Annotated in this window: 56 protein-coding genes and 1 pseudogene (2 of these 57 only partly in view); 42 read left to right on the top strand and 15 right to left on the bottom strand. The window is 37.4% G+C overall.

Going from position 1 to position 57,671, the window contains the following annotated elements; genetic code table 11:
* Positions 1-1,797, bottom strand: the 5' portion of a protein-coding gene (locus tag CEF19_RS02695) for a DNA ligase D (RefSeq protein ID WP_100404656.1). Its footprint begins 48 nt before the window's first position; 1,797 of the gene's 1,845 nt are visible here — the first part of the coding sequence; its start codon is at positions 1,795-1,797; its stop codon lies off the left edge, out of view.
* A gap of 118 nt (positions 1,798-1,915) precedes the next feature.
* On the opposite strand from CEF19_RS02695, the gene ku reads away from it, so the two are divergent.
* The 4 genes and pseudogenes from ku to CEF19_RS02680 form a co-directional block, all read left to right on the top strand.
* Positions 1,916-2,773, top strand: a complete 858-nt coding sequence (gene ku / locus CEF19_RS02690) for a non-homologous end joining protein Ku (RefSeq protein WP_100404655.1) — start codon at positions 1,916-1,918, stop codon at positions 2,771-2,773.
* A gap of 14 nt (positions 2,774-2,787) precedes the next feature.
* A complete protein-coding gene (locus tag CEF19_RS23030; RefSeq protein ID WP_157800865.1) occupies positions 2,788-2,928 on the top strand; it encodes a hypothetical protein in 141 nt (46 codons plus the stop codon).
* Between the two features lie 207 nt (positions 2,929-3,135).
* On the top strand, positions 3,136-3,597 hold the full coding sequence (locus CEF19_RS02685) for an NUDIX hydrolase (RefSeq protein WP_100404654.1): 462 nt from the start codon (positions 3,136-3,138) through the stop codon (positions 3,595-3,597).
* 266 nt (positions 3,598-3,863) lie between these two features.
* Positions 3,864-4,073, top strand: a pseudogene (locus CEF19_RS02680) (PTS mannitol transporter subunit IIBC); the annotation flags it as partial.
* A 154-nt stretch (positions 4,074-4,227) separates the two neighbouring features.
* On the opposite strand, the gene CEF19_RS02675 reads toward CEF19_RS02680, so the two are convergent.
* On the bottom strand, positions 4,228-4,977 hold the full coding sequence (locus CEF19_RS02675; RefSeq protein ID WP_100404653.1) for a PRC-barrel domain-containing protein: 750 nt from the start codon (positions 4,975-4,977) through the stop codon (positions 4,228-4,230).
* A 398-nt stretch (positions 4,978-5,375) separates the two neighbouring features.
* Here CEF19_RS02675 and nirB (CEF19_RS02670) point away from each other — a divergent pair, with 398 nt between their 5' ends.
* The 14 genes from nirB (CEF19_RS02670) (at position 5,376) to CEF19_RS02605 (ending at position 23,195) form a co-directional block, all read left to right on the top strand.
* A complete protein-coding gene (nirB, locus tag CEF19_RS02670; protein WP_100404652.1) occupies positions 5,376-7,751 on the top strand; it encodes a nitrite reductase large subunit NirB in 2,376 nt (791 codons plus the stop codon).
* On the top strand, positions 7,748-9,895 hold the full coding sequence (gene nasC, locus CEF19_RS02665) for an assimilatory nitrate reductase catalytic subunit NasC (protein ID WP_100404651.1): 2,148 nt from the start codon (positions 7,748-7,750) through the stop codon (positions 9,893-9,895). Before nirB (CEF19_RS02670) ends, nasC begins: the two co-directional genes overlap by 4 nt.
* Before the next feature lie 118 nt (positions 9,896-10,013).
* A complete protein-coding gene (locus tag CEF19_RS02660) occupies positions 10,014-10,385 on the top strand; it encodes a YtxH domain-containing protein (RefSeq protein WP_157800864.1) in 372 nt (123 codons plus the stop codon).
* A 382-nt stretch (positions 10,386-10,767) separates the two neighbouring features.
* Positions 10,768-12,228, top strand: a complete 1,461-nt coding sequence (gene cobA, locus CEF19_RS02655) for a uroporphyrinogen-III C-methyltransferase (protein ID WP_157800863.1) — start codon at positions 10,768-10,770, stop codon at positions 12,226-12,228.
* Between the two features lie 44 nt (positions 12,229-12,272).
* Positions 12,273-14,696 carry a nitrite reductase large subunit NirB gene (nirB, locus tag CEF19_RS02650; RefSeq protein ID WP_100404648.1) on the top strand — a complete coding sequence of 808 codons (2,424 nt, stop codon included), beginning with the start codon at positions 12,273-12,275 and terminating at the stop codon, positions 14,694-14,696.
* A gap of 12 nt (positions 14,697-14,708) precedes the next feature.
* Positions 14,709-15,035 (top strand): nitrite reductase small subunit NirD, encoded by a 327-nt coding sequence (gene nirD / locus CEF19_RS02645; protein WP_100404647.1) that lies wholly within the window; start codon positions 14,709-14,711, stop codon positions 15,033-15,035.
* A 128-nt stretch (positions 15,036-15,163) separates the two neighbouring features.
* The gene (locus CEF19_RS02640) at positions 15,164-16,324 is read left to right on the top strand and encodes a mechanosensitive ion channel family protein (protein ID WP_227521898.1); all 1,161 of its coding nucleotides are present in this window, start codon (positions 15,164-15,166) and stop codon (positions 16,322-16,324) included.
* A gap of 27 nt (positions 16,325-16,351) precedes the next feature.
* Positions 16,352-17,389, top strand: a complete 1,038-nt coding sequence (locus CEF19_RS02635; RefSeq protein WP_100404646.1) for an HD-GYP domain-containing protein — start codon at positions 16,352-16,354, stop codon at positions 17,387-17,389.
* Positions 17,390-17,646: 257 nt separating this feature from the next.
* Complete coding sequence (locus CEF19_RS02630) at positions 17,647-18,159, top strand: DUF4309 domain-containing protein (RefSeq protein ID WP_100404645.1); 513 nt, start codon at positions 17,647-17,649, stop codon at positions 18,157-18,159.
* 366 nt (positions 18,160-18,525) lie between these two features.
* Positions 18,526-19,422 carry an AEC family transporter gene (locus tag CEF19_RS02625; RefSeq protein ID WP_100404644.1) on the top strand — a complete coding sequence of 299 codons (897 nt, stop codon included), beginning with the start codon at positions 18,526-18,528 and terminating at the stop codon, positions 19,420-19,422.
* A gap of 93 nt (positions 19,423-19,515) precedes the next feature.
* Positions 19,516-20,238 (top strand): 2,3,4,5-tetrahydropyridine-2,6-dicarboxylate N-acetyltransferase, encoded by a 723-nt coding sequence (dapD, locus tag CEF19_RS02620; protein WP_100404643.1) that lies wholly within the window; start codon positions 19,516-19,518, stop codon positions 20,236-20,238.
* 121 nt (positions 20,239-20,359) lie between these two features.
* Positions 20,360-21,547, top strand: a complete 1,188-nt coding sequence (locus CEF19_RS02615) for an aspartate aminotransferase family protein (RefSeq protein ID WP_100408180.1) — start codon at positions 20,360-20,362, stop codon at positions 21,545-21,547.
* Positions 21,544-22,668: an N-acetyldiaminopimelate deacetylase gene (locus CEF19_RS02610; protein ID WP_100404642.1), complete on the top strand. Its 1,125-nt coding sequence runs from the start codon at positions 21,544-21,546 to the stop codon at positions 22,666-22,668. Before CEF19_RS02615 ends, CEF19_RS02610 begins: the two co-directional genes overlap by 4 nt.
* Before the next feature lie 281 nt (positions 22,669-22,949).
* Positions 22,950-23,195: a YkuS family protein gene (locus tag CEF19_RS02605; RefSeq protein WP_100404641.1), complete on the top strand. Its 246-nt coding sequence runs from the start codon at positions 22,950-22,952 to the stop codon at positions 23,193-23,195.
* 48 nt (positions 23,196-23,243) lie between these two features.
* Here the strand turns inward: CEF19_RS02605 and CEF19_RS02600 are convergent, their stop codons facing one another.
* Positions 23,244-24,071 (bottom strand): mechanosensitive ion channel family protein, encoded by an 828-nt coding sequence (locus CEF19_RS02600; RefSeq protein ID WP_100404640.1) that lies wholly within the window; start codon positions 24,069-24,071, stop codon positions 23,244-23,246.
* Positions 24,072-24,433: 362 nt separating this feature from the next.
* Between CEF19_RS02600 and CEF19_RS02595 the strand changes: the two genes are divergently transcribed.
* The 3 genes from CEF19_RS02595 to CEF19_RS02585 all read left to right on the top strand — a co-directional run bounded on the left by CEF19_RS02595 (position 24,434) and on the right by CEF19_RS02585 (position 26,926).
* Positions 24,434-24,985, top strand: coding sequence for a peroxiredoxin (locus CEF19_RS02595; RefSeq protein WP_100404639.1), 552 nt, complete (start codon positions 24,434-24,436; stop codon positions 24,983-24,985).
* 138 nt (positions 24,986-25,123) lie between these two features.
* A complete protein-coding gene (locus tag CEF19_RS02590) occupies positions 25,124-25,573 on the top strand; it encodes a redoxin domain-containing protein (RefSeq protein ID WP_100404638.1) in 450 nt (149 codons plus the stop codon).
* A gap of 126 nt (positions 25,574-25,699) precedes the next feature.
* Positions 25,700-26,926 (top strand): peptidoglycan recognition protein family protein, encoded by a 1,227-nt coding sequence (locus CEF19_RS02585; protein WP_227522072.1) that lies wholly within the window; start codon positions 25,700-25,702, stop codon positions 26,924-26,926.
* A 32-nt stretch (positions 26,927-26,958) separates the two neighbouring features.
* Here the strand turns inward: CEF19_RS02585 and rnjA are convergent, their stop codons facing one another.
* Together rnjA and CEF19_RS02575 are read right to left on the bottom strand one after the other, a co-directional pair.
* A complete protein-coding gene (gene rnjA / locus CEF19_RS02580; RefSeq protein WP_100404636.1) occupies positions 26,959-28,626 on the bottom strand; it encodes a ribonuclease J1 in 1,668 nt (555 codons plus the stop codon).
* Positions 28,627-28,836 carry a DNA-dependent RNA polymerase subunit epsilon gene (locus tag CEF19_RS02575; RefSeq protein ID WP_100404635.1) on the bottom strand — a complete coding sequence of 70 codons (210 nt, stop codon included), beginning with the start codon at positions 28,834-28,836 and terminating at the stop codon, positions 28,627-28,629.
* Between the two features lie 409 nt (positions 28,837-29,245).
* On the opposite strand from CEF19_RS02575, the gene CEF19_RS02570 reads away from it, so the two are divergent.
* A complete protein-coding gene (locus tag CEF19_RS02570) occupies positions 29,246-30,022 on the top strand; it encodes a Cof-type HAD-IIB family hydrolase (RefSeq protein ID WP_100404634.1) in 777 nt (258 codons plus the stop codon).
* A gap of 210 nt (positions 30,023-30,232) precedes the next feature.
* Here CEF19_RS02570 and def read toward each other — a convergent pair whose 3' ends face one another.
* Positions 30,233-30,769, bottom strand: a complete 537-nt coding sequence (gene def, locus CEF19_RS02565) for a peptide deformylase (protein WP_100404633.1) — start codon at positions 30,767-30,769, stop codon at positions 30,233-30,235.
* Positions 30,770-30,884: 115 nt separating this feature from the next.
* Positions 30,885-31,055, bottom strand: coding sequence for a YjcZ family sporulation protein (locus CEF19_RS24170; protein ID WP_100404632.1), 171 nt, complete (start codon positions 31,053-31,055; stop codon positions 30,885-30,887).
* 199 nt (positions 31,056-31,254) lie between these two features.
* Between CEF19_RS24170 and CEF19_RS02555 the strand changes: the two genes are divergently transcribed.
* The 5 genes from CEF19_RS02555 (at position 31,255) to lpdA (ending at position 37,197) form a co-directional block, all read left to right on the top strand.
* Positions 31,255-31,902, top strand: coding sequence for a YkyA family protein (locus CEF19_RS02555; RefSeq protein WP_100404631.1), 648 nt, complete (start codon positions 31,255-31,257; stop codon positions 31,900-31,902).
* A gap of 456 nt (positions 31,903-32,358) precedes the next feature.
* Complete coding sequence (gene pdhA, locus CEF19_RS02550) at positions 32,359-33,444, top strand: pyruvate dehydrogenase (acetyl-transferring) E1 component subunit alpha (RefSeq protein WP_100404630.1); 1,086 nt, start codon at positions 32,359-32,361, stop codon at positions 33,442-33,444.
* Between the two features lie 3 nt (positions 33,445-33,447).
* The gene (locus tag CEF19_RS02545) at positions 33,448-34,425 is read left to right on the top strand and encodes an alpha-ketoacid dehydrogenase subunit beta (protein ID WP_100404629.1); all 978 of its coding nucleotides are present in this window, start codon (positions 33,448-33,450) and stop codon (positions 34,423-34,425) included.
* An 84-nt stretch (positions 34,426-34,509) separates the two neighbouring features.
* Positions 34,510-35,784: a dihydrolipoamide acetyltransferase family protein gene (locus tag CEF19_RS02540; RefSeq protein ID WP_100404628.1), complete on the top strand. Its 1,275-nt coding sequence runs from the start codon at positions 34,510-34,512 to the stop codon at positions 35,782-35,784.
* 3 nt (positions 35,785-35,787) lie between these two features.
* Positions 35,788-37,197: a dihydrolipoyl dehydrogenase gene (gene lpdA / locus CEF19_RS02535; protein ID WP_100404627.1), complete on the top strand. Its 1,410-nt coding sequence runs from the start codon at positions 35,788-35,790 to the stop codon at positions 37,195-37,197.
* 111 nt (positions 37,198-37,308) lie between these two features.
* On the opposite strand, the gene CEF19_RS02530 is transcribed toward lpdA, so the two are convergent.
* From CEF19_RS02530 to CEF19_RS02520, 3 genes are all read right to left on the bottom strand, one after another.
* A complete protein-coding gene (locus CEF19_RS02530) occupies positions 37,309-37,683 on the bottom strand; it encodes a YbbN family protein (protein ID WP_100404626.1) in 375 nt (124 codons plus the stop codon).
* A gap of 330 nt (positions 37,684-38,013) precedes the next feature.
* Positions 38,014-39,564: a glycine betaine uptake BCCT transporter gene (locus CEF19_RS02525; RefSeq protein ID WP_100404625.1), complete on the bottom strand. Its 1,551-nt coding sequence runs from the start codon at positions 39,562-39,564 to the stop codon at positions 38,014-38,016.
* Positions 39,565-39,678: 114 nt separating this feature from the next.
* Positions 39,679-40,725, bottom strand: coding sequence for an FUSC family protein (locus CEF19_RS02520; RefSeq protein ID WP_100404624.1), 1,047 nt, complete (start codon positions 40,723-40,725; stop codon positions 39,679-39,681).
* A 132-nt stretch (positions 40,726-40,857) separates the two neighbouring features.
* Here CEF19_RS02520 and CEF19_RS02515 point away from each other — a divergent pair, with 132 nt between their 5' ends.
* The 4 genes from CEF19_RS02515 to CEF19_RS02500 all read left to right on the top strand — a co-directional run bounded on the left by CEF19_RS02515 (position 40,858) and on the right by CEF19_RS02500 (position 43,833).
* Positions 40,858-41,706 carry a polysaccharide deacetylase family protein gene (locus CEF19_RS02515; protein WP_100404623.1) on the top strand — a complete coding sequence of 283 codons (849 nt, stop codon included), beginning with the start codon at positions 40,858-40,860 and terminating at the stop codon, positions 41,704-41,706.
* A 110-nt stretch (positions 41,707-41,816) separates the two neighbouring features.
* Positions 41,817-42,917, top strand: a complete 1,101-nt coding sequence (locus tag CEF19_RS02510; protein WP_227521896.1) for a M23 family metallopeptidase — start codon at positions 41,817-41,819, stop codon at positions 42,915-42,917.
* 128 nt (positions 42,918-43,045) lie between these two features.
* Positions 43,046-43,501 carry a hypothetical protein gene (locus CEF19_RS02505; RefSeq protein WP_100404622.1) on the top strand — a complete coding sequence of 152 codons (456 nt, stop codon included), beginning with the start codon at positions 43,046-43,048 and terminating at the stop codon, positions 43,499-43,501.
* A 206-nt stretch (positions 43,502-43,707) separates the two neighbouring features.
* Positions 43,708-43,833 carry a GapA-binding peptide SR1P gene (locus CEF19_RS02500; protein ID WP_100404621.1) on the top strand — a complete coding sequence of 42 codons (126 nt, stop codon included), beginning with the start codon at positions 43,708-43,710 and terminating at the stop codon, positions 43,831-43,833.
* A gap of 131 nt (positions 43,834-43,964) precedes the next feature.
* Here the strand turns inward: CEF19_RS02500 and CEF19_RS02495 are convergent, their stop codons facing one another.
* A complete protein-coding gene (locus CEF19_RS02495) occupies positions 43,965-45,437 on the bottom strand; it encodes an aminotransferase class I/II-fold pyridoxal phosphate-dependent enzyme (protein ID WP_100404620.1) in 1,473 nt (490 codons plus the stop codon).
* A 153-nt stretch (positions 45,438-45,590) separates the two neighbouring features.
* On the opposite strand from CEF19_RS02495, the gene CEF19_RS02490 reads away from it, so the two are divergent.
* On the top strand, positions 45,591-46,556 hold the full coding sequence (locus CEF19_RS02490; RefSeq protein WP_100404619.1) for an NAD(P)H-dependent flavin oxidoreductase: 966 nt from the start codon (positions 45,591-45,593) through the stop codon (positions 46,554-46,556).
* 14 nt (positions 46,557-46,570) lie between these two features.
* On the top strand, positions 46,571-46,855 hold the full coding sequence (locus tag CEF19_RS02485; protein ID WP_100404618.1) for a UPF0223 family protein: 285 nt from the start codon (positions 46,571-46,573) through the stop codon (positions 46,853-46,855).
* Positions 46,856-46,887: 32 nt separating this feature from the next.
* Here CEF19_RS02485 and CEF19_RS02480 read toward each other — a convergent pair whose 3' ends face one another.
* Positions 46,888-47,532: a YktB family protein gene (locus CEF19_RS02480; RefSeq protein WP_100404617.1), complete on the bottom strand. Its 645-nt coding sequence runs from the start codon at positions 47,530-47,532 to the stop codon at positions 46,888-46,890.
* A gap of 226 nt (positions 47,533-47,758) precedes the next feature.
* Here CEF19_RS02480 and CEF19_RS02475 point away from each other — a divergent pair, with 226 nt between their 5' ends.
* On the top strand, positions 47,759-47,950 hold the full coding sequence (locus tag CEF19_RS02475; protein WP_100404616.1) for a hypothetical protein: 192 nt from the start codon (positions 47,759-47,761) through the stop codon (positions 47,948-47,950).
* A gap of 150 nt (positions 47,951-48,100) precedes the next feature.
* Positions 48,101-48,901, top strand: coding sequence for an inositol monophosphatase family protein (locus CEF19_RS02470; protein WP_100404615.1), 801 nt, complete (start codon positions 48,101-48,103; stop codon positions 48,899-48,901).
* A 176-nt stretch (positions 48,902-49,077) separates the two neighbouring features.
* Here CEF19_RS02470 and CEF19_RS02465 read toward each other — a convergent pair whose 3' ends face one another.
* Positions 49,078-49,263, bottom strand: coding sequence for a DUF5325 family protein (locus CEF19_RS02465; RefSeq protein ID WP_100404614.1), 186 nt, complete (start codon positions 49,261-49,263; stop codon positions 49,078-49,080).
* A gap of 182 nt (positions 49,264-49,445) precedes the next feature.
* Between CEF19_RS02465 and typA the strand changes: the two genes are divergently transcribed.
* Positions 49,446-51,287 (top strand): translational GTPase TypA, encoded by a 1,842-nt coding sequence (gene typA / locus CEF19_RS02460; protein ID WP_100404613.1) that lies wholly within the window; start codon positions 49,446-49,448, stop codon positions 51,285-51,287.
* A gap of 25 nt (positions 51,288-51,312) precedes the next feature.
* Complete coding sequence (locus tag CEF19_RS02455; protein ID WP_100404612.1) at positions 51,313-51,645, top strand: YlaH-like family protein; 333 nt, start codon at positions 51,313-51,315, stop codon at positions 51,643-51,645.
* A gap of 79 nt (positions 51,646-51,724) precedes the next feature.
* Here the strand turns inward: CEF19_RS02455 and CEF19_RS02450 are convergent, their stop codons facing one another.
* Positions 51,725-51,928: a YlaI family protein gene (locus CEF19_RS02450; RefSeq protein WP_100404611.1), complete on the bottom strand. Its 204-nt coding sequence runs from the start codon at positions 51,926-51,928 to the stop codon at positions 51,725-51,727.
* 216 nt (positions 51,929-52,144) lie between these two features.
* Here CEF19_RS02450 and CEF19_RS02445 point away from each other — a divergent pair, with 216 nt between their 5' ends.
* Positions 52,145-52,600: a pyridoxamine 5'-phosphate oxidase family protein gene (locus CEF19_RS02445; protein WP_100404610.1), complete on the top strand. Its 456-nt coding sequence runs from the start codon at positions 52,145-52,147 to the stop codon at positions 52,598-52,600.
* Positions 52,601-52,995: 395 nt separating this feature from the next.
* Positions 52,996-54,327: a PhoH family protein gene (locus tag CEF19_RS02440; protein WP_100404609.1), complete on the top strand. Its 1,332-nt coding sequence runs from the start codon at positions 52,996-52,998 to the stop codon at positions 54,325-54,327.
* A 110-nt stretch (positions 54,328-54,437) separates the two neighbouring features.
* Here CEF19_RS02440 and CEF19_RS02435 read toward each other — a convergent pair whose 3' ends face one another.
* Positions 54,438-54,947: a hypothetical protein gene (locus CEF19_RS02435; RefSeq protein WP_100404608.1), complete on the bottom strand. Its 510-nt coding sequence runs from the start codon at positions 54,945-54,947 to the stop codon at positions 54,438-54,440.
* A gap of 91 nt (positions 54,948-55,038) precedes the next feature.
* On the opposite strand from CEF19_RS02435, the gene glsA reads away from it, so the two are divergent.
* The 3 genes from glsA to pyc all read left to right on the top strand — a co-directional run.
* Positions 55,039-55,968: a glutaminase A gene (gene glsA / locus CEF19_RS02430; protein WP_100404607.1), complete on the top strand. Its 930-nt coding sequence runs from the start codon at positions 55,039-55,041 to the stop codon at positions 55,966-55,968.
* A 110-nt stretch (positions 55,969-56,078) separates the two neighbouring features.
* The gene (locus CEF19_RS02425; RefSeq protein WP_100404606.1) at positions 56,079-56,360 is read left to right on the top strand and encodes an Fpa/YlaN family protein; all 282 of its coding nucleotides are present in this window, start codon (positions 56,079-56,081) and stop codon (positions 56,358-56,360) included.
* Between the two features lie 205 nt (positions 56,361-56,565).
* Positions 56,566-57,671 carry the beginning of a pyruvate carboxylase gene (pyc, locus tag CEF19_RS02420; RefSeq protein WP_100404605.1) on the top strand. It continues 2,344 nt past the right edge of the window, so only the first 1,106 of its 3,450 coding nucleotides appear in the window; it begins with the start codon at positions 56,566-56,568; its stop codon lies beyond the right edge, outside the window.

Below are 57,671 nucleotides of genomic sequence, written 5' to 3'. Positions count from 1 at the left end.
TTCAAGACTCGCAGATTGACGAAAGGAGCGAAAGGGATTCCCAATACTTTTGGAGCGTTCTAGAACAACGTCTAATGTAAATAATTGTGGTGATAGGGTATCATTTACCTCCTCCCATAATAGAGGGGTCGCAATAAGACCGTTTTCATTTCCACGAGGAGAATAAGGGGCTATAATCGTTTTTCCTTTATCATGTTGTATAAAATCTAAATACAATCTGTTCGCACGATTCTTTTTCAAGCGTTCCACTGTAAACCAATCTGGAAGTTGCTCACATAAAAAAGTGCAAATAAATTGTGTGAATACTCTTGTCTCCGCATAAGAAAACTTGTTTTCCGGTAACGGGATATAAACTTGAAGGCCTTTTCCACCAGATGTTTTCACAAATGAAGAAAGCTGAAATTGGTCGAATATAGCCTTCATTCGAACAGCTGCCTCTACAGCTAATGAAAACTCTTTAGTGGAAGGAGGATCAAGGTCAAAGACAATTTCAGTTGGGTTTTGGGTGTGAATGGTCTGAAAGGGAATATGAAACTCAAGGGCGAGCTGATTACCAAGCCACATTAGCGTCTCAATATCATTACAAAGGATATAGTCAATATCGTCAATCTTCACGCTCTTAACAAAATTAGGTGCATAATCGGGACGGTTTTTCTGGTAAAAACGCTCCTCACTAAGTAACCCGTGTGGAAAGCGAATTACTGTTAACAGTCGGTCTTTTAAAAAGGGCATGAGATGAGGAGCTATCTTTTGAAGATATAGTAAATAATCATCTTTATCAACTCTACTTTTGGGCCATAAAGGTTTGTCAGGGTGTGTGATGTCTATCTTCTCTGGGAAAGGGAAAAGTTGTCGTTGCATCACCTTCCATGTGCATAAATCTGGATCTCCATTAAATGCAAATGCATGGAATCTTGGCTCTCTCAAATGTTTACCATCAAAATCAATACAAGCAATGTCTATACAAATTGAAGGTGGTAATCCCCATATGTTTCTTCCTGTTTTGTTACCATTTTCTTTAAATAATGAAATAAGCGTTCCCTTCTCTTCCTCTGTTAGCCCATGCTGAAAAATAACAATTTCAAGTAAAGTTTCTCCTCTATAAATGGCACCATGAAAGTAACCGTTTTCTTGGTCGTATTTAGTAAGAAGAACTGTTACAACCCGCCAGTTTTTAACCTTAATCCACTCTGTTGTTCGCTGACCAGGATTCCATGTGCTAGTAGCCTTTTTTGCAATAATCCCTTCACCGTTGTATTTTTTTACTGAATCCCAGACCTCAGTGCTACTTAGATTGGAATGAATCAGTTGGAGGTTTTGAAGATTGAGGTAGTTGATAGGTATCTGTAATTCTAGTTGGTGAAAAAGGTCTTTTAGGCCATCTTTACGTTTGGAAAGTGGCGTGTTAGTAACAACTTTTCCCTTCTGACGTAACAAATCAAAGACAACTAACTGGCAAGGAAATTGCTCAGACTGTATTTGGATCATCGTCTTTTTCCTCATTCTTCCTCTTCTTTGAACAATATTAAAGTCACTTTGATAATCATTTACTAAATGTACGATTTCTCCGTCGAGTGTAAGTGGTAGCAATTGAGTAATACGGTCAGCAATCGTATCACAAAATCCAATGATTTCCGGGAACTGATCATTTAACATTTTTCCGTTTCTGCTCAGTAACTTAGGAGTGCTGTTCTTCTCCCAGTCAAGTATGCAGCGGAAGCCATCATACTTGACTTCATAAATCCAACCTTTTAACATCGGGGTTTCAACAGCAGAAGTAAGCAGCATCGGTTTCATGGATTTGTCCTCCTTTTTAAACCTTTATAATAGGTAGGTTTTTCAATTTTTTTTGACTCATACATAAACTTAGTGAAATGTTTGCACATTAAGAAAAAGACTATAGAGAAGGTGAAGCATGCATACGGTATGGAAGGGAAGCATTAGTTTTGGTTTAGTCAATATTCCAATTAAACTACACACCGCAACTGAAGATAAAGACATTAAATTAAGACAACTTCATAAAGATTGTCATACACCAATAAGCTATCACAAGGTATGTCCTGGCTGTGATGAAGAAGTGAAGCCAGAAGATATTGTTAAAGCGTATGAATATGTTAAAGGGAAATTTGTAATTTTGGATGCTGAAGATTTGGAGAAATTAAAAAAGGAAAACGAGGAGAAATCTGTTGAAATTATTGATTTTGTTAAACTCGAGGAAATAGATCCGATTTATTTTGAAAAAAGTTATTTTATGGCACCTGACAATGGCGGAGGGAAAGCTTATTCTCTTTTAAGAAAAGCCCTAGTGGAATCAGGAAAAATTGGAATTGCTAAGATTATCATTCGATCGAAGGAACAGCTGGCGGTTGTCCGTGTTTATCAAGAAACACTGTTAATGGAAACTATTCATTTTCCCGATGAAGTTCGAAATGTCCAAGAGGTTCCAAATATACCAACCGAACTAGTAGTGGTCCAAAAAGAGCTTGATACAGCGTTAATGCTAGTTGAACAATTAACAACAACCTTTGAACCAGAAAAGTATCATGACGAATACCGTACGGCGCTTATGGAATTAATTGAGGAGAAAAAGGCTGGAGCTAAGACAGTAACGGCAACAGAAAAACAACCGGCTGCCGCATCAAATGTGACAGACTTAATGTCTGCCCTTCAAGCATCACTTGATAAAACAAAAAAGAAAAAACCAACAACTAGAAAAAAGGCAGCTGTGAAAGATGCACCAAAAACGACGACTAGAACGAGAAAGAATGCATAAAGGAGAGAGAGATCATGGAGAGACATAAGAATTCGATTGAAATCAATGACCTAGAAAAAGCAAAAAAGGCAAACGTTACTCATGCTCGAGAAGATAAACCTCTAACGGATACGTGGGAACGTGCACTGGAAAAAGATATCTACGAAGAACAATAGTTTAGCATGGAACAGGAAATTCCCTCAATCATGTAGAATGTCTTCAAAGAGTTGTAATAGCTCCGATCGTCGACCGTCCACTATAAGAAACCAAATCATAGTGGCTTATAACTAAACGACGTCTTAACTCATTGCTGAAAGGCCACTGAAAAAAGGTGAAAACCGACCTTTTTCAGTGGCCTCAGTTAAACAAGGGGGCATTTTCATTTGGACTATATTCAAATGTTACGTCATCAAGTTGGACACCAGCCATTAATCTTAACAGCAGCGTCAGTCATGATTCACGACAAAGAAGGGCGTATTCTTCTCCAACATCGCACGGATACGAATAACTGGGGATTGCCGGGGGGATTCATGGAGCCTGGAGAGACCATCGAAGAAACGGCAAAGAGAGAAATAAAGGAGGAAACAGGTTTAACAATAGATACTCTAATTTTCTTTCATGTTTTCTCTGGGAAAAAATTTTATTTTGAGTATCCGAATGGAGATAAAGTATATAACGTCATCGTATCATTTACAGCACCTGAACCTGAAGGGAACATAATAAAGAATGAAGAGAGTTATGAGTTAGTTTATTTTACCCTTGATGAACTTCCAAAAAATATCATCCCGACGACAAGACGTATGCTAGATTTTTATTTAGAAAAGAAGAACAGTACTAATAGCTAAAGAAACACTAGTATAAAGAACTAGTGTTTTCTTTGATTTTTAGAAAACAAAAAAATTGAATGCTTGGGTGTATGAAGAAACCAGCAATTCAAAAATGACAACAATCATTTTGCCAAAACAACCTTTAGATTCAATTGTAACTGACGTGTAACCGTTTTATTATCAAGATAAGAACTAAATTATTTACAAGAAGGGAGTTAAAAAACATGGCTAACAATGCAGCATTCTAAGTCAAAATTCAAAGGTTTGGAAGTCTTTTAAGTGGTATGATTATGCCAAATATTGGGGCATTTATTGCTTGGGGACTTATTACTGCATTATTTATTGAGACGCGTTGGCTTCCAAATGAAAATTTAGCGAGTTTAGTTGGACCAATGATCACGTATTTGTTACCATTATTAATTGAATTTACGGGTGGACGGATTATCTATGATTTGCGTGGTGGTGTCATCGTTGGCGCGGAACTTCCGATGTTTTAACTAAAAAGATTTTCAACAATATGAAAATCTCTAAAGAGGCGAGTGACTCTAAAGCATAAAAGAATATGGCAATGGATCGATTCGCTACATTGCTTAGGGGGTGTGTCATAAGGTCAAAACCGACCTTATGACACACCCCCTCTTATTAAAATTATCGCGTTATTCCTTTATAGTAATCTTCCAGTGAAGGTTCTATTTCATTAAATGATATAGCTGGCTCGGATCTAGGAGCCTTCTCTATCATTTCTTTTTCAATCGTCACAGATAAAGTTTTATCCAGTGTATTAACTTCTTTTATCGATTCGGTAGGTACAAGAACATGACTAAAATCAAAATATCCTCCTACATCGATTTCAAGATAAGGCATAAACCAATTATTTTGGTCAACGATAAAATCGGAAACCTTCCCAACGATACCGTTTTTCGCATGCACCTCAAAGCCCCTTATATCATCTATTGAAACGAGATTGGTTTCTTGGTCTTTTTCAAGTTCACTTTTATTTTCTTTTGTTGTATCATTTAGTCTTGATAAAAAAACGGCTCCAAGTGCTGGTTGTCTTGCTGTGTAGGTATTCGTTGCTCCTGCAAAATAGGACCAACCATAGTAATGGTTTAGTTCACGTTCAAATCCAATCGTTGGTCCATGTTCTCCAGGTTTTGGACTGTTCTTAATTTGTTCTTTCGTTGCATTTACAGAGATATAGTTTTCTATGATGTTAATTTCTTTAAAAGACTCAGGATGAAGAAGTACTTTACCTCCGAAAAACCACGTACGCGTATCACCAACAACATATTTAATTTCAAAAGAATTTGGTGAGAAGTAAAAATCATCTATCTTTCCCAATTCTCCGTCCGTTGCTTTCATAGAATACGATTCTAAGCTTTTCGTTTTTAATTTCATGTTCCTTCTCTCCTTATAATAAGACTTATACTTCCTTTTCCCATTTAGACGAAATGCAAACAAGTTTTATTAATAGATTTTTCACGGTTAGAGGAGGTGATAATTGATATTGATATCACTCCTCGTAGATATACTACTTTTTGATGGTTCCAATCTTTACATAACCTATATTTGAATTGTCGATTTAAGTAAGAACACCTTACGAAGAAAATTGGTTTAAGATTAAAAAAGCTTGATAACACAAAGAAAAAGATGAATAAGTGGAATTTAATTTGTATGTTAAAGAATGTGACATACATCATTTTTTTTGAAAAAGCTTATGTCATAATTGAAACCAATAACGATGTTACATGATGTGTAAGGTTCATCATGAACTTCAAATTGCTTGGAGGTTTACGATGAAAAAACAACAGTTAATTATTATCGGAAACGGTATGGCAGGGGCCCGTTGTGCTGAAGAGATTATAAAAAACAGTCCTGACTTGTTTGAAATTACAATTTTCGGCAGTGAACCACATGTCAGTTATAATCGAATCTTACTTTCCTCTGTATTACAAGGAAGTACAACATTAGAGGACATCGTCATCAATAATAGAGAATGGTATTCTGAGAATCACATAAATCTTTGTTCAAATGAATCAGTTATGAGCATTAATCGAATAGATAAAACGGTATTAACAGATAAAGGGCATACAGTGGGTTATGATAAATTAATTATGGCGACAGGATCAAATCCATTTATCATTCCACTTCCAGGAAGTGATAAAGAAGGTGTGTTAGCTTTTCGCACAATTGAAGACTGTGAAACGTTGATTGATGCATCTAAAAATTATAAAAAAGCAGTTGTGATTGGTGGAGGTTTATTAGGGTTAGAGGCTGCCCGAGGGTTACTAAATCTAGGAATGGAAGTTAATGTCGTTCATATAGTTGAAACGTTAATGGAAAGACAATTGGATTATACTGCTTCTAAAATGCTTCAAAAAGAGCTTGAGAAACAAGGGATGAAATTCCTTCTAGAGAAGTCAACCGAAAAATTATATGGTGGCGATAGAGTAGAAGGTCTTCGTTTTAAGGACGGAACAGAAGTAGAAGCTGATTTAGTCATTATGGCTGTAGGGGTACGTCCAAATATAAAGTTAGCAGTTGATTGTGAATTAGAAACAAACCGGGCTATTGTCGTAAATGATTATATGCAAACGAGCGATCCAGATATTTATGCTGTGGGGGAATGTGTTGAACACAAAGGTGTCGTCTATGGACTGGTGAAACCACTATATGAACAAGGAAAAGAATTAGCCAAGCATATTTGTGAGATTAGTAGTCAGGGATATCAAGGTTCCATCCTTGCAACACAATTAAAAATTTCAGGTGTTGATGTATTTTCGGTCGGTCAATTTAAGGAAGACGAAACGACGCAAAGTCTAAATCTATATGATGGATTAGAAGGTACTTATAAAAAAATAGTATTCCGAGATGGGCAGGCGATCGGAGCGGTTTTATTTGGTGATACGCGTGCAGGAACGAAATTGATTGAGTTGATTAGTAAGCAAGCAAAGGCAGAGATCGTCAAGGAGCTTGTCATAAATCAAGCGTCAACTGAAGAAAACCAAGTGGCATCTATGGCTTTAGGGGATATGGTCTGTAATTGTAATAGTGTCTCAAAGGGGAAGATTATTGAAGCTGTTCAAAGAGACGGTCTAACAACGGTTGAGGAAGTAAAACAATGTACGAGGGCTTCGGGGTCTTGTGGAAGCTGCAAGCCGATGGTGACCGATTTGCTTGCCTATATTGAAAGTGATGAGTTTGATGAAGAAATTACTGCCGCCCCACTTTGTTCTTGTACAACAATCCCAGAAAATCAAATAGTCGAGGAAATGCAGCTACAACATCTAACAACGGTTGAAGAGGTTCGTGCAACGTTAGGATGGAACGATTTAAATGGTTGTTCAGTATGCTCTGCCGCATTAACCTATTATTTAAGTATGATTTACACGGGTACCGATTATTATCTAGAACCTTTAGTTGAATTGTACAAAAATGCGACGGCTCAAACAGATGGTTCTTATACAATATTTCCTCAAATGAATGGGGGAGCAACTTCATCGGAGCAGTTACGTAAAGTTGCGGATGTTATTGATACCTATGAAATACCTTACGTGACGTTAACGAAAAGACAGAGAATGAGTTTAATGGGTGTCAAAAAAGATATTTTGCGTGGAGTTATGAGAGATTTGGAGATCGAGTTAACGCCTAGGCATGATCATGCGGTGCATAATGTTCGCACGAGTATTAGTCATACTAGCTCACTAATAGAAAATAAGCAGGCGATTGAGTTATCAATTGGATTGGATGAACGAGTTTCTTCATTAAATACGCCTCAAGATGTTCGTGTAAGTGTATCCGTTTCAAAGGATGATCATGCCGATATTAAAACAAAGGATATTGGTTTTATAAAAATGGATCGTGGATGGGAAATTTACGTAGGGGGAGAGAGTGGTCGTACAGGTAGAGATGGACTTCTTTTAACTGTTGCGAATGAAAATGAGGAAGCATTGTCAATTATCTGTGGGTTAATCCAATACTACCGAGAAACCGCTAATTACCTAGAAACTACAAGACATTGGATAGACAGAATGAACATTGTGCATATAAGAGAAGTGTTATTCGATATTGAATTATGTGAAGAGTTACTAGAAAGAATGAAACTCGATAGGCTAAAACACAAAAAAAAACTCGAGAAAATAGAAACTAGCAAAAAGGGTGTGACACCGTGACGGATTTGTTACTTAAATATTTTCGTACAAAACAGCAGGAAGTACAATCTGAAAAGACTTACGATACACAGTGTCCTTATTGCAGTATGCAATGTAAAATGCAGTTGATAGAACAATCAGTGGTGACACGAAAAAAATATAAATCAGTTGGTAGAGACAATCCGACATCCGAAGGGCGTTTATGTGTAAAAGGTCTAAATGCCCATCAACATGTTTTTCATCGGGATCGTATAAAGTTTCCAATGAAAAAAGTCGATGGGAAGTTTGTCCGTACAACCTGGAAAGAAGCGATGGAATTAATTAAGAAGAATTTTACTGCTATTCAAGAAAAGCATGGACATGATGCACTTTCATGTTACGGGGGAGCGCAACTCACAAACGAAGAAGCGTATTTGTTTGGTAAATTTGCTAGAGTTGCTCTAAAAACAAAATATATTGATTACAATGGTCGCTTCTGCATGTCGGCAGCAGCTACAGCAGCAAATGTTGCGTTTGGTGTTGATAGAGGCCTAACGACACGATTAACTGAAATTCCAAAGGCGCAGGTTATTATTTTAGCGGGTACAAATATAGCTGAATGTCAGCCAACTATTATGCCTTACTTTGAGAGAGCAAAAGAAAACGGTGCTTTCATTATCGCAATTGACCCTAGAGAAACCGGGACAACAAAAATCGCTGATTTACATTTACAAGTGAAGCCAGGCACTGATGCTGCATTAGTAAATGGGTTATTGAAGGTCATACTTGATGAAGGGTACATTGATGAGAAGTTTATTGAGCAACGCACGAATGGTTATGATGAATTAATTAACCATGTGGCGACGTTAACTCTCGAGGAAATTGAAGAACAAACAGGTGTAACAGTCGAAGACATTAAGAAAGCTGCATCAGCCTTTGGTCAAAAAGAAACAGGAATGATTTTTACCGCTCGTGGGGTTGAACAGCAAGTCGATGGGTATATGGCCGTTCGCAACTTTCTTAATATGATTATGCTGACGGGAAAAATCGGGAAGCCGGGCTGTGGTTACGGCGCGATAACTGGGCAAGGGAATGGACAAGGTGGACGTGAACATGGTCAAAAAGCGGATCAGCTTCCAGGCTATCGCTCCATTGAAAATCCAGAGCACCGTGCCTATATTTCTGAAGTATGGGGCATTGATGAAAATGAACTTCCACGTAAAGGTGTTTCAGCGTACGAGATGATGGAAAAAGTTAGTGAGGGAGAGATTCGCGGGATGGTTCTAATGGCTTCGAACCCAATTGTTTCGAATCCTAACGCGACCTTTGTCAAGAACGCCTTAGAAAAATTAGATTTTCTTGTAACAATTGATATGTTTGTTTCAGAAACAGCACAGCTAGCTGATTTAATTTTACCGACATCTTCATATCTAGAAAACGAAGGGACATTCACTAACTTAGAAGGGCGAGTGACTTTACGTGAAGCTTCTAAGGAATGTCCGGGAGAAGTAAAGCACGATTGGCAAATTCTCTGTGAAATCGCAGCGACTCTTGGAAAAGAAAAGTACTTTACGTATTCAAGCTCAGAGGACATTTTTAATGAGCTTAGAATTGCAAGTAAAGGTGGAATAGCTGATTATTTTGGAATTACGTATGACCGAATTAGGAAAAAGGAAGGCATGTTTTGGCCTTGCCCTTCTCTGGACCATGATGGGACGGAAATAATGTTTGAAGAATCTTTTGCCCACCAAGATCAAAAGGGAATCATGATTCCTGTCCCAAATGTATCGGAAGTAAAAAAAGAAAAAGTTAGTGAACAATACCCACTTTATTTAACAACAGGTAGAGTTGTAGCTCATTATCTCACAGGTGTGTTAACGAGAAAAAGCCCTGCATTAGCAGCAAGGAACGTTGAATCTCATATTCAGCTTCATCCGGAAACTGCACAAATATATGGAATTTCTGATAATGAATTAGTATCGATTGAATCAGAGCGTGGGAAAATTGTTGTTAGAAGTCAGATTTCTACTGAAATTCGAAGAGATACCGTGTTTGTTCCCTTTCACTGGGCCGATTCACAAAATGTTAACTGTCTTGTCCCAAAAGACTTGGATCCGACATGTCGCATGCCTGGGTTTAAAGTGACTACTGTAAATATTACACCGATGGTTGAGATGGTTAATTGATATAGTTATTACAAAAGGTATCCAAAAAAGGTTAAATCCTTATTGGATACCTTTTTCATACATAAAAAATATAATGAGCGGAACAATAGAGACAAGTCATAAAATAGAGGTGAGTTCTGTGTTCACAAGTAAAAGAACGTCGTCAAGAGGTTATATTGTTGGAACAGTTTTGGGTGGTTTTATTGGAGCGGCAGGTGCTTTAATGTTAGCTCCCGAAAAAGGTACAGATTTAAGAAAGCAACTTTCAGGAAAACTCCAACAAGCTAGAAGAAGTAATGGTAAGCTCTCACAAACGTTAGTAGAGTTAGGAAAAGAGTGGTCCGAAGACATTGAAGAGATAATGAATGTAAATAAGGGACAAAGTAAGAAAGATCAGTCGACAACAGATGAGAAGCATGTTAACTCAAATAAGAACGATCAGGGAGAATTAGGAGCACTAATACAAGGCGCGTTAGATGAACAAAATAATGTCGAAGATACGCAACAGTGAGTAATTAGTATCAAAATAAAGTTTGAAAACCTTCAATTTTTTTTAAAAAAATCTAACATAACGAAACCGCTCAATCTAAAATTTTAGATTTTTATAGTACTTTGGAAGATATTACAGTCATAGCAGATATAAGACGAACTGTTTTCTTGATGAGAATCCCAGTTACGTCTTTTTTTTTTTGAGAAAAATTTAATTAAAAACATAATTCGTGTAAAGAAACAAGGGATATGGAGGATTCTTATTTAGTGTAAATCAGACGGTAAAAGATTGATTTAAAGGTGTATTTCAAATGTATAAATTCTTTGTTAGGATACCTGACATAAAAGCACATTGTTAAAAGATGTTCCTTTAAACTATGTATATGAGGAAGGGGGGGACGATAATGAAAAACGGAATGGTATATTTCGTAGGTGCAGGACCAGGGGATCCAGAGTTACTAACGATAAAGGGAAAACGAGTTTTGCAAACAGCGGACGTTGTAATTTTTGATCGTTTAGTCAACCCCATTTTGTTGACCGAAGTGAGAGATGGAGCCAAGCTTGTGTATTGTGGTAAGCAGCCGTGTCAACACTTTCTCAGACAAGAAGATATCCAAAAAGAATTAGTCATTCATGCTCGTAAAGGTAAGAAAGTAGTGAGGCTAAAAGGCGGAGATCCAGCCGTATTTGGTAGAGTTGGTGAAGAAGCAGAACTACTTTCAGAGAATCATATAGATTATGAAATTATTCCAGGTATTACTTCAGGTATTGCTGCGCCTTTATATGCAGGGGTAACTGTTACTCATCGTGAGCATTCAAGGTCTTTCGCCGTAGTTTCCGGACATGGGAAAGACGGGGAGCCAGAAGCAAATTGGGAATCACTGGCTAAGAGCGTTGATACCGTAGTTTTCTACATGGGTGTCAGATACTTACGAATGATAACAGACAAATTAATTAAGACTGGAAAAGATAAACATACAGCGGTACTGGTCATTCAATGGGGAACATTTAGCAAACAAAGAACGGTAGAAGGAACGTTAGCTACGATTGCAAATCAGATTGAACAAGAAGGAATTAAGAATCCTGCAATAATTATCGTAGGAAACGTTATTAAATTAAGAAAAAAACTCCAATGGTTTGATAATCGATTATTTTCAGGTAAAGGTATTTTATTTCCAAGTAAAAACAATGGGAATAAGGAGCTAATTGAACTTCTTCGCCATAAAGGAGCAGATGTATACTTACACCCTTCAACCGTAGAGAGCACATTAATTGAGAATGACAACTATCTAGCTAAGCTGAACCATATTCAAATGTATAAAAAAATGCTCTTTCTATCTAAAGAAAGTGTCAAAGAGTTTATAAAGGGCCTTGTTCATTATGGATTTGATCTTCGAATGGTTCAAGCAACATTTTATGCAGCAAATGATGAGGTTATTGAAGCGTTACAGTTATTTGGCTGTCAAGCTATTCTCAGTACAGAGCTTGGAAAATGGGAGAAAGTTCTTATTGTAGGTGGTGAAAATGAATATGAAGAATATTCTTTTGAATCACAACCATTCTTGTTAACTCATACACAAGTTGTTCCTTCAAATGAGGTAGAAGCTTTTACTCGTTTAGTGGAAGAAGGACATGTTAATACATTAATTCTTACAAGCAAAATTGAAGTGAGTTGTTTTATAAAAGTTTTGGATGCAAGCAAGTTGAATTGGGAAGATCTTTCAAAACTTCAGGTTATTTGTAAAGGTTACGAAACCGCTTCGGCGCTGGGGGAAGTTGGATTGAATGTAACCATGTTAGAGACGGACCAACAACTTTTAGATAGCTTAGTAAACTGTATACGATTTGTACAAGAGAGTTCATAGAATGCTTTGTATATTAAAGGTATAACCTAAAGGAGAGAATCTAAATGAGAGAGAAATTAGTCCTAATAGGAAATGGTATGGCAGGTATCCGTACTTTAGAAGAAATTATCAAAAAGGATCCGAATCGTTATGATATGACAGTGTTTGGAGAAGAACCTCACCCAAACTATAATCGGATTCTGCTATCTTCTGTCTTACAAGGTGATGCAGATGTTAATGATATTGTTTTAAATGACTATGACTGGTATGAACAAAATCAAGTTCAATTATACACCGGTGACCCTGTTGTTAAGGTCGATACAGAACAGCAAGTTGTTTATAGTAAAAAAGGTATTAGCTGTTCATATGATAAATTAATATTTGCTACAGGTTCCAACGCATTTATGTTACCTCTTCCCGGTGCTGATTTGGAAGGAGTTATTGCATTCCGTAACATTAAAGACTGTGAAACAATGATTGAAACATCAAAGAAACATAAAAAAGCAGTAGTCATAGGCGGAGGATTACTTGGTTTAGAGGCCGCAAGAGGCTTATTAAATCTAGACATGGAAGTGGATGTCATTCACATTGCTGACTTTTTAATGGAACGTCAGCTGGACCAACCGGCAGGAAAACTATTAAAAGAAGAGCTAGAAGCACAAGGTATGAGATTTCATTTACAAAAGCACACACAACAAATTATTGGTAAAGACAGAGTTACAGGTCTCCTTTTCAAAGATGGAACGAAACTTGATGCAGATTTGGTAGTTATGGCCGTAGGTATAAAGCCAAATATAGCACTAGCACAAGAAGCAGGACTCACTGTAGAACGGGCAATTGTAGTAGACGACTTTATGCAAACAAATGCACCAAATGTTTATGCAGTAGGCGAATGCGCCCAACATCGCGGTATTGCTTATGGGCTTGTTGCACCACTATATGAACAAGGAAAAGTGTTGGCGGAACATATTATTAGTCCAACTGAAATAGAAAAAGGATATCAAGGTTCGATTCTTTATACTCAATTGAAAGTATCTGGTGTCGATGTATTCTCTGCTGGGAACTTTACAGATGGTGAAAATACGAAAGCGATTCGTGTTCATGATGAATTTGAAGGCATATATAAGAAAGTGGTTATTCAAGACAATAAAGTCGTAGGTGCAGTTCTTTTCGGTGAAACAAAAGATTCTACTCGTCTTTTAAACATGATTAAATCAGGTGAAGATATTTCTGGTATGAGTAAAGTTGCATTACTTCCTTCTGAAGAAGCAAATGGTGGAGGGGTATCGGTTGCTGAGATGGGAGATAATGAAAATATTTGTGGCTGTAATGGGGTTTCAAAAGGCGATATTTGTTCAGCTATTCGAGATCAGGGACTAACTACATTTGAAGAAGTAAAACAGTGCACGAACGCTTCACGTTCATGTGGCCGTTGTAAACCAGAAGTAATAGAATTACTAGCACTTACAACAGGAAATGATGCAGCTGCAAAAGAAACGCTTTGTGGATGTACAGAGCTAGAACACGAAGAAGTAGTTGCTCAAATTCGTGAACTTGGATTAACTCATCCTAGAGAAGTTATGAATGTTCTTGGATGGAAGTCAGATGAGGGCTGTTCTAAATGTCGGCCCGCGATTAACTACTATTTAGGAATGGTAGATCCATTAAATAATCAAGACGACCATACATCTCGCTTCGTGAATGAACGGTTCCATGCAAATATTAATAATAATGGAACATTTACAGTTGTACCAAGAATGTATGGTGGTGTAACGAATGCTGAGCAACTACGCAAAATTGCTGATGTAGCAGATAAATATAACATTCCTCTTCTAAAAGTTACGGGGGGGCAACGAATCGACTTACTTGGTGTAGAGAAAGAAGATTTACCAAAAGTATGGGGTGAATTAGGCATGAGATCGGGTTCTGCTTATGCAAAGGCCCTTCGTACAGTGAAAACATGTGTAGGAGCAAACTTCTGTCGTTTCGGTACTCAAGATTCAATCGGATTTGGTATCGAACTTGAAAAGAAGTTTGAGTACATCAACACTCCACATAAAGTGAAGATGGCTGTATCGGCTTGTCCTCGTAACTGTGCAGAATCAGGCATTAAAGATTTTGGCGTCGTTGGTGTTGAGGGTGGCTGGGAGCTTTATGTCGGTGGGAACGGTGGTGTTGACCTTCGTGGTGGTGATTTATTCCACAAAACAGAAACAAAAGAAGAAATTTTGAATACAATTAGTGCATTCATGCAATATTACCGTGAAAATGCTAAATATCTTGAGCGAACCTCTCATTTTGTGGAACGTGTAGGATTAGAACATATGAAAAAGGTCGTATTAGAGGATGCAGAAGGGCGTAAGGCATTAATTGAACGTATGGATATTGCCCTTTTAAATCGTAAGGATCCATGGAAAGAAATTGTGGATAGTGAAGAAAAGAAAAAAGAATTATTTGAAGAGAAGAAAATAGAAGTATTGTCTAAATAGGAGGGGAATCAAATGACACAGGTGGATAGTCTAAAAAAAGTGAAGGTATTAAGGATATCAGAATTATCAATTGGGATTGGCAAGGTGGTCATCCTTTCAGGAGAAGAAATTGCATTATTTAAGCAAGAAGACGGCAGTGTCAATGCCATACAAAATCGTTGCCCTCATAAAAATGGTCCCCTTTCAGAAGGGATTGTCAGTGGCGAGCATGTCTTTTGTCCTTTACATGATTGGAAAATTAGTACAAAGGATGGCAAAGTTCAAGCTCCAGATGTTGGTTGTGTGAAGCGCTATAACGTAGAAATAATAAACGAGGAAGTATATGTATTTGTTAATTAATAATGATTTAGATGCATGTTCGTTTTCACGAACATGTGTCTTTTTTATTTGTTTATTTATCGTTTCTCGATTACTAAAGCATTATGATAGAATACAAAGAGAGGTTATTATTTGTTGAGGTGAGAAAAATGAAAGTTGCTGAAGGAGACGAGGTTCTAGAAAGTTTAAGCATGGGGGAACGTCTCTTATTATTTTGGAATAATCTTGATTGGGTTGAGGTAGGAATTGCTTTGGCAATTTTTTTAGTGTTTATCGTTTTTCGTAAACTGTTTACAAAATATATTTTTAAGATAGTAATTCGATTAGCCAGCAAAACACCGACTGAAGTCTTTACCAATTTACTCTTGTCGTTTGAACGACCTTTGCGAGTATTTTGGATCATACTTGGAACTTATTTGGCATTAGCCTATTTGCCGTTTCACATTACAACCTTTCAATTTGTTCAAGGGATGTACCGCTCCGTTATTATTATTTTACTTGGCTGGGGACTCTATAATTTTACTTCTACTAATTCATCAGTGTTCTTTCGAATGGCCAGAAAAATTGACTTAGATGAGCACAGTATGCTTGTTCCTTTCGTTTCAAAACTACTTAGATTTGGTGTGATTGCAATTACCGTAGTTATAGTAGGTGGTGAGTGGGGTTACAATATTAACGGTTTTGTTGCGGGGTTAGGATTAGGCGGTTTAGCTTTTGCTCTAGCAGCACAGGAGACAATCGGGAATTTTTTTGGTGGAATTATTATTATAACGGAAAAGCCTTTTTCCAAAGGTGATTGGATAGAGACACCGACAGTAGAAGGGATTGTTGAAGATATTACGTTTAGAAGCACTCAAATAAGAACTTTCGCAGATTCTGTCATTACAGTTCCAAATTCAACACTATCCAATGAACCAATTACAAACTGGTCTAAAATGAACAAACGGCGAGTAACTTTCTCTTTAGGTGTCATGTATTCTACTCCTAAAGAGAAGCTTGAGGTATGTACACGTGAGATTGAAGGATTATTAAAGAAACATGAAGAGATTGATCCTGGACTGATCCTGGTTCGCTTCAATCAATTTAGTCACTCAAGTCTTGATATATTCATTTACTTTTTCACAAAGACCACTGCATGGGCGGAGTGGTTGAGAGTAAAAGAGGAAATAAACTTTGAGATAATCAAAATTTTGGAACGAAACGGGGTCAGTATAGCTTTTCCAAGTCGCAGTATCTATGTTGAGAGTGACAAACATTTCCTTGGAGACATATCTGAAGACGACCGTCAACATGATTCGGAAAGAAGTTAGTCTTCAATTTCAGAGAGGGTGGCGGGTATGAGATATACGTTTTTGGATAATGTAGAGCAGGGAGAAAGACTAGGGAAGCATATTTTCGCAAGTGATGGTCGTATTTTATTACAACAGGGTGCTCAATTAACGGTAGGTCTAATATCTAGGTTACGTCATATGGGTGTTCAAGCCATTTACATTAAAGATAGTCGGTTACAAGATTTAAAAATAGAAGAGGTCGTTTCGGAAAAAGTCAAGCGTAATACGATTGAAACGTTAAAGAACTCCATACAATTTGTTCAAACTGGAAAAGAGTTAGAGATTCGGAACATTCAAGCTTCCATACGGAGTATTCTAGATGAGGTATTACAAAATCAGCAAATATTATTAAACTTAACAGATATTCGTACAGACGATAACCACCTTTATATACACTCTGTTAATGTTTGTATTATTTCAGCAATTGTTGGCATTAGACTTGGACTTGACCGTGTGAAACTTCAAGAGTTGGCAATGGGAGCATTGCTTCATGATATCGGTAAAATTATTCCGGATCAGGCCGCAACTGAAGATTTAGCGCAAAACGATCACACATGGAAAGGGTTTAACACTCTACGAAAAAATAAAGAAATAAGTATATTATCCGCTCATATTGCATTAACTCATCATGAACATGTTGATGGCACTGGATTCCCACGGAAGTTAACAGAGGAGGATATTCATATCGTGTCCAAAATCGCGGCAGTTGCTAATGCATATGACCGTCTAATTAATCCAGCACCAGGCGAGAGAGGTCTATTTCCTTTCGAAGCGTGTGAACACTTAATGGCGTTAACAAATCGTTGTTTTGATCATGAAGTTGTGTGGAATTTTTTGAGAGCGATTGCCTTTTATCCGACAGGAAGTCAAGTCAAGCTCTCAACAGGGCTAACAGGAATTGTAGTAGGGCAAAATAGTGGACTTCCTCAGCGTCCAATTATTCGTACATTTCATACGTCAGGTGGTAGTTCGTCAGATTTCGCAATAAGACATGTTGATTTGGCGAAGGAGACGACTGTTTTTATTAATAATGTCTTATCATAAGGGGTTGTGTCATAAGAGGGTTTAAACTCTAATGACACAGCTCCTTTCTCCTATATAACCACGTTTTATTTGGAATACTCTTGAGATATGGAGGAATTGGAAGGTAAGGGAAGAATTAGATAATGGAACAATACAAAGAAAGATGTGCATAATAAATGGAAGTTGAATAAGAAAAAACCATAAATTTCTGTGAATAAAGTTGTCTAGCTAAGACTATCCTTGAAGTAAGACAGTCATAAAGAAAGAGGGGGTTCTTTGTGTCTAAATTTCGCTTTTTCGTTGTGTTTTCGCTTCTTTTCCTTTCGGCATGTGGTCAAGGAGAAATCCATGCACAGCAAAGGGAAGAACGGGATTTAATGATAGAAAAGCAGGCTTTTCTTTCGTTTTCATGGATTGAACAAGGTTTTTATGGAATTTTTGAACCTTTAAAGCTTAAGATAGGAACTACTTCGAATGAGTTAATAAAACAATTTGGCGATCCTGAGAATGTTGATGTTTACGAAGGTGGGATAGCTTGGATTTATGATGATTCTACGTTTTTAATTAATTCGGAAACAAAAAAGGTTGTTGCTTCTGCCCTGAATATCAAGAAGAAACAGCTTACAACTGATCATCTAAAAAAGGCACTAGGTACGCCTGATTTAACAGAATTGGATGAGATGGATGGATACTTAATTTATTATTACTATTTAGATGATTATGAGCTATCTTTTGAGACAGATGAAGAAAGTGGTTCACTAATCTATGCTTGGTTTAAACAAAGGGAGTAGCATATATGCTGCTCCCTATTAGCTATTCCTGAAGTTTTGATTAGCAGATATCAATTAGCTAACTAGATGCTTGTTTATAAATCGGGAAGAGCTGTGAATCTCTTTTGTAATATTTGATGCATAATCTATTTAAGCTCTCGCTTTAATAAATTGATGGGATACTTCTGTCTTCGGAAAAAGGATATGTAGTAGAATAAGAGTCATAGTTATCTGGGTGAAGTGCTTGATAACTCTAGTGAGAACGTAAGGACTAGGGCATTTAACACATTTTTCAATGGATAAATCAGTGCATTCAAACTTGTTTATATAGTATTCTTATAGTTAGGGTACTATTTAATATACTGTATAGTAAAGAAGGTTTTCTACATGACGATTTTTCTGCAGGTTGTATTACCTGTAATTCTAGTATTTACACTTGGTTATTTAGTTCAAAAGTGGAAGAAGGTTGATATTAAGCCAATTTCAACGATGGCGATATATGTAATGACACCTTGTCTAGTATTTCGAACATTCTACCTATCTGAATTAAATATGCAATATTTCTACATGGCCGTTTTAGCTCTCATTCTATTATTTGCTCTTATCGTAATTAATAAACTATACGCAATAATTTCCAAGGTGTCTCCCTCAACAGAGAGTGGCTTAATCTTATCAACTGCCTTTATGAATTCAGGAAATTACGGAGCACCGATTATTTTATTTGCGTACGGAGAAGTTGGTTTTGCCTTTTGTGTTTCATTTATGGTCATTCAATCGATTATTATGAATGTCTTTGGTGTTTATTACGCGGCCCGTGATAAATCAGGTATGAAAATGGCGATGAAGTCAGTATTGCTAATGCCAGCAACTTACGCAGTCATCATTGCACTTTCTTTCAATATTTTGAATGTTCAAATGCCAGATAATTTAATGCAAACTGTCAATATTATCGCAGAAGGGGCAATCCCTACAGTAATGATAATACTAGGCATGCAACTAGCATTAATTCGATTTGATAACTTTGAGTGGGGCAAAATATCTTACGGCGTTTTGGTGCGTCTTATTGTTTCTCCTTTGATTGCATTTGCAACCACATTAATTTTCCCTTTAGATCCATTACTGGCAAAGGTTCTTATCGTTTCGGCAGCAATGCCTTCTGCAGCAACAATTGTTATGTATGCCGTTCAATTTGATTCAGAACCTAGACTCGTATCAAGCATTACATTAATAACCACATTGGTTAGTATCGTTACGATTACAGTTTTACTAACCATCTTGGGTTAAAGCATAAAATTTGACTCATTTTGATTGCAATTTATGTTCGTTATCTTTATCATAATAAAGAGATTGTTAATAGGCTTAGGAGGAAATGAAATTATGAAGATGATGGATGCAAATGAAATTATTAAATTTATTTCAAACAGTGTGAAGAAAACACCTGTAAAAGTACATATTAAAGGTGATTTAGAAGGTATTGATTTTGGTTCAGAAACAAAATCATTCATTACTGGAAACACAGGTGTGTTATTCGGTGACTGGTCTGATATCGAAAAAGCATTAAAAGAAAACGAAGCAAAAATTGAAGACTATGTTGTGGAAAATGACCGTCGCAATTCAGCGGTTCCTTTAATTGACATGAAAAATATTCAAGCACGTATCGAACCAGGTGCCATCATTCGTGACCAAGTGGAAATTGGTAACAATGCTGTTATTATGATGGGTGCAAGTATCAATATTGGCGCTGTTATTGGTGAAGGTACGATGATTGATATGAATGTTGTCATGGGTGGCCGTGCAACAGTCGGTAAAAATTGCCACATAGGTGCGGGATCGGTGTTAGCCGGTGTAATAGAGCCTCCTTCAGCGAAACCTGTTATTGTTGAAGATGATGTAGTAATGGGAGCAAATTGCGTCGTGCTTGAAGGGGTAACTGTTGGTAAAGGTGCCGTTGTTGCTGCTGGTGCTGTCGTAATTGAGGATGTACCACCAAACACAGTGGTTGCAGGAACACCAGCACGCGTCATTAAAGAAATTGATGAGAAAACAAAAGGAAAAACAGAAATTAAGCACGAGCTTCGTCGTCTGAACGAAGATAACTAAATAAAGGTGGACAAGCAGCTTTGTCGTTAGGTTACAAGATAACCTCGGCAAGGCTCTTTCCTTACTTAGAGCGAAAGGGGATACGAATGTGTTAGATTGGCAACAAAGAGATCAGCAGGCAATGATGACCACATATAACCGATTACCAATCGTTGTTGAACGCGGTGAAGGAAATTATCTTTACGATGAAAATGGAAAGAAATATTTAGATTTATTTACAGGATTAGCTGTAAATATTCTTGGTCATTCACATCCCGCCGTGATAAAAACACTCAAAGATCAAGGTGAAAAATTTTTACATATTTCAAACGTATTTTTAAATAAACCAGCGATCGAACTTGCTGAAAAATTAATAGCCCATTCAATTAATGGAAAAGTTTTTTTCACTAACTCAGGTGCTGAAGCAACGGAAGCTGCTCTAAAGCTCATTCATAAGTGGTCAAAGGAACAGACCGACAAAAGAGAAGGTGTTGTTGTTTTGAAAAAAAGCTTCCATGGACGAACGTTGGGGGCGCTTAAGCTTACTAGGCAGCCAAGCGTGTATCAAGATTTTCCTGCAACTACTATGTCTGTATTTGAGGTCGAAGCACATGATGTTGAAGCATTAGAGTTAATAATAAAAGAGAAAAAGCCTGCAGCTGTTATTATGGAGCCTGTACTAGGGTCAGGGGGAATTGTGCCACTTGAACCTACCTACTTAGAAAAGGTTGCTAGTCTTTGTAAAATGTACGGAGTTTTATGTTGCATGGATGAAATCCAAACAGGTGTTGGACGAACCGGTGAATTTTTCGCTTATCAGCATGCAAAAATTCAACCAGATCTGATTTTATTTGCTAAAGGAATTGGCGGGGGTCTTCCACTTGGAGGAATAATCGTATCAGAAGCGTTAACAGATTTATTTAAACCAGGTGATCATGGAACAACGTTTGCACCGTCCCCATTGAGTGCTGCATTAGGTAATACGGTCATTGATGAATTATATGAGAATGGCCAACTCAATAAGAGTCAAGAAATATCAACATATTTATGGGATTCCTTAGCAAGTCTTAAAGTTGAATATGGGACGACTATTGATTCGGTTCGTGGAAAAGGAATGATGTTAGGAATTGTTTTAAATGCTAAACCCGAAAGCGCGAAGGAGATTCAACGTAATATGTTAAATGAAGGAATTTTAATTGATGTCACTCAACAAACGATCCTTCGACTACTGCCACCATTAACATTATTAAAATCAGATGTAGACTTCTTTGTAAAAACACTAAAGAAGAACCTGGAGATACTTGGCCTGACAAAAGCGGGTGCACAATGAATTCAGAACAGTTACGGAAGATTCGAAGAGATTTACATCAAATCCCAGAACTTGGTTTTAAGGAGTTCAAAACCCAACAATATTTACTGAATCTTATTCAGCATTTACCACAAGATCATCTACAAATAAAGATTTGGAAAACCGGAATTATTGTTAAATTGTCAGGAACTGCTGCACGTAAAACCATTGGCTATAGAGCAGATATTGACGGGTTACCGATTCAAGAGCGAACGTCTTATGATTTTCAGTCCTTACATGACGGGGCAATGCATGCATGTGGTCATGATATCCATATGACAATTGCATTTGGTGTGCTAAGCTATTTTTCAAAAACACAACCTACAGACAACTTGGTCTTTATCTTTCAGCCCGCTGAGGAAGGTCCTGGGGGCGCTAAACCGATGATTGAGTCTGAAGTCCTAAAAGAATGGTGGCCAGACGAAATTATTGCTCTTCATATTGCTCCAGAATATCCAGTAGGAACCATCGCTACTAGAGAAGGATTATTATTTGCGAATACATCTGAACTGTTTATTGATTTTAAAGGTAAAGGTGGACACGCTGCTTATCCACATACGGCTAATGATATGGTTGTTGCAGCAAGTCATTTTGTTACCCAACTCCAAACAATTGTCTCGCGCAACATAAACCCGCTCGATTCGGGGGTTGTGACGGTTGGTGTTATTCAGGGAGGGACGAAACAGAATATTATTGCAGACACTGCTCGTTTAGAAGGTACGATGCGAAGCCTCTCCATTGAGTCAATGAACCGGATGAAGCAACGAGTTGAATCTCTAGCAAAAGGAATTGAAATTGGCTTTGATTGTGAGATCACAATTGATTATGGTTCTAATTATTGTCAAGTTTATAATCATTCACTTCAAACAAAAGAGTTCATGACCTTTACCACCAATTCTTCTGCGAATTTAATTATTTGTAAAGAAGCAATGACGGGAGAGGACTTTGGGTACTTTCTCGAAGAAATTCCTGGGTTTATGTTTTGGCTTGGGGTTAGTTCCGATTATGGATTACATGATGCAAGACTTAATCCACAAGAGGGAGCTATTACATTTGCTGTGAACCATCTTACACAATTTTTTGAGTGGAAGGCAACTGTGTAACCCCCAAAAATGACTCACTTACTTTTTAAGAGGAATTTTAATGATTTAAAAAGTTCTCAGAAGAAGCAGCAATAGCTCCACACGTTACGCCCTGCTATCGGAACCACTCAATAGCGAGTGCGCGACACTCGGGGCCGTTTGCCGCTTCTTTGATCTAAAAGGGTTGGTTTTTACCTTTTTCAGTACCTATTAACGAAAAAGACCTTTTTAATTGGAATAAAAGCAGGAATTAAGGGGATTCTAACCAAGGCAATAGAAATTGACTAAGTGGAGGTGCTCTTATGCCAAAGGTTGGTGTGGAACAATCGTTAACAGATGTACAAGAAGAATTACAATCACAAGGCTATGAAGTAATCCAATTAAAACAGGAAAATGATGCAGAAGGCTGTGACTGTTGCGTAATTACTGGTCAAGATCAAAACGTCATGGGAATTCAAAACACGGTAACACAGGGATCTGTGATTAATGTACATGGAATGAACGCTCAGGAAGTTTGTAAAATGGTTAATCAAAAAGTGGGTCGTTAAACAAAGACCAGAGGATGACATTATCCTCTGGTCCATAACTATACGGTGTTATTTTTCTTTCTTCTGAATGTAAACTTGATGTGGAAACGGAATTTCAATATTGTTAGCATCTAAAGCTTCTTTAAGTATTTTTCTTATTTTTCGCTCAACAGCCCATTGCGCCATGTTTTCGGTTTTAGCAATAATTCGAAGGACAACATCTGAGTCGCCAAGCCCCTGAACACCAATGACATTCGGCCCTTCTTTAATTGTCTCATCATCGATTGCTAACTTATCACATGCAGCTTGCATTACGCTGATGGCTTCATCAATGTTATCATCGTATGAAATACTCATATCAACAAGTGCGCGCATATTTCCTCGGGAATGATTACTAACACTGCTTATTTCACGATTAGGAATATAATGAATGGTTCCGTCAAAACCACGAATTTTTGTGGTGCGTAAACCAACTTCTTCAACGATGCCGTCTATTCCCCCAGCTGTCACGTAATCATCAACATCTATTTGTTTTTCGAGCAAAAGGAAGAAGCCTGTGACAACATCACTTACTAGTCCTTGAGCACCGAAGCCAATGGCTAAACCTGCTACACCAGCACCTGCAATAAGTCCCGTAGCATCTAGACCAAAAATATTGATAATAATTGTAATAAATACAAATATTAGAACGTATGAAAAGGCGTTTACTGCTAATTTTTCTAGTGTTTTAACACGACCGCTTGCTATGTTTTTTTGTCTTTCCATTTTTTGAAAAGTCCCTGATATAACTCGTTTCCCAATTAAACGAGCAATAAGAAACGCAATGACTGCTAATAGGACTTGTCCTAAAATGATGATGATTCCCGTAAAAAAAGCTTCTTCAATTGAAAGATCCATCTTATCATCTCCTAACAATTTCAACACAATTTATTCAATAGCCGATTTAATGTATATTAAACACTAGGTGGGCGATTTTGAATAAAATCGTATCACAGTTTGTTATAATGTTCAAACTAGAAATGAACTAAATGAGAATACCAAAGCATATAATTCGCATTTTTAAAAAAAATCCCTTATAATATAAAATAATAAATATAAGTTTATTACTGATTATTAAGGGAATTATAACAAAAGTCTTTCAAAGAGAAGTAAAGATATAGCAATTTACATTTATTATTATTTAACATTGACTAAAAAGTAAGCTTCTTTTATAATTAGAATTGAGCTTAGGTTTCAACAATATTAGGAGGTAGGTACATATGACAGACAAGCGTATGGTAGCAAAGCAAGCACCGCGTTTTGAATTGGATGCTGTTTTGCCAAACAAAGAATTTGCAAAGGTTAGTCTTGAAGACAACATGAAGAATGATAAGTGGACAGTTTTATTTTTCTATCCAATGGATTTTACTTTTGTATGTCCAACAGAAATTACGTCACTTAGCGATCGTTTTGATGAATTTGAAGATTTAGATGCTGAAGTAATTGGAGTTTCTACAGATACGGTTCATACTCACAAAGCGTGGATAAATACGTCTCGTGATGATAACGGACTTGGTGAATTAAAGTATTCTTTAGCGGCTGACACAAACCATTCAGTCTCTCGTGAGTATGGTGTTCTTATTGAAGAGGAGGGTATTGCTCTTCGTGGACTATTCATTATTAGCCCTGAAGGTGAATTAATGTATTCTGTAGTAAATCACAACAATATCGGTCGCGATGTTGATGAAACACTTCGTGTACTTCAAGCTTTACAAACTGGTGGACTTTGCCCGGCGAATTGGAAGCCAGGTCAAGAAACGCTAAACGTTTAAATAGACAATCTTATAATTTTCCAAAGGGTCTAGCAGGGATGTTAGACCCTTTGCTTTCAAAAAAATTAGTTAAGAGGAAACATTTCAAATCACTTTAATAAGGTAAAGTGTAACTTAAAATATATAGGAGGAAGAGAAATGGCCCTGAAATTACGTTCACAAATGCCAGAATTAGAAGGTGCAACAACTTGGTTTAATGGTGAAGTTTCAAAAGGTGATGTGGATGGAGTACCAACACTTATCCATTTTTGGTCAATTAGTTGCGGATTATGTAAAGAGGCAATGCCAAATGTCAATGAATTTCGTGATTTATATAAGGGAAAGTTAAAGGTAATAGCTGTTCATATGCCGCGCTCTGAGAAGGATTTAGATTTAGATGAAATAAAAAAAGTTGCGGATGAACATGGAATTATTCAACCTATTTTTGTTGATAGTGAACATAAATTAACAGATGCTTTTGAAAATGAGTACGTTCCTGCTTATTATGTTTTTGATGAGGAAGGGCAGCTACGCCATTTCCAAGCTGGTGGCGGTGGTATGAAAATGCTAACAAAGCGAGTGAATCGCGTCTTAGGGATAAAAGAATAGAATATTGTTTATGAAGAGCCTACACAATTACGTGTGAGCTCTTTTTTAAAGCATCTTTTTTAGAAAAACAAATCACCATAAATACTTATCATCTATATATATATGATGAGGTGATGCGTTGTGAGCATGATAGATAAACGTGGGACCCTTACAAAACATGGTTCTCGTACGTATCGGAGAAGATCAAGAAATTCAATTAAAAATATTGCTATTCATCATAGTGCAACTACTTCAGGAAGTGCAGAGGCATTTGCCCGTTATCATGTAAATGAATTAGGGTGGCCCGGTATTGGCTATCATTATGTTGTTGATAAAGAAGGAAAGGTTAGCCTATGTCATGATTTAGAAGTCGTTAGTTATCATGTAGGTAATAGCAATGGATTTGCAGTTGGTATTTGTATGGTCGGTAATTTCCAAACAGAATCATTAGGAGACGCCCAACGAAACGCAACAATCTTACTTACACGTCGATTAATGAACGAGTTAAATATTACCGTAGATAATGTATGGGGTCATACTGAATTTCCGGGATATTCTTGGAAGGCTTGTCCATCAATAAATATGGAAACATTTCGAAGTCAGTTGCTAAATGAAGGAGGGGCTGTGACTTCCTTAGAGGGTAATTCTTCTTCGTACGTTTCTGGAGAGAGACAAAGAACCTATCTCTCAAGAGGTGACCAAGGTGATGATATTAAAGCACTTCAAGAACGTCTGGACAGTCTTGGTTTTCTCCCTGGTCCGATTGATGGTATCTATGGACCGAGAACTTACGATGCTGTCGTAAGGTTTCAACGCACTGTTGAAATTGGGGTTGACGGAATCGTTGGTCCTGAGACCAGAGCAGCGCTACGAGATTACAAGGGAGAACCAGAAATGATTGAGCATGGATCTCCTACAGACGAACCAGATGAAAACGAAGAAGTGTTTTCATCTGAATCACGTAGAATGCTTCGTTTTATTCAGCCTATGATGCGTGGCGAAGACGTAAGAGAGGTTCAGCAAAAGGTGGGGGCAATGGTTGATGGTATGTACGGTGAAGAAACAACACAAAACGTACGAGACTTTCAAAGGGAGCATAGTTTATTAGTTGATGGAATTGTTGGTCCGCGAACTTGGAGGGCACTCGATCGTATTCGTCGAACAAATGGAGTTGGTTATAGACGCCTCTTATCTGTTCAGACTCCTTATTTACGAGGAGATGACGTAAAGCGTGTGCAGCGTGCTCTGAATGTTGAGACGGATAGTTTATATGGGCCAATTACAGAGCGCTCTGTTCGAAACTTTCAACGTAGTGAAGGAATAGTCGTTGATGGGATTGTTGGTCCACAAACATGGGAAAGATTATTCACTTAAAAAAGGTCATCGCAATAAGCGATGACCTTTTTTTATACTTCCATAATTATCGGCAAAATCATTGGTTTTCGTTTCGTTCTCTCATATAAAAATGGACCTAATAAATCGGTCATTTCATTCTTAATTTCAGACCACTGTGTTGTTTTTCTTTCCATGACATCATCTAAATGTTTAGCAAGAAGCTTCTGTGCCTCATGAATTAAATCACTAGATTCTCTCATATAAACAAAGCCTCTTGAAATGATGTCTGGACCTGCAGTTACTTTGAATTCTTTCATATTTAAGCTAACTACTATAACGACGAGTCCTTCTTCGGATAAAATTCGACGATCACGTAATACGATATTTCCGATATCACCAATTCCATTTCCGTCAACATAGACAGAGTTTGAAGGAACTTTTCCAACAACACCTGCTTCATCAGGATGTAAAGCAAGAACGTCGCCATTATCCATGATAAAACAGTTTTTCTCATCTACTCCACAATCCTGTGCTAACTTCACGTGCATTTTTAGCATCCGGTATTCGCCATGAATCGGAAGGAAGTATTGTGGTTTCATTAAACGAAGCATAAGTTTTTGCTCTTCTTGTCCACCATGACCAGAGGTGTGAATGTCATTTAAGGAACCGTGAATGACATTAGCCCCTAAACGGTAAAGTTGATTAATGGTCTTACTAACACTTAAAGTGTTTCCTGGAATAGGTGAAGAAGAAAAGACAACCGTGTCTCCGGGAATGATTTGAATTTGTCGATGGGTACCAAAAGCGATTCGTGACAAAGCTGCCATCGGCTCACCCTGACTTCCCGTACAAAGAATTGTTACTTGATTGTCAGGTAATTTGTTAAGCTGTGAATGATCAATAAACGTACTCTTTGGAGCTTTAATATAACCTAGTTCTTGACCAATATTTAAAGCATTCTCCATACTTCGGCCAAAAACCGCAACTTTACGACCGTGAGTTACGGCAGATTCTACGACTTGTTGTAATCGGTAAATATTAGAAGCGAACGTAGCAAAGATAATTCGTCCATCTACTTTCCGAAAAATATTATCAATGCTTTCACCGACTTTTCGTTCAGACATTGTAAAATCAGGGATTTCACTATTTGTACTGTCTGAAAGTAAGCAAAGTACGCCTTCCTCACCAATTCTAGCCATCTTTGTTAAATTAGCAGGTTCCCCTACAGGTGTAAAATCGAATTTAAAATCTCCTGTGTGAACAACATTTCCTGGTGGTGTTTTTACGACCACACCATACGAATCTGGAATGCTATGTGTTGTGCGGAAAAAAGAAACAGATGTCTTTGTGAATTTTATAATCTCATCTTCACTAATTTCGTGTAGCTGTGCTTTTCTAAGTAGACCATGCTCCTCAAGTTTCCCTTTTAATAAACCTAGAGCGAGCTTACCGCCGTAAATTGGAATGTTAACTTCACGTAGTAAATAGGGAATCCCACCGATATGGTCTTCGTGACCATGCGTAATAAATAAACCCTTAATTTTATCAACATTTTTAGCTAAATAGCTATAGTCTGGTATAACATAATCGATACCAAGAAGTTCGTCCTCTGGAAACTTAATCCCGGCATCAATCACAATAATTTCGTCTTGAAATTGCACAGCATAGGTGTTTTTTCCGATCTCACCTAATCCGCCTAATGCGAATACAGCTGTTTGGTTATTCTTAATTTGCTTCATTTAGAGTGCCTCCACCTTAAAATCTTCACGACTTTGTTCATATTCAAGGTGTGCTCCAGAGATTTCTGTAATAAACTCAATATTATATTTACGTGGGATAAGCTTTTTCCGAACATCGGATTCACTTACCGCTTCTACATAAATAGTTTCTGTCGTTTCACGAACAGGGACTTGTCCCCAAATTTTTTGGAAATAAACTTTAAAAATCATATGAAAGACCTCTCCTTAACGTTGGTTATATTTTCATTATAAAGCAATAGGCGCGTTATTTCATGTTTTTATTTTTATTTTAAGTAAATTACAGTTCTTATACACCTTAACTGTTCATTTTAATCACATCAAACCTTACTTATACTTCAAGTAAACGATTTTTAGGAAGGAGATTGCGACAACCTTTAATTAGTTTCTTACGTAATTTACGTAACATAAATTCACTCCTTTCACATAACTCGGATATTATTTAAGAAAAATCAAAATTTTGCAATGACCAACAAGAGAGGATTTGATATGCTTAGTATGTGTTGGATAAAAAACGACCTCCAAGGTAATTAATGGAATTACTATTACTTTGAAAATATAAAGAGAGATAATGTACAGATGAAAAATAGGAGTGGAGAAAATGAATAAAAAAGTTGTTTTTTTTGATATCGATGGAACTCTTCTTAATGATGAGAAAAAATTGCCTGGGTCAACAAAAAATGCCATTCGAGAGCTGCAAAACCAAGGTGTTTATGTCGCCATTGCCACGGGGCGTGCACCATTTATGTTTAAAGATCTTCGGGATGAACTAGGTATAAACTCGTATATAAGTTTTAACGGTTCATATGTTGTATTTGAGAATGAAATGGTCGATCATAAACCTTTAACAACCAATGAATTAATTAAGTTAGAGGACGCTGCACAAAAGCTTAGTCATTCGATGGTATTTCTCGATCATATTGGAGCAACATCAAATCGGGAAGAGGATCCCTATGTTTCCGAAGGGATGGGAAGTTTAAAGCTGCCTTATCCTTCATATGATCCATATGCGTATAAGACGAAGAATGTATATCAGGCTTTACTTTTTTGTGAGGAACATGAGGAACTCTCATATCGAGATAGTCATTCACATTTCGATTATATACGTTGGCATCCGTATTCTATGGACGTGATACCTAGCGGAGGATCAAAGGCTCTAGGAATAAAATCATTGTTAAAGCATCTATCGATTACACCTGAGCACGCATATGCTTTTGGAGATGCGTTAAATGATTTAGAGATGCTCCAATTTGTTGGAACAGGAGTTGCGATGGGGAATGGTATGGATGAGGCAAAGGCAGTCGCTAAGTTCGTAACTAAAACGGTTGATGAAGATGGTATTTTACACGGACTTCATCATGTAGGGTTATTAAAATAAAGTAAAAAGAAGGTCAGTATAGAAGTCACTAAAAGGTCTTCAAGGAAGCCGCAATGGCTCCGAACGTCGCGCGCCCGCTATGAGAAACCTGCTCATGTCGGACTAAAAAGAAGGCGACGTCTGCGCTCATCGCTTAAAGGCCATTGAAAAAAGCTGAAAATCATACCTTTTTTCAGTGGCCTCTCAATTATGGGTGTCTTTTTAAAAAGCTTAAATATCTTTTTTTAATTTGTCTTCAAATTCGGTAATTCGGTCGTAAAACATAATACCATTTAAATGGTCAAGTTCATGCTGGAACACGATTGAAACAAGGCCACGAAGTCTTAGGGTAACTTCTTCTCCCTCTAGAGTTGTCCCTTTCACGGTGATTCTTGAGTGACGCGGGACTATGCCTGGTATTTCACGGTCGACGGATAAACATCCCTCACCATTCTCTAGATGATTTTCTTCAATAGAATGGCTAACAATCTTTGGGTTGAATAATCCGAGACTATAAAGTTGGTCTTGTTCGTCAGTAATATGAACAGCAAACATCCGTTTTGATACGCCGATTTGAGGTGCTGCAAGTCCAACTCCTGGTCTTAGTTGGTATTTTTCCGCGATGTCCGGTTCCTGACTATTTTTAACAAAGTCAAGCATTTTTTGTAATGTATTTTTATCTTCCTTTGATGCAGGTAAAGGGACTTCTTCAGCAACCTTTCTAAGAACTGGATGACCTTCACGGACAATATCTTTCATTGTTAACATCTATGTACCACTCCTTTGCTTCTATTATACTTTAAAAAGAAAGAAGCAAAATAGCAAGTGGAATTAAGGGGAAGGGGGGAGATACCCCTCTTTCCCTTAATTATAGTTCTTTTAATTAGCAAGGACCAAAACGAGATGCGCCAACAATAATGAGAAGGATGAAAAGAACAACAATTAACGCAAAGCCTCTACCTGCGCCAGTTCCTACACCAGCAACACCTGTTGGAGCTCCATAACCATAAGCACATGGGTCGTAACAACCTGCGCCTGCACCGTATCCGTACATAGTAAATTCCTCCTTTTTGATAGCACCGCATTAGCTGCGATTCACTATTACAATATGCGGTGACAATTAAGATGGTTGGATGAATGCCCATTTAAGCAAACTATTTTTTATAGAAAGACATGCTCATAAAAAAAAATTAGGATCATATAGTATGATTAAGAATAAACTCAGCTTGATAAAAAGCTAAGGGGGAAAAGTTTTGCCGAATTATAAGTTAGGTATTTGGGTTTTGTTAATTCTATTATTAACAGCTTGCGGTAATCAATCGACAGAACAAATCTATACTTATCTAGAGAAAGCTGTTGAGCTCGAAGAACCTTTCCAACAACAACAAGAACCTCTGCAAGAGGCTGAAAAAAAGGAGTTTCAATGGTATGAAGAAGCGATTACCCTAGGGATGGATGAATTTGAAAAAGTTCTTTCACTTTCGGATGAGGCATTAGCTTCAATTGATGAGAGAGAAAAAATGATAATGATTGAAAAAGAAAGTATCGAACGTAGTTTTGAAGAGTTTAATAAAATAAAACTCGAATTTGAAAATATAGAAGACGAAACAATTCTAAGCGATTTGGAAAAGTTAACGGAAACGATGGAAAACCGGTATGAAGCGTATCAAGATTTATTTGACATCTACAATCAAACGATTGAAGAAGATAGAAAGCTATATACTCTTTTGAAAGATGAGGATTTAGATATTAGTACACTTCAATCACAAATAAATACGGTTAACGAACAATACGAGCTAGTCATGAATTCAAAAGAGAACTTCAACAAACTAACCGATTCATATAATGAACAAAAGAAATTATTTTATGAATCAGTAGGACTTGATGTACATTATCAATAATGTACATCAAGTTTTTTTGTTTTTAAAAATGAAACGTTGTTATCGTTTTCATAAAAACCGTTATTCTGTAGGTAATTGCCCGATCTGTACTAGTGCATCTGTGATTGATCTATAACACAGTGGATTTTTTATTGGGAATTCTCGATATGTAAAAGTAGTTTTCAAACGATAATACAAAAGGATTGACGCGCTTCATAGTCTTGATGTAGACTAATCAACAAAGGGAAATTGTATTACTTTTAATTGTTTTTGACTAATACAGGTTTTGAGAAATATTAAAATCCCAAGCAAACGTCCATTTTACATAATTATCGTTTCTTTATGTTATATTCAGTTTCGAATTAAGGGTTGTTAAGGTAAATGAATGGGTATTCTAAGAATGCATTTGTTTACATGAAACGGATACTTTTAAGACGATTGCTAATTTTATGAGAAGGAAAGGAAGAGGTGAAGGTAGTGAGTACTAAAACAATAGAGAAAGTTGAAAATCAATTTGAAACGTTTCAAATATTGAATGAAGAAGGCAAAGTTATAAACAAAGCTGCAATGCCTGAATTAAGTGATGAGCAGCTTCAAGAATTAATGCGTCGCATGGTTTATACGCGTATTTGGGATCAGCGTGCAATCTCTTTAAACCGTCAAGGGCGTCTAGGATTCTATGCCCCAGTAGCAGGACAGGAAGCTTCAATGCTTGGTTCACAATTTGCCCTTGAAAAAGAAGATTGGATTTTACCAGGCTACAGAGATGTCCCTCAAATCGTTTGGCATGGTCTTCCACTACATCAAGCGTTCTTGTGGTCTCGTGGTCATTTTCATGGCGGACAGATTCCTGATGGTTTAAACGTTGTTGTACCGCAAATTATTATTGGTGCTCAAATTATTCAAACAGCAGGTGTGGCCCTTGGTCTTAAACGGAAAGGGAAAAATAATATCGCGATTACTTATACTGGGGATGGCGGTGCTTCACAAGGAGATTTCTACGAAGGAATGAACTTTGCTGGTGCGTATAATGCCCCTGCAGTATTTATTGTGCAAAATAACCGTTTTGCTATTTCAGTGCCGGTCGAAAAGCAATCAGCTGCAAAGACAATTGCTCAAAAAGCTGTTGCAGCCGGTATTGAGGGTGTTCAAGTGGATGGGATGGACGTGTTAGCTGTTTATGCCGCTACAAAGCAGGCTCGTGATAACGCAATATCAGGTCAAGGTCCAACTTTAATTGAAGCACTTTGTTACCGTTATGGTCCACATACAATGGCTGGAGACGATCCAACACGTTATCGTTCATCTGAGCTTGATGATGAATGGACAAAGAAAGATCCACTAGTCCGTTTCCGTAAATTTTTAGAGGGTAAAAAACTTTGGAACGAAGAAAAGGAAAATGAAGTCGTAGATAAGGCAAAAGAAGATATCAAAGAAGCGATTAAGAAAGCAGATGCTGCTCCAAAACAAAAGGTTACAGACTTAATTGGAGTAATGTTTGAAGAACTTCCTTCAAATCTGCGCGAGCAAATGGAAGAATATAAGGCAAAGGAGTCGAAGTAACCGATGGCGCAAATGACAATGATTCAAGCGATTACCGATGCAATGCGGAATGAGCTAAAGAATAATGAAGATGTCCTAGTTTTTGGGGAAGATGTTGGCCTAAATGGTGGTGTATTCCGTGCCACTGAAGGTTTACAAAAAGAATTCGGTGAGGAACGTGTATTTGACACGCCACTTGCTGAGTCTGGTATTGGTGGACTTGCAATTGGCTTTGCTTTAACTGGCTTTCGTCCAGTAATGGAAATTCAATTCTTTGGCTTCTTATTTGAAGTAATGGATTCAGTAGCAGGTCAGATGAGTCGCTGGCGTTACCGTTCAGGTGGTCAGCAAACGATGCCTGTAACTATTCGCTCTCCTTTTGGTGGCGGAGTAAAAACACCAGAAATGCACGCAGATAGTTTGGAAGGATTAATGGCACAAACTCCTGGTCTTAAGGTTGTAATACCTAGCACACCTTATGATGCAAAAGGTTTACTAATTGCTGCAATTCGTGATCCGGATCCTGTTGTGTATCTTGAACATATGAAGCTATATCGCTCATTCCGTGCAGAAGTTCCTGAGGAAGAGTATGTAATTGAACTTGGAAAAGCTGATATTAAGCGAGAGGGAAAAGATGTGACGATTGTTACATATGGTGCAATGGTTCATTCATCACTGAAAGCTGCAGAAGAGCTTGAAAAAGAAGGTATTGACGCTGAAGTTATTGATTTAATGACTATTAGCCCTATAGATTTGGATACAATTATAGCATCGGTTGAAAAGACAAGCCGTGCGATCGTAGTACAAGAAGCACAAAAACAAGCAGGAATTGGTGCTAATGTAGTTGCAGAAATTACAGAGCGTGCAATTTTAAGCTTAGAAGCACCTGTATTACGTGTAGCTTCACCAGATACGGTGTTCCCGTTTGCGGTAGCTGAGGATGTATGGCTTCCTGATTATGCAGATATCGTAGAAGCAGCAAAGAAAGTGGTTAATTTTTAATATTACAAACATGGGAGGAAGGATATTAATCTTTCCTCTTTGATTGAAATTCAAATGATTGCATAATAAAAGGAGGCTTTTCAATTGGCGTATGAATTCAAAATGCCTGATATTGGTGAAGGTATTCACGAGGGTGAAATTGTAAAGTGGTTTGTTAAACCCGGTGATGAAATTAAAGAAGACGACATTCTTATGGAAGTTCAAAATGATAAGGCCGTTGTGGAAATTCCTTCTCCTGTTGACGGGAAGATTTTAGAAGTTAAAGTAGAAGAAGGTACGGTAAGCGTTGTTGGAGACGTTCTTCTTACGATTGATGCGGGAGATGCAAATCCAACTGAAGAAGAAAGTAAACCTGCAGAAGAAAAGACTGAGCCAGTTAAAGAAGAAGCTCCGGCAGTGGCGAATACAGAAGTTAATACGGACGAAGATGATACTAGAGTGATCGCGATGCCTTCTGTTCGTAAATATGCTCGTGAGAAAGATGTTAACATAAAACAAGTGAACGGAACGGGTAAAAATGGTAGAATCTTAAGGGAAGATGTGGATCAATACCTAAATGGTGGTGCCTCAGAAGATGCTTCAAACGAAGTAGCGGAAGATAAAAAGCAAGAAAAAGCAGTTGCCTCAAAATCTGAACCTGTTTCTATTCCTGAAGGAGAGCTTGAAGAACGTGTTCCACTTAAGGGAATTCGTAAGGCAATTGCTAAGGCGATGGTTAATTCAAAGCATACTGCTCCTCATGTTACTCACATGGATGAAATTGATGTTACAGCTCTTGTTGCACATCGTAAGCAGTATAAAGAAACTGCGGCAGCTCAAGGAACAAAGTTAACGTATTTACCATACGTGGTCAAAGCATTAACATCTGCTATTCGTAAATACCCGGCATTAAATGCGTCCATTGATGATGTAAATGAAGAAATCGTCTACAAAAAGTATTTCAATATTGGTATCGCAGCTGATACTGATAATGGTTTGGTAGTGCCTGTTATTAAAAATGCCGAACGTAAGTCTATTTTTGCTATAGCTGATGATATTATGGATTTAGCTGTTAAAGCTCGTGATGGTAAGTTAAGCAGTGCTGAAATGAAAGGCGGATCTTGTACAATTTCTAATCTTGGTTCAGCGCAAGGACAATGGTTTACTCCGATTATTAATCACCCTGAAGTGATGATTCTTGGCATTGGACGTATTGAAGAAAAACCAGTAGTGAAAAATGGTGAAATTGTTGCTGCACCAGTTCTTGCACTATCAATTAGTTACGATCACCGCCTCATTGATGGCGTTACCGCTCAAAATGCGTTAAACCACGTGAAGCGTTTGTTAAACGATCCACAATTACTATTAATGGAGGGGTAATACATGGTTGTTGGAGATTTCGCACATGAAGTAGATACATTAGTTATTGGTTCCGGCCCTGGTGGGTATGTTGCAGCTATTCGTGCTGCACAGCTTGGGCAAAAGGTTACGATTGTAGAAAAAGGAACTCTTGGAGGAGTATGTTTAAACGTCGGATGTATTCCTTCTAAAGCTCTTATCTCTGCTGGACATCGTTTTCATAATGCTAAGCATTCAGAAGACATGGGAATTATTGCTGAGAATGTAACCATCAATTTCGATAAAGTACAAGAGTGGAAAGCATCAGTTGTTAAGAAGCTTACTGGTGGGGTTGAAGGACTGCTTAAAGGAAACAAAGTTGATATTGTTCGAGGTGAAGCTTATTTTGCTTCTGAAAACTCTGTACGAATTATGGATGAAAATAGTGCTCAGACCTACAATTTCAAGAATTGTATTATAGCTACGGGGTCAAGCCCAATTGAATTACCAGCATTTAAATACTCTGATCGTGTGTTAAATTCAACAGGAGCTTTAGCTCTAAAAGAAGTTCCAAAAAAACTAGTTGTCATCGGTGGCGGATATATCGGTATCGAGTTAACTGGTGCATATTCAAATATGGGAACAGAAGTGGTTGTCCTTGAAGGTGGAAAGCAAATTCTTCCTGGTTTCGAAAAGCAAATGTCTAAATTAGTTGAACGTCGCTTGAAAAAGAATGGCGTTGAATTTAATTATGAAGCAATGGCTAAAGGTGTAGAAGAAACAGAAACTGGCGTTAAGGTAACCGCTGAAGTTAAAGGTCAAGAACAGGTTTTCGAAGCAGATTATTGCTTAGTCACAGTAGGTCGTAAGGCAAATACGGATGAGCTTGGTCTTGAACAAGTTGGTGTTGAACTTGATGAACGTGGACTTGTAAAAGTTGACAAACAATGTCGTTCGAACGTGAAAAGTATTTTTGCTATCGGTGATATTATTGCTGGACCGCCACTTGCTCATAAAGCTTCGTATGAAGGAAAAATTGCAGCTGAAGCTATAGCTGGCGAAAAATCAGAAATAGATTACTTAGCGATTCCAGCTGTTGTTTTCTCAGACCCAGAACTTGCAAGTGTGGGGTATGACGATAAATCAGCAAAAGAAGCGGGTCTTGATATAGTAGTATCTAAATTCCCATTCGCGGCGAATGGACGTGCCCTTTCTCTCAATGATACAGATGGTTTTATGAAGTTAATCACTCGTAAAGAGGACGGCTTAGTCGTTGGCGCACAAATTGCTGGACCCAATGCCTCAGATATGATTGCTGAATTAGGTTTAGCAATTGAAACAGGAATGACAGCTGAAGATATTGCTCTTACAATTCATGCACATCCTTCTCTTGGAGAGATTACAATGGAAGCTGCAGAAGTAGCACTTGGTACTCCAATTCATATCGTAAAGTAAAACAAAAAAAGCACTCATACGAGTGCTTTTTTTGTGGATTAAGAAAGTGATTCAGGTGGAGCTTTTCAAGTGTTGAAAAGTAGGGTAGTGGCTTCGAACAATACTTTAGAATTATTGAAACACTTCTTTTAATTGTTTTAAAATTTGTTCTTTCGGATGAGGTCCTTCCATTCTCAATGAAATACTTTCTTGCGAGACGACTAGCATTGTAGGAAACTCCACGACATCGTAATATTTTATTTTCTCTCTCTCGTTTTTATCGACAATAATAAAAGGAGGAATCCGTCCAGGATGTTCTTGTTGTAATTCAAGCAATGCATCATAGTAGCTATTTTCATCTCGAATGAAACGAGAATCAGAAAATAACACGGTTAAGGTTTCACCTTCAATTTGGTTAAAAGGATTTTCATTTGTTGAAGCTGAAGATAGACAGCTTGACAACATGATAATAAAGCAAAAAAGTACGGCTAACATAATCTTGTTCATCGCTTGTCACTTCCCTGCACAACAAAATAAGTATAGAAAATACCTTATTCTTTCATTTTAGCATGCCTAAATCGAGTTAGGACAAGTAGTAACTAAAATGTAATGAAATAGAAATATGTAGAAATGTAGAAAAAGATAGTAACCTCACTTTGGCGGCTATTCTAATTATTTTTCATTGTTAAATATTACTTTTATAGATGAGAAGTTTTGTAAGTATCTTTGTAAACACTGCACTAAAAAGATACAAATCAGTTTGTGATTTGTATCTTTCGTCTTCAGACACTTTATGACGATTGAATCAACTACCTCTAAATTCTTTTTTAAACGTGCCTACTCTTTTTTGAATTGGTCTTGTTCTATTTTGCTATTTTCCTTTTCATTGGCTAGGATAGTCTTTTCTTCTCGTAACGATTTCACAAGTGAAAACATCATAGCAATCATTAGAATGGTAAAGGGAAATGCAGCGATAATTGCGGCGGTTTGTAGAGCGCCTAATCCTTGTTCCGATGTTAAAAGTATTGCAGCAGTAGAAGAAATAATAAGTCCCCATATTAACTTAATTGAATTCGGGGGATTCAAATTTCCATTAGTTGTCTGCATGCCTAAAACAATGGTAGCAGAGTCTGCAGATGTGACAAAGAATGATGAGATTAGGAAGAGGGCAATAATCGCTAGCAGTGTACCTAAAGGGAACTGCTCTAAAACGGCAAAAAGTGCAACTTCCATTCCTGAATCAGACATAATCCCCATAATATCAGCAATTCCCTCTCGTTGGAGATAAATGCCTGTCCCTCCAAAAACACTAAACCAGAAAGCCCCAAAAGTGGCTGGAACTGCAAGAACTCCAATTATAAATTCTCGTATTGTCCTTCCTTTCGAAACTCGGGCTATAAAAGTTCCAACAAACGGAGCCCAGGAAATCCACCAAGCCCAATAAAATATTGTCCATCCTTCTACCCATGAAGTTTCAGCGTTATAAACATCTAGACGAAAACTCATACTAGGTAAATTTTGCAAATAGCTACCAATACCTTGAGTAAATACGCCCATAATATAACTTGTTGGACCAAAGAATAATACAAAAAACATGAGAATTAGGGCAAGGTAAACATTGGTTTTACTTAAGATACGTATGCCTTTGTTTAGTCCAGTTTGTGCGGAAGCAATAAATAATACCGTGACAACAATAATAACCAAAAGTTGTAGTAGAGCATTGTTCATTGTATTTAGATTAGGTATTAAATAAGAAAGACCTGCACTAATTTGAGCAGCACCAAATCCAAGAGATGTGGCGACGCCGAAAATCGTGGCAAACACAACGATTACATTAATGCTCGTTCCAATACCACCGTCTATTTTATTTCCAAGTAAAGGTCTAAACACAGCACTCATAACAGCCGGTGAATCTTTACGAAACTTAAAATAAGCTAAAGCGAGAGCAACAATAGAATAAATAGCCCAAGGATGGAGCCCCCAATGAAAAAAGGCATATCTCATCGCTTCACCAGCTGCTTGGTTTGAACCTGATTCCGCCTGAGGAGGATCAAAAAAGTGATAAACTGGTTCGGCAACTCCCCAAAAGACTAAACCAATCCCCATACCTGCTGTAAATAGAAAGGAAAACCAGGTGAGGTAATTATATTCTGGCTTGTCTTCTGGTTTTCCCAATTTGATATTCCCGTACGGACTAATTATTAGATAGAGAGCAAAGAGTAGAAATGCTGTTGCTGAAATTAAATAAAACCATCCGAACTTATTTGTAATAAAACCTTGAATGGTTGCGGTTATAAACTCTAGGTTTTCTGGTGCAAATAAGCCCCACACAATAAATGCAAGTGCAATTATCACCGAATAGATAAATACAGGATTAAATCTTTGCAAGATAAATCACCTTCCTATTGAGAATTATTGAAGTATCTGGATTGAAGAGGAAGAGAGGTAAGTAGATTCATTACTATAACCTCATTAAAATAGAACTAAACCTGATTTTGAAGATTAATCATACTGTAGCTTTTTTGAAAAGACATAATCAGGATAAGCTTGTTCTTGAATTGAAAATCTTCGTTCATCCGTTGTAATTAAGGCGAGTTCACTTGCTGCTGTATGTAAGGAAAGTAACTCTGAACATAATTGATACAAAACGGGTTGATTCGTAGCGTGATTTTCTTTGATTAATTTTAATTCTTCTATTTGTACATAATGGGAGCTATCCATTTGGTGATAAGGATCATTTATAATCGTTTTAAATGAATTTACCGCACCCATGACTGCCTTATACTCCTGAGGTGAAATTGATTGATTCATCCTTAAGTGACATAGTTTCCCGATGTGAAAGAGAAACAAATGAAGATAATCAAGCTTTTTTTGTAAAAAACCAAAGGAACGTCGTTCGAACTCAGTAGATTTTCGGTAGCGCCATTCATCATATTGGAATTGAGTTAATTGGTACGTATTTGTAAGTTGCTCGTGCAATTTTCGATAATAATGAGTTCGTTCTCCCTCTGAATCACAGAGCAAATGGTCTGTTGCGAGTTGAAGACTAGATCCTGCTTGGTGAAAGAGTTTGTCAACTTTCCCTACTAGAATTGGACCAAATTTAGGAGGCAAAACGATAAAATTAACGAGAGTGGAAACGATAATACCAACAGAGGTCCCTGACATCCTAGTTATAAAATCAGTTATAACATGGTCTGTTGTACCTGGAATCATCGCCACCGCTGTCAACGTAGCAACTAGGGTACCAGTGTCAAGTCTTAATTTAGAACAGGTGGTGATTGTCAACATTGCCACAAGTGCATAGGTAAGGGCAGACTGACCTATACAAAAGTTTAAAGAAATAGCAAACAGTGCACCTAATGCAGCTGCAGGAAGTCTAATAACTCCTTTTTTTAACGAGTCAGCGGCTGTGGGTTCTGTTGTGACTATTGCTGTAATGACTGCAAACATTACGGGCAAATCCATTAAGTGACAAATCGATGCTGTGACAAAGACTGCAACACCCGTTTTTATAACTCTTCGACCGAACCACGCTCTCCCTTTCATTCAACCCCCCCTTATTAGGTACATGTTTGACTTATTGTTATTAAATCCTGACATTATTCATATTATTTATCTAAGGGAAGCTTGTTATACTTTAAAAGTTTGTTATGATCTTTATAAAAGGGGAGGGGAATTATGAAAGTCGTCATTGTTTACACATTATTTTTTCTATTATTAATAGGGTGCACTGCTCCCACATCAAACCAATCTATAGATGAACAAAATAAAGATGACCATGAAATAAATGAAATGCCAATTCCTAAAGGTAGAGAGCAGGAAGTCATCAACGAACCTATTAAAGAGGAGCTTGAAGAGGAAAAGAACCAAGTTGATGTAGAAGAGTCTATTAAACAAGATTTTCCTAATTATAGGGTGAACGCAAAAAACTGGAAGATAGAACCTATTGCTGATGGAAATCCTAAAGTCGTATTATTGACAATTGATGATGCTCCACATAAACATGCACTTGAGATGGCTACAATTTTGAAGAAGATTGATGCGAATGCAATCTTTTTCGTGAATGGTCATTTTTTAAAGAGTGATCAGGGTAAAGAAAAGTTGAAAGCCATTCATCAATTGGGATTTGAAATTGGTAATCATACAATGAATCATTCAAATTTAAGGGAAATATCAGAAGAAAAACAAAAACAAGAAATAATAGAGCTTAATAATCTTGTTGAGGAGTTAACCGGAGAACGACCGCGCTTTTTTAGAGCTCCATATGGTGTGAACACAGATTACTCGAACGAAGTAGTACAAGAAGAGGGAATGGTTTTAATGAACTGGACTTATGGATATGATTGGGAAAAGGACTATCAGGATGTTGAAACTCTCGCAGATATAATGGTCAATACACCTTTATTAACTGAAGGGGCTAATTTGCTCATGCATGATCGAGAATCGACCTTATTTGCATTAGAGTCGATTGTAAAAGGATTGCGAGAAAAGGGCTATGAAATGCTGTCACCGAGTGATATAGAATAAGAACGCAAAAATACTTTAATGATTTATTCGAGAGTCCTTGTTTAAAGACACCAAAAAAAGTAGAATAAGACTTTGATGATTAGTCTTAAACGTGGAAAGGACGAGCCATTGTGAATTTTTTGAAATTATTTACGCTTTGTATGATTCTGCTTATTAATGGGTGTCAAACTCAAGAGAGGAATATAGAAGTTGAAAAAGAAAACGAAGCAGAAGCCGTTTTAGAAGAAAATACAGAGGAAGAAGCACCACAATCAGATACTTTACATACGTTAGCAATTGACATCACAGCTGATGATGTTTTGTTTGATTTAGACGATTTTCTTAAAAAGATTGATGGTAGTTATCAGTATGATGAGATGAATCGCACATTAAAAATCTTTGTTAATAAAGATGAATATGCATTAATCGAAGGGGTAAATGTTCTCGAGAGAAATGGAGAGTTTTTGGCTACTGATGAGATATATTTTGAAGTGACTGACAATGGAAATATTATCATGCCGGTAGAATTTCTTGATAAAGGATTACAGTTACCAATTAAATTTGGGAATAGTAATGTTTCATTTGATTGGTATGGACCAACAGAAAAAGTAGGGGGACCTCCCGAATCATTTAATTTCGAAGAGTGGGATGTTGAAAAGATGGTTGAGTATCTAAGTTTTCTTGAGAGCCCAATAAAAAATGCTGAGGTTAGTACTGTTTCCAGTCATTTACCTGGAGCTCCTAGAGACTATCGAAACGGCTTTCATGAAGGAATTGATTGGTATGACTTTGCCTCAGGTGGGGATATAAATACGGAAACGCCAATTTATGCGATGGCAGAAGGAATTGTTGTTAGGGCGGACCATGATTACATCGAGTACGAATCTCCCGAAAAGAGAGAGGTCGATTTAACAGTAACTGCTGAACTTGGTGAAACACCTGAATATATTTTTGACCGACTTCGAGGTAGACAGGTTTGGGTTCAATATCCTAATGGGGTCATGAACCGTTTTGCTCATTTGCATGATATTCCTGAAAATATTAAAGTAGGGGATAGAGTAAATGCAGAAACCGTCATTGGTTTTGTTGGAAATTCTGGGACAAGTAGTGCTGTGAATCAAGATTTAACAGGATTACATTTACATCAAGATTTATTGATATACGGAGAACTGTTTTGGAAACCTTTAAGTCAGGAAGAAATAAGAGAAGTTTTAATACGAATATGGAATTAATGATTGTCAAAAATTGAATTTCGACAAGAGCCGTCGTAACGTTACACCCTTCTACATGCGTTTTATGATAAACTGAAAATTGAATATACAGTGGCATAAGAAGCTTTGTAAGTGGAGGTTCGAAAACTATGGATAAGTCAGAGCTACTTGATGAATTACGTCTTGAGGTCGGAGCAGTTCCTGATTATGCACGTACATTACACGATTTTTATAAGGGTATTGTTGAAAAACTGGTCAGCCGAATGAATGACCGTTTTACAGTATGCTTGTATGAAACAACAAATCGTGCTTTTGTTTTAAAAGTTAGTGCAGGAAGGGAAATTGATAAAAAGTATGTCCCTTTCGGTGAAGGTGCATTAAGTTTAGCTGCAATCCGTGGTGAAATTCTTTACTTGAGAAATCCAGAAATTCAATCTCTCTACATCCCATTTTACTTTGGGCATCATCTTCTAGGTCAACTGGTTTTTCAAGCTCCACTAGAGTTGTATGAATTAACAGAAGATGATTTTGTGTTTGTGAAGGAAATTTCAAAGTTTATTGAGGTACAATATAAACGTTACTTGCTAAATGAAAGAAATCTCTAATTTTTTCGGGTAGAATTATTTACAGCGAAATGGTTCCACTTATTTATGAAATAGTGACAAAATACTGACGTACAATTAAGTATGTCAGTATTTTTATTGATCAATTTTTTAATAAGACATACTATATATGTGTTGACAGTTCAATTGTGACATATTATTATGAAGCTAAGTAAAGCGTTTACAAAAATGAAGAGGAGTTGATTGGCGTGGGAACGATTGTATGTCAAACGTGCAATAAGGCCATTGTTCATTTTGAGAATGAAAAAGTTACTAAGCTTTACGCAACAGGGAGTGCTCATTGTGTGGATTGTCAAAAGGATGAGAAAGAGTAATGAGAGCAGATAGTTAAAATTAATATGTATAATAAAAAACGCTTAGTGCAATATTGTACTGCACCGCAATTATATGTGCATCTAATAATTGTGGTGCAGTTCATATCTAAGCGTTTTTCAGGTTTATTATGTTAACGGATAGCCTGATGTTCTTTAATAACTCTAAGCGTTTTAAAGGTTTCATCTTCAGGACCTTGAACTGGTAAACCGACTTTAACATTTTCCAAGATATATTCGAGATTATCTTCCGTGATAATTTCACCAGGAATAAAAATAGGAATCCCTGGTGGATACACCATAACAAATTCAGCGATGATTCTCCCAGCGGATTCAGAAAATAAAATTGTTTCTGTTTCAGCATAGAACGCTTCGCGTGGCGATAAAGCAAGAGTGGGGATATTTGGAACATAGATGTATGTGTGCTGTTTATTTTCGTTTGAAGGATGCTCTAAAGCAAGTCGACAAAGAGCATCAACAAGTACATTCACTTTATCTTCGTTATCACCTAAAGAAACAATACAAAGGATATTATATAAGTCTGAAAGCTCTACTTCTATGTTGTAGTTCTCACGTAACCAAACTTCTACATCATAACCTGTAATCCCGAGCTGTCTAACGGAAATAATTAATTTAGTCGGGTCAAAATCATAGGTAGCTTTCGATCCTAGTACTTCTTTTCCGACGCAAAGAAGCCCCTCGATTTGATTGATTCTTCTTCTCGTTTCATTTGCTAATTGAATGGTACTTGAAATCAATTCTTTCCCCTCAGTTGCTAACCGTTTTCTTGCTACATCTAGCGAAGATAACAATAAATACGAAGTGGATGTTGTTGTTAACATACTTATAATTGATTGAACTCGTTTCGCAGAAACAAGACCTTCTTTAACGTTTAAAACTGAGCTCTGAGTCATGGATCCCCCAAGCTTATGAACACTCGTTGCAGCCATATCAGCACCAGCTTGCATGGCGGAAAGGGGCAAATCATCATGGAAATGAATGTGAACACCATGAGCTTCATCCACGAGGACAGGGATATGATATGAATGAGATATATCAACAATTTGTTTTAAGTTACCTGAAATCCCAAAATAGGTGGGGTTAATAACAACTAAACCTTTGGCATCAGGGTGTGTTGCTAAGGCCTTTTCTACTGAATCTGTCGTAATACCATGAGAGATACCAAGTTCCGGGTCAATTTCTGGATGGATAAAGATTGGCGTTGCTCCTGAAAAAATAATAGCAGACATAATTGATTTGTGTACGTTTCTTGGGACAATAATCTTATCTCCAGGAGAACAAACGGACATAATCATTGTCATAATGGCACCACTTGTCCCTTGAACGGAGAAAAATGTATAATCTGCCCCAAATGCTTCTGCAGCCAGTTGCTGCGCTTCTTTGATAATCCCATGCGGATGATGAAGGTCATCTAAAGGAGCAATGTTAATTAAATCAATTGATAAAGCATTTTCTCCAATAAAAGAACGGAATTCTGGATCCATCCCGTGACCTCTTTTGTGGCCAGGAATATGAAATTGAATAGGTTGTTTTTCAGCGTGTGCTCGGACACCCGAGAACAACGGTGTAAGATGTTGTCGCGACAACAGGGTCACCTCATTTATATAAGACTTAAAATAATTATTTATAAAAACAAATTTGAGTATATCAAATAAGTACCTCGCTGCAAAGAATGAATTGTCGAATATTGAATTTTACATAAAACTTTGTTATAAGCTAGTATAGACGAAGGGAGGTCAATTATGTGGGAAACAAAGATTACAACAATGCTTGGAATAACTTTTCCAATCATTCAAGGAGGACTTGCGTATTTGGCTTATGCTGATTTGGCGGCTGCGGTTTCCAATGCAGGTGGTCTAGGGCAAATTACAGCAATGTCATTACAAACACCTGGAGAGTTAAAAAGGGAAATCAAATCTGTACGTGAAAAAACAAAAAAACCTTTTGGTGTAAATTTTGCAATTGGTCAACACGGACGTCCATATGAGGAAATGCTTGATGTGGCGATTGAGGAGAAGGTTCCCGTTGTGTCAGTAACGGGAGGAAATCCTGAGAGTTTTTTTCAAAGATTACAAGGTACCGAAATAAAGAAATTAGTTCTTGTTTCTTCATCTAGGCAAGCTTTGAAAGCAGAAGAACTCGGTGCAGATGCGGTGATGGTAGTTGGATACGAAGGTGGAGGCCATTTAGGTCGAACAGATACAAGCACGATGGTACTTGTGCCTCAAGTTGTTGACGCTGTAACAATACCAGTCCTTGCCTCCGGTGGTATAACAGATGGACGATCAATGATGGCTGCATTAGCTTTAGGAGCGGAAGGAATAGAAATGGGCACTCGTTTTATTGCGACGAAAGAGTGTATTCATGCACATTCGCGCTATAAACAGATGATTATTGATGCGAGTGAAGAGGACACGGTTGTTATTAAAAAGTCGATCGGTGCCCCTGCAAGAGCGCTAAAAATGCATCTAACTAACAAAATCCTTGCACTTGAAGCAGAATCTCCCACATATAATATTCTTAAACAATATATTAGTGCTGAAGCAAATAAAGCATTTATTTATGACGGTAATGAAGAAGATGGTTTTGGTTGGGCAGGTCAAGCAATTGGAAGGATTAATGATATCCCTTCAGTTCAAGAGTTATTTGAGAGAATAATGGATGAGAGTGATCTTATTCGAGAGCGTTTAGTTAATTTTACATAGAAGGAGCGAGGAAAATGGAAACAAATATGCCCATTTCTTTAGATTGGACTACGGAAGAGGTCATTGATGTTATTGAGTTTTTTCAAGGAATTGAAAAAGCGTATGAAAACGGGATAAAACGGGAGAGAATTTTAGCCCTTTACCAAAGGTTTAAAGAGATAGTTCCTTCAAAAAGTGAAGAGAAACAAATATTTAAGAAGTTTGATGAGGATTCTAATGTTTCTTGTTATCACACTATTAAAAAGGCACGGGAAGAAACAGGGAATAGTATCGTAAGAATGACAAAAGGGTTGTCCTAAAGTTTTAGGCAACCCTTTTGTCATTCTATTATTTAGCGGTTTGGAACAGCAGCTTGTTGGGCAAGTTGATATAAAGGTAGAACCTGACGAAATACGTCTTCTATTTTTTTTATAAGTTGCTCTCCATCTGCCACTAGTGGGTCATGACGGTCAATATGGATGCCACATAGTAATTCGGCTTTTTTTACATCCCGTAAACGTTCAAACATTGAGAGTAGTTTATCGGGTGTACTTTCTTTCTGAGGGATTGCATCTGGTTTCATATGGTCAATGGACCACACATAATTAGGTGGAATTTTCTTACCCCATTTTTCAACATCTTCAAGAAGTTTTTCCGCAAATTGAGCTTTCGTTGGCGCTTCGTAAATCATCGCAAACCAAACAAACAGATGTGTTTCAAAAAGTCCAACCTGGAAATGAGGTAGCATTTTATAGCCGCGTTTACTACTAGAGAAGGCAACCCATGTGTCATTAGGTGGGTTGACCTTTCGGCGGGCATGCTTTGCAACGTGTGTAAACATTTCATCTCCTGTCAGTGAGGAAAGTGTGGGAACAACTTGTTCAGCAATAGCCTCAAACTTGGGCTGGATTTGTTCTTTTAACGCATTCATTCGCGCATCCAATCCTTCAATTGTAAATACATCAAAGTCCTTTTGAGTAAAGCCTGATACAGTCACGTAAACAACTCCTTTTATGTTATAGATAGTTGTATAGTACCATACATTATCGACATTCATCCTTCCAGATGCTTGCTGCTAAAAACCCTCAATAAAAAAGAAAACATTACCTTATTTCTTTCTGATAATAGTTATGGTATAATTAATTTACAACATATTTCAGAAAGTTCAGTCAATGTTGTTGCTTTTTTTATCATATATAGATAGATAAAGGAGTGTAGCGGTTATGGAACAGGTTGTTCAATCATTTAGAAGAATTGATAGTAAAATGAGAATCCCCGTGCTGCGGCTCGAGATTGACTATGAGTTAATGACGTTACATGACGCGATGGTAGTGGAGGATTTATCCATGATGGCGCAAAGTATAGAAAAACTAGAATTGCTTCGTCAAGATTTAATGAAATTAGTAACTATATGAATGAAAAAATTATGAAAGCGCAGTCATTGTACTGTGCTTTTTCTCTGTTTATAATTTTAAAGATAAAAGCGTGAATATTTTCATTATGAAGACAATGTGTCATAATAGAAAAAGGAAAATTTGCTTAAAATCACCTTAGGGGGCAAAAAAATGTCAATCAATTTTGTAGAGCTAGAAAAGATTGCGAGAGCCTGGACGTATGAAGCTGGCGATAAAATTAAGCAATCCATAGCGAATCCAATTCATATCGAAGCAAAATCGAACCCAAATGATCTTGTAACTGAGGTTGATAAAGCAATTGAATTGTTTTTTTATGAGAAGATACAAGAAAATTATCCTGACCATCAATTCCTCGGTGAAGAAGGAATTGCTGAAGAATTGACCTCATTAGAAGGTACTGTTTGGATTATTGATCCTATTGACGGTACAATGAATTTTGTTCACCAAAAATATAATTTCGCGATTTCGGTTGCAGTTTATCAGGATGGCGTAGGAATGATTGGAATTGTCTACGATGTGATGAGTGATGAAATGTTTAGAGCAGTCCGTGGATCTGGTGCTTTTTTAAATAAGGAAGAGCTCTTACCCGTTTTAGAAAGGCCTTTGCATGAATCAATTGCTGGTCTAAATGCGCGCTGGATAGTAAGCGATCATCATCCTTTTCAAAATCCAATAAAAGCACTAGTTCGAGACCTTCGTGGTATTCGTTCGTATGGTTCGGCAGCGATAGAACTAGCTTACGTTGCGGCGGATCGTTTAGACGGATATTTATGTGTGATGCTATCACCATGGGATTATGCAGCAGGTGTGGTGCTTTTAGAAGAGGTAGGCTGCAAAATTTCTACCTTTCAAGGTCAACGATTATCGCTACTTGAACCAGGTACTGTACTTGCGGGAAAGCCTCAGTTACATAAAGAAATGATTTCTGGTTATTTGGGGGAGGAATTGTAAAAAAGAAGGTCGGCTCCTGTCTAAGAAAGAGTCGGCCTCCTCTAATTCTATGCGGAACATTTCTGTTTTCATTTAACGTTGAATTCAACTAGGTATTGTTGTATTAAGCAGACAAGATAAAATAAACAAGCGTACTGCATAATGCAGCACGCTTTTACTAAGAGTGATTCTCTAAACTAAAAATCCTCAGATTCTCTAATCCTTTTTCGTAAGCTAAAACCAAAGCCTGTTGAAATCACCATACCTACAGTCGCAAGCAATGCGATTAGAATGCTTCGTTCAGCAATGGCTACACCAATACTCATGATACAGATGACAGTAACGATCGCAAGTAACATAAAACAAATGTTTTCTTTTTTCACTGTTTCGTCCCTCCGTAAAAACCTCAATGTAGTTAGTGTACCTTGAATTAAGGAAAAGAAAAACCCTTACAATGTGACAAATAGGTTAAACATATTTCGAACTATGCAAAACATATTGTCTTTTTCGATTTGATTTGTGATATACTTATACAGTTAAAGAACCCAATTAAGGAGAGAATTAAATGACACAACGTAATGATATACGGAACATTGCTATTATTGCCCACGTTGACCACGGGAAAACTACATTGGTTGATGAGTTGCTAAAGCAGTCAGGTACGTTCCGTGAAAACGAGCAAGTTGAAGAACGTGCGATGGATTCAAATGCCCTTGAAAAAGAACGAGGAATTACAATTCTTGCTAAAAACACCGCTATTAATTATGGTGAGAAACGTATAAATATTATGGATACACCAGGACATGCTGATTTCGGTGGCGAAGTAGAGCGTATTATGAAAATGGTAGATGGTGTGCTACTTGTTGTTGATGCTTATGAAGGTTGTATGCCTCAGACTCGTTTCGTCCTTAAAAAAGCACTAGACCAAAAGTTAACGCCAATTGTTGTTGTAAATAAAATTGACCGTGATTTCGCTCGTCCTACAGAAGTTGTGGATGAAGTGATTGATTTATTTATTGACTTAGGTGCAGAAGAAGATCAGTTGGAATTCCCAGTTATTTATGCATCTGCAATTAATGGAACAGCTAGCCGTACTCATGAAAAACAAGATGAAAACATGACATCTTTATTTGAGACGATTATTGAAACAATTCCTGCGCCAATCGACAATAGTGATGAACCGCTTCAATTCCAAGTCACTATGCTTGATTATAATGATTATTTAGGACGTATTGGGATTGGTCGAGTTTTCCGTGGAACGATAAAGGTTGGTCAGCAAGTTGCTTTAATGAAGCTTGACGGAAGTGCAAAGCAATACCGAGTAACAAAGATGTTCGGTTTCCTTGGCTTAAAGCGAATTGAAATTGAAGAAGCAAAAGCAGGGGACTTAATTGCTATTTCGGGTATGGAACAAATCAACGTAGGTGAAACAGTTTGTCCAGTAGAACATCAAGAGGCGCTTCCGATTTTACGTATCGATGAGCCGACATTACAAATGACATTCCTTGTTAACAACAGCCCCTTTGCAGGACGTGAAGGAAAGCATGTAACAAGTCGTAAGATTGAAGAACGTTTACGTTCAGAACTTGAAACAGATGTTAGTTTACGTGTTGATAACACGGATTCTCCTGATGTTTGGATCGTTTCAGGGCGTGGAGAGCTTCACTTATCCATCCTGATTGAAAACATGCGCCGTGAAGGATATGAGCTTCAAGTGTCAAAGCCAGAAGTTATTATCCGTGATATTGATGGTGTTCGTTCTGAGCCTGTTGAGCGTGTGCAAATTGATGTTCCTGAAGAATATACGGGTTCTGTTATGGAGTCCTTAGGAGAGCGTAAGGGTGAAATGGTGAATATGACCAACACTGGAACAGGACAAGTGCGTTTAGAATTTATGGTTCCTGCTCGTGGCCTAATTGGTTATACTACCGAATTTCTTACTCAAACACGTGGATATGGTATCATCAACCATTCTTTTGACGGTTATCAACCAATGGCAGCAGGTCATGTAGGTGGACGTCGACAAGGCGTTCTTGTTTCAATGGATACGGGGAAAACAAGCCAATATGGTATTATGCAAGTTGAAGACCGTGGTACGATTTTTGTTGAGCCCGGTACCGAGATTTATGAAGGTATGATTGTTGGGGAACATACTCGTGAAAACGATATTACTGTAAATATTACAAAAATGAAGCAACAAACTAATATTCGTTCAGCTAATAAAGATAATACGGTTACAATGAAAAAACCTCGTATTATGACATTAGAAGAAGCATTGGAATATCTAAACGAAGATGAGTATTGTGAGCTAACGCCAGAATCAATTCGTTTACGTAAAAAGATTTTAATGAAATCTGAACGTGAACGTGAAGAAAAGCGTAGAAAGCTTGCTTCGACAAAAGCGTAAGCATTAAAAGGGATTGGTGGTAGACATGGATAACCAACAATATTCTGAGTCGGACTTACAAGGGTTATCGTGGTTGATGCAATTAACGTATGAAAATCCATGGTATGGTTTTTATGCGTACTTGCTAATCGTTTTGTTAGCGATTATTGTATTTAATTTAGGATTTGCCCAGAAGTTACCGGTTTTGAAAAAGGTCCTTGTTTATATTGGGTTAATTCTTGGTTGTTTTGTCTTATGGTTTTTGGAATTTGCATTTGGAGCTCCAATGATTGTCGTATTAGTGATTTCTGGTATTGTTCTCGGTATCTATCGCTTTAGACTTCATCTACACCGCAAAGAAAAGCAAAATCAAATTTAACCAAAAAGGGTATCTCAAAGGATTTTTAACCTTCGAGATACCCTTTTTTCGTTTTTTTACTAGAAAGCTAACTTTCCTTTCAAAACCAATCATCATCTTCTTGTTTTTGGTGGCTAACTTGAAAAGATCCTGTTGATTTTCTCTCGTCAGTGCGTTTAGTAATTCTTTCATGACACGAATCACACATGTACGTATGAATAGGTCGGTTACGCAATCGTTTAGCTAACGGAAGGAAATCATCAATTTTGTCAATTTTATCACATATTACACATTTAACTCGCATGGGTTTAACACTCCAATTCAATGGTAAATCTATAATTCAATTAATAATCATTATGGGCAAGAAAAAATTTTTTAACGCAATTAATTTGAAAGCAAAGCTTCTTATATTAATTGTAAATTGAATCAGAAAAAAAAGAAACAAGTTTTATTTTTCGTTTAAAGTAGGTATAGTAGTAGTGAAGGAAAATAATGAAAAAATTGGAATGGAGGAGTGAAGATGGCCAACCAAGTTGAAAAGGGTTTAACAGATGATTTATTTACCCTTTTACAAAAAGAACGCTACGTAACACTTTCAACTGTTGATTTTGAAAAAAAGACACCAAATGTTAATGCAATTTCGTGGGTCTTTGCACCAAACAAGGAATTTGTTCGGTTTGCGATAGACAATCGGTCCCGAATTGTTGAAAATATTAAAGCAAATCCTGGCGTTGTCTTAACGCTCATTGGAAATGAATCCACATACTCAATTGCGGGGGAAGCCCTTGTCGCCATCGAAAAGCTAGATGAAGTACCATTAAAGCTTGCAATGATTGAGGTAAGGGTAGAAGAAGTACGCGATGTGATGTTTTATGGTGCCAAAATTATTACTGAGCCATCATATGATAAAACCTACGATGCTCAAGCAGCAGCTAAACTGGATCGTCAAGTAATGGATGCTTTAAAAAAGGCTTAGTCATCCTAATAAAGTACCCTATAGAGTAGACCTTTTAAATCAGTCTTTCCTAAAGGGTACTTTTTTTGAAGGTCGCCCACACGGAAATTATATACAATTTAATCCTCTTAATTTAAATAGGAGCACGTAAATAATGTGAACTAGCACTATTGACTCCGGATTTGACAAGTGATGTAAATGCCTTAGAACTTACCGTTTTTGAGAGGTAGTAATGTGTATACATAAGATACTATATATCGTTCATTTCATTTGTTTCACGATTCGTTCGTCTAAGTTCGATGCCTTAATCATACATTCTTAATATACAGCCTAGAGCTTTTCAAGGACAAAATCGTTCTTGATGCATAAGTTAATAGTAAGGATGTAGGCAAACGATACTTTAGTCAGGAGGCGGAATGTTGAAAAAAATCTACGTTTTGGATACGAACGTACTCTTACAAGATCCTCAGTCCATTTTTTCATTCCAAGATAATGAAGTGGTTATTCCAGCAGTAGTGCTCGAGGAAGTTGATTCAAAAAAACGATACATGGATGAAATTGGGAGAAATGCTCGGCAGTTTTCAAAAATAATAGACAGTCTAAGAGGAATGGGCAAGCTTCATGAAGGTGTACCTCTAGAAACAGGAGGAGCCCTTCGAGTAGAATTAAATCATCGCTCATTTCAACGTTTAAAAGATTCTTTTGCAGAGATGACAAATGATAATCGTATTATTGCAGTAGCCCTAAATTTAATGCTTGAGGAACTAGAACGGTCAGATGGCAGACAAGTTATTTTAGTAAGTATGGATGCACTAGTCCGAGTCAAAGCTGACGCATTAGGTTTACCAGCAGAAGACTTTTTAAGTGATAGAGTGGTGGAGTTTAACGAGGTCTATCCCGGATATGTTGAAATTTATGTCGAAGCCGATGTGATGAAGAATTTCTATTCAAATGGTGAAATAGCTACTTCGGAATTTACAAAGCAACCATTTCTTCCACATCAATTTATTATCATGAAAGATGCGTTAGGTAGCTCTAGTTCGGCGCTTGGTAAAGTCGACCCAGATGGAAAAAAGGTTAGACCATTCTTAAATGAACCTGATCATGTTTGGGGGATTCGCTCTCGTAACGTACAGCAGCGTATGGCGTTTGAATTGTTATTAAGAGATGATATAAGCCTTGTTACGATGATTGGTAAAGCGGGAACAGGGAAAACCCTTCTGTCATTGGCAGCAGGCTTAATGCAAACAGAGGACATGGGCAAATATAAAAAGCTTGTAGTCGCCAGACCTGTTGTCCCTTTAGGGAAAGATTTAGGTTACTTGCCGGGAGAGAAAGAAGAGAAGTTAAGGCCTTGGATGCAACCAATATATGATAATCTTGAATTTTTATTTAACACGAAAAAACCAGGCGAAATTGAACAAATATTAGCTGGGATGGGCTCTATCCAGGTAGAAGCCTTAACATATATTCGAGGACGTAGCATACCTGACCAATTTATTATTATTGACGAGGCGCAAAATTTAACGAAGCATGAAGTGAAAACTATACTAACAAGGGTAGGAGAACGAAGTAAAATTGTCTTAATGGGCGACCCGCAACAAATCGACCACCCTTATCTAGATGAATATAATAATGGTTTAACGTATGTCGTAGAAAAATTTAAAGACCAAACTGTTAGTGGACATGTCAAACTTGTCAAAGGTGAGAGATCGGGACTCGCTCAATTAGCTGCAGATTTACTATAAGCTACTTAGTTTAAGTCAAAGGTAGTTGTTTTTTGGGGGGAGGAACACGATCCATAGCAGTCACTAGTGCAAGAACCCTTTCTTACACTAGTGAGCTAGCTACGTATACCTTATTTAAGAATGAGGCGCTTAACTTGACGGACTGGTGAATCTTGATTAGATCCATCACCAAAATAAATATGGACAGGCCCATCTTCTCTTAGTGGTTTTCCTTGATTTGAAAACCCAAGGATAAAGGTTAGTGCTTTATCATAATCATAAGACTCTTTTGTTCCATCGTGCCGTTCAACCGTCACTTGATTAACAGTGTCAGAGGGATTGGCATTTATTAAGAATGGTCTCAAAGGCATTCCGTATGTACCATTTATGAGTTTTTGCTTATCATACTTAATTTCATTTCCGTTTTTATTCGGATTGGGAGGTTCAGATCCCTCAGTAAGCTCTTTATCCCATTGGGCAGATATCGCTTTCGTATATAGTGTTTCATCATCCTCCTCTAACTTTTCTTCTTTAAAATATGTAAGTAAATCAACCTTCCTTTCGTCAAAAATCCATACCGTTGGATCGATGGTTAAAGGGTGGTTTACTTCGCCTCCAATAAAAAAAACAAACTCTTGCATTTATGGTCCCTCCTAAAATGGTTATTCTATTAGAAGTATAAAGTGTTATTATTGTTTTGTCACATTGAACTGTACAAGAAGGTGGGATTTGATGCTTTGTCAGTATGAAACAGAGTTAACGCATATGATTAATGATGTAAAAAAGTTTACAAAAGATGGAAAGGTAGCTGATTATATACCTGCATTAGCGACTGCAAACCAAAATACACTGGCAGTAGCTGTATTTGACGGAACTGATACCTGCTTCTCTGCAGGTCAAAGTAGAGAAAAATTTACACTCCAGAGCATTTCTAAAGTTTTAACATTAGCACTTGCTATTATGGACCATGGCGAAGAGTATGTCTTTTCAAAAGTAGGAATGGAGCCAACAGGCGACCCGTTTAATTCAATTATTAAACTAGAGTCTCACGCTCCATCAAAACCTTTAAACCCAATGATAAATGCGGGTGCATTGGCTGTGAGTCACCTAATTAAAGGGGCGAACTCCGAGGAGAAAATCGAAAGGTTGTTGCATTTTATTCGTATGCTTAGTGGAAACCAAACAATTTCTTATAACTTAGCCGTCGCTAAATCAGAATTTGAAACAGCTGACTTAAACCGTTCATTAGCATATTTCATGAAGCAGCATGGAATAATCGAGGGAGATATTGAAGTTTTACTTGATTTCTACACGAAGCAATGCGCAATTGAAACAGATTGTCATGATTTAGCTCGAATTGGCTATGTATTGGCTAATGGTGGGAAATCAACGCTTAATAATGAAGAAATTGTGCCAATGTCAGTCGCAAGAATCGTAAAAACCTTTATGGTAACTTGTGGAATGTATAATGCCTCAGGAGAATTTGCAATGAAGGTGGGCATCCCCGCAAAAAGTGGAGTTTCAGGCGGGATTGTTGGCTCGGTTCCAAATGGAATGGGAATAGGCATATATGGTCCAGCGTTAGATGATAAAGGAAATAGTATTGCAGGAATGAAGCTACTTGAGGCCATGTCAAGCAAGTATCAGTTAAGTATCTTCTAAATGAAAATCTTTATCAAAATAATCGCTAAGTTCTTGTGAAAAACATTGCATTTTTCTAATTAAGCAGATACTATTAAAGTAAGGATATTTAGAAGTTAGGAGGGGACAACATGTCAACAGAGATAGTGACTGGACATAATGAAAAAGCATATGCCCTTCTGAAGTCCGATGCGGAAAAAATTCGCCAGTTAATTGAAGTGCAGATGGATAACTTAACGATGCCACAATGCCCCCTCTACGAAGAGGTATTAGATACACAAATGTTTGGTTTGTCACGTGAAATTGACTTTGCCATTCGCCTTGAATTAGTAGAGGAAGAAAAAGGAAAACTTCTTTTGGCAGAACTCGAGCGTAAGTTAGCTGATTTACATGACGAGTCAATACGCAAATAAAAAACCAAGCTTGATACAACCAGCTTGGTTTTTTTTACTGTTAGTAAAGATATTCTACTAAAAGTAAAAATGCATTGCAAAATAGGGATAACTTTCACTATACTATATACAAGCCTCATTAGTATGACACATTAACATAAAAAACAATGCAACTAATTTATGTTATAGGACAAGATAATCAAGAATGTTTAAGAAGGAGTGCTATATGAACGGTTTAAAAAATATTAAGAAAGTATTAGTCGCAAACCGCGGTGAAATTGCAATTCGTATTTTCCGGGCTTGCACAGAATTACATATTAGAACAGTGGCTATTTACTCTAAGGAAGACACTGGAGCTTATCACCGCTACAAAGCTGACGAAGCATACTTAGTAGGTGAAGGGAAGAAACCAATTGAAGCCTACTTAGACATTGAAGGGATAATTGAGGTCGCTAAGCTTCATGATGTGGATGCGATTCACCCTGGTTACGGATTTTTATCCGAAAATATCGATTTTGCAAGAAGATGTCAGGAGGAAGGGATTATCTTCATAGGACCAGATCTTGAGCATTTAGACATGTTCGGCGATAAGGTTCAAGCACGCACTCAAGCACTTAAAGCTAATTTACCTGTTATTCCCGGAAGTGACGGACCAGTTGAAAGTGTGGAAGAGGTTGAAGAGTTTGCAACGAAGCACGGATTCCCATTTATTATTAAAGCATCACTTGGTGGTGGTGGACGTGGTATGCGAATTGTGAACTCGGCAAATGACCTTCAAGAGTCGTATAACCGTGCTAAATCAGAAGCTAAATCAGCTTTTGGAAATGATGAAGTTTATGTTGAGAAATTTATTCAAAACCCAAAGCATATTGAAGTACAGATTTTAGCAGATAAGCATGGTAATATTGTCCATTTATATGAACGCGATTGTTCAGTGCAACGACGTCATCAAAAAGTCGTGGAAATCGCTCCAAGTGTCTCGTTAACTGAAGAAGTAAGGAATCAAATTAACGATGCTGCTGTCAAGCTTGCACGCAAAATAAATTATGTCAATGCAGGGACTGTTGAGTTTCTAGCAACAGAAGATGGCAAGTTCTACTTTATTGAGGTGAATCCACGCGTTCAGGTCGAGCATACAATTACCGAAATGGTAACAGGGATTGACATCGTTCAATCACAAATTATGATTGCAGATGGCGAAGAATTGCATGGACCTAAGCTGGGTATTCCCAAACAGGCAGAGATAGCTTGTAATGGCTTTGCGATTCAGTCGCGTGTGACGACGGAGGACCCAAGTAATGGATTCTTACCCGATACAGGTCGTATCAATGC

It is taken from the genome of Bacillus solitudinis, from assembly GCF_002797395.1.
Classification (GTDB): domain Bacteria; phylum Bacillota; class Bacilli; order Bacillales; family Bacillaceae_D; genus Halalkalibacter_A; species Halalkalibacter_A solitudinis.
Note: the sequence above shows the minus strand (reverse complement) of the source record. Positions and strands in the feature narration are given on the sequence as shown.

Excerpts from the sequence above, each read along its gene's own strand:
- ku (WP_100404655.1), top strand. The coding sequence starts at position 1,916 with ATGCATACGGTATGGAAGGGAAGCATTAGTTTTGGTTTAGTCAATATT.
- CEF19_RS23030 (WP_157800865.1), top strand. The coding sequence starts at position 2,788 with ATGGAGAGACATAAGAATTCGATTGAAATCAATGACCTAGAAAAAGCA.
- CEF19_RS02675 (WP_100404653.1), bottom strand. The coding sequence starts at position 4,977 with ATGAAATTAAAAACGAAAAGCTTAGAATCGTATTCTATGAAAGCAACG.
- nirB (WP_100404652.1), top strand. The coding sequence starts at position 5,376 with ATGAAAAAACAACAGTTAATTATTATCGGAAACGGTATGGCAGGGGCC.
- cobA (WP_157800863.1), top strand. The coding sequence starts at position 10,768 with ATGAAAAACGGAATGGTATATTTCGTAGGTGCAGGACCAGGGGATCCA.
- nirB (WP_100404648.1), top strand. The coding sequence starts at position 12,273 with ATGAGAGAGAAATTAGTCCTAATAGGAAATGGTATGGCAGGTATCCGT.
- nirD (WP_100404647.1), top strand. The coding sequence starts at position 14,709 with ATGACACAGGTGGATAGTCTAAAAAAAGTGAAGGTATTAAGGATATCA.
- CEF19_RS02640 (WP_227521898.1), top strand. The coding sequence starts at position 15,164 with ATGAAAGTTGCTGAAGGAGACGAGGTTCTAGAAAGTTTAAGCATGGGG.
- CEF19_RS02635 (WP_100404646.1), top strand. The coding sequence starts at position 16,352 with ATGAGATATACGTTTTTGGATAATGTAGAGCAGGGAGAAAGACTAGGG.
- CEF19_RS02625 (WP_100404644.1), top strand. The coding sequence starts at position 18,526 with ATGACGATTTTTCTGCAGGTTGTATTACCTGTAATTCTAGTATTTACA.
- dapD (WP_100404643.1), top strand. The coding sequence starts at position 19,516 with ATGAAGATGATGGATGCAAATGAAATTATTAAATTTATTTCAAACAGT.
- CEF19_RS02615 (WP_100408180.1), top strand. The coding sequence starts at position 20,360 with ATGATGACCACATATAACCGATTACCAATCGTTGTTGAACGCGGTGAA.
- CEF19_RS02610 (WP_100404642.1), top strand. The coding sequence starts at position 21,544 with ATGAATTCAGAACAGTTACGGAAGATTCGAAGAGATTTACATCAAATC.
- CEF19_RS02605 (WP_100404641.1), top strand. The coding sequence starts at position 22,950 with ATGCCAAAGGTTGGTGTGGAACAATCGTTAACAGATGTACAAGAAGAA.
- CEF19_RS02600 (WP_100404640.1), bottom strand. The coding sequence starts at position 24,071 with ATGGATCTTTCAATTGAAGAAGCTTTTTTTACGGGAATCATCATCATT.
- CEF19_RS02595 (WP_100404639.1), top strand. The coding sequence starts at position 24,434 with ATGACAGACAAGCGTATGGTAGCAAAGCAAGCACCGCGTTTTGAATTG.
- CEF19_RS02590 (WP_100404638.1), top strand. The coding sequence starts at position 25,124 with ATGGCCCTGAAATTACGTTCACAAATGCCAGAATTAGAAGGTGCAACA.
- CEF19_RS02585 (WP_227522072.1), top strand. The coding sequence starts at position 25,700 with ATGATAGATAAACGTGGGACCCTTACAAAACATGGTTCTCGTACGTAT.
- rnjA (WP_100404636.1), bottom strand. The coding sequence starts at position 28,626 with ATGAAGCAAATTAAGAATAACCAAACAGCTGTATTCGCATTAGGCGGA.
- CEF19_RS02575 (WP_100404635.1), bottom strand. The coding sequence starts at position 28,836 with ATGATTTTTAAAGTTTATTTCCAAAAAATTTGGGGACAAGTCCCTGTT.
- CEF19_RS02570 (WP_100404634.1), top strand. The coding sequence starts at position 29,246 with ATGAATAAAAAAGTTGTTTTTTTTGATATCGATGGAACTCTTCTTAAT.
- def (WP_100404633.1), bottom strand. The coding sequence starts at position 30,769 with ATGTTAACAATGAAAGATATTGTCCGTGAAGGTCATCCAGTTCTTAGA.
- CEF19_RS24170 (WP_100404632.1), bottom strand. The coding sequence starts at position 31,055 with ATGTACGGATACGGTGCAGGCGCAGGTTGTTACGACCCATGTGCTTAT.
- CEF19_RS02545 (WP_100404629.1), top strand. The coding sequence starts at position 33,448 with ATGGCGCAAATGACAATGATTCAAGCGATTACCGATGCAATGCGGAAT.
- lpdA (WP_100404627.1), top strand. The coding sequence starts at position 35,788 with ATGGTTGTTGGAGATTTCGCACATGAAGTAGATACATTAGTTATTGGT.
- CEF19_RS02530 (WP_100404626.1), bottom strand. The coding sequence starts at position 37,683 with ATGAACAAGATTATGTTAGCCGTACTTTTTTGCTTTATTATCATGTTG.
- CEF19_RS02520 (WP_100404624.1), bottom strand. The coding sequence starts at position 40,725 with ATGAAAGGGAGAGCGTGGTTCGGTCGAAGAGTTATAAAAACGGGTGTT.
- CEF19_RS02515 (WP_100404623.1), top strand. The coding sequence starts at position 40,858 with ATGAAAGTCGTCATTGTTTACACATTATTTTTTCTATTATTAATAGGG.
- CEF19_RS02505 (WP_100404622.1), top strand. The coding sequence starts at position 43,046 with ATGGATAAGTCAGAGCTACTTGATGAATTACGTCTTGAGGTCGGAGCA.
- CEF19_RS02485 (WP_100404618.1), top strand. The coding sequence starts at position 46,571 with ATGGAAACAAATATGCCCATTTCTTTAGATTGGACTACGGAAGAGGTC.
- CEF19_RS02475 (WP_100404616.1), top strand. The coding sequence starts at position 47,759 with ATGGAACAGGTTGTTCAATCATTTAGAAGAATTGATAGTAAAATGAGA.
- CEF19_RS02470 (WP_100404615.1), top strand. The coding sequence starts at position 48,101 with ATGTCAATCAATTTTGTAGAGCTAGAAAAGATTGCGAGAGCCTGGACG.
- typA (WP_100404613.1), top strand. The coding sequence starts at position 49,446 with ATGACACAACGTAATGATATACGGAACATTGCTATTATTGCCCACGTT.
- CEF19_RS02455 (WP_100404612.1), top strand. The coding sequence starts at position 51,313 with ATGGATAACCAACAATATTCTGAGTCGGACTTACAAGGGTTATCGTGG.
- CEF19_RS02450 (WP_100404611.1), bottom strand. The coding sequence starts at position 51,928 with ATGCGAGTTAAATGTGTAATATGTGATAAAATTGACAAAATTGATGAT.
- CEF19_RS02445 (WP_100404610.1), top strand. The coding sequence starts at position 52,145 with ATGGCCAACCAAGTTGAAAAGGGTTTAACAGATGATTTATTTACCCTT.
- CEF19_RS02440 (WP_100404609.1), top strand. The coding sequence starts at position 52,996 with ATGTTGAAAAAAATCTACGTTTTGGATACGAACGTACTCTTACAAGAT.
- CEF19_RS02435 (WP_100404608.1), bottom strand. The coding sequence starts at position 54,947 with ATGCAAGAGTTTGTTTTTTTTATTGGAGGCGAAGTAAACCACCCTTTA.
- glsA (WP_100404607.1), top strand. The coding sequence starts at position 55,039 with ATGCTTTGTCAGTATGAAACAGAGTTAACGCATATGATTAATGATGTA.
- CEF19_RS02425 (WP_100404606.1), top strand. The coding sequence starts at position 56,079 with ATGTCAACAGAGATAGTGACTGGACATAATGAAAAAGCATATGCCCTT.